The organism is Cellulosimicrobium cellulans (assembly GCF_001722485.1).
GTDB lineage: Bacteria > Actinomycetota > Actinomycetes > Actinomycetales > Cellulomonadaceae > Cellulosimicrobium > Cellulosimicrobium cellulans_A.
Genome location: NZ_LWGL01000012.1, coordinates 1 through 43,090, shown reverse-complemented (window position 1 = coordinate 43,090; position 43,090 = coordinate 1). Strand labels below are relative to the sequence as shown.

Genomic DNA, 43,090 nt, shown 5'->3' with positions numbered 1-43,090 from the left:
GCGCTCGTCACGGACGCCATGGCGGCGGCCGGGATGCTCGACGGCGCGTACGAGCTCGGGCCGGTGCGCGTCACCGTCGCGGACGGCGTGGCGCGCCTGGCGGAGGGCGGGGCCATCGCCGGGGGCACGGCGCACCTGCTCGACGTCGTGCGCGAGACCGTCGCCTCCGGCGTCGCCCTCGTCGACGCCGTGCGGGCGGCGTCGTGGACGCCGGCCGAGGTGCTCGGGCTCGCCGACGTCGGCGGCCTCGTCGCGGGGCGGCGGGCGGACGTCGTCGTGACCGACGACGCCCTGCGCGTGCGCACCGTGTGGCGCGGCGGGCGAGCCGTCGCCGACGACGTCCCCAACTGACCCGCCGGCCGGGTCGCGCCGGCGCGATCCCCATGCCGCGAGGGTCTTGACGAACTCCATTTGTTCAATGAATACTCCATTCAGCGAAGCGCTTCGACGATGCGTTTCGACGAAGCGCTTCGACATCCCGTCGGAGCGGGGCTTCGACCACAGGGGAGTGGCGAGATGGCGACGATGCAGGACGTGGCGCGGCGCGCCCAGGTCTCGCTGAGCACCGTCTCGTACGCCCTCTCGGGGACGCGCCCCGTCTCCGACGCCACGCGCCGCCGCATCGAGGACGCGATGGCTGAGCTCGGCTACCAGCCCAACGCCATGGCCCGGGGGCTCGCGTCGCGACGCAGCAACGTCCTCGCGCTGATCTACCCGGCGATGGAGAAGGGGCTCGGCGGCACGGTCGCCGAGTTCGTCGCCAGCGCGGCGGACACGGCGCGCGAGAACGGGTACCACCTCGTCCTGTGGCCCTTCCGCACGACCCAGGCCCAGGAGGTCCGCGACCTCGTGCGCCAGGGCATGGCGGACGGTGTCCTGCTCATGGAGGTGGCGCTCGACGACGACCGCGTCGACGTCCTGCACGAGGCCGGCGTGCCGTACACGATGATCGGCCGCACCCGTGACGTCACGGACCGGCCGTCGGTCGACATCGACTTCGACCGGACCACCGAGGAGGCCGTGCAGCACCTCGCCGACCTCGGGCACCGGCACATCGCGTTCGTCAACCACTCGCAGGCGACGGTCGAGGACGGGTACGCCCCGACGTTCCGCGCCGAGGAGGGCTTCGAGGCGGCGATGCGCTCGCGCGGCCTGGAGCCCATCAGCCTGCGCGTCGACGAGTCGCCGGAGGCGGGCCGTACCGCCGTCGGCCGGCTGCTCGACACCGAGCCGCGCCTCACGGCGCTGGTGACCATGAACGAGATCGCGACCTTCGGCGTCGTCGCCGAGCTCCAGCAGCGCGGCATCGCGATCCCCGCCGACGTGTCGATCCTGTCGATCGTCACGTCGCCCGGCGTCGGGGCGATGAGCAACCCGCCGCTGACCACGATGCACGCGCCGGGGGCCGAGCTCGGCCGCCTGGGCGTGCAGAAGCTGCTGTCCCTCGTGGACGGCTCCCGTCCGAGCACGCCGAACGTGCTCATCCCGTGCGCCCTCGAGCCCGGCAGCAGCGTCGCCACGGCGCCGCGGCCCGGGGAGCGCTCCGACGGCGGGCCTCCGGCTCGCTGACCCACGACAGACCGGGTGAGGCCCGGTCGCTCGTCCGGCCGCGTGCGCCGGAGACTCGATGAGGAGGACACGCACATGCTGCGATCCCGCAAGACCCCGTTCCTCGCCGCGGTGGTAGCGCTCCCGCTCGCCCTGGGGGCGTGCGGCAGCGCCGGCGGAGGGGGCGGGTCCGACGACCAGACCCTGACCATCTGGCACTACGAGAACGACGACTCCGCCATGGGTCAGGCCTGGGCGAGGGCGATCGAGATCTTCGAGGAGGAGAACCCCGACGTCGAGGTCGTCGTCGAGAAGCAGACCTTCGAGCAGATCCAGAAGAACGCCAAGATCGTCCTGACCGGCGACGACGTCCCCGACGTCATGGAGTACAACAAGGGCAACGCGACCGCGGGCCAGCTCGCGGCGCAGGGCCTCATCGCGCCGCTCACGGACGCGGCCGAGGAGCGCGGCTGGACCGACCTCCTCAGCGGGTCGCTGCAGACGACGGCCACGTACGACGAGCAGGGCCTCATGGGCTCGGGCGACTGGTACGGGGTGCCGAACTACGGCGAGTTCGTGGGCGTCTACTACAACAAGGAGATGTTCGCCGAGCACGGGCTCGAGGTCCCGACGACGCTCGAGGAGTTCGAGGCGGTCATGCAGACCTTCGTCGACGCGGGCATCACGCCGCTCGCGGAGGCCGGCGCGGAGTACCCGATGGGCCAGCTGTGGTACGAGCTCGTCCTCGCGAACGCCGACCGCGAGTTCGTCGACCAGTACCAGCTGTTCGACGGCGAGGTCGACTTCCACGGGCCCGAGATGACGGCCGCCACGGAGAAGCTCGACCAGTGGATCAAGGCGGGCTACGTCGCCGACGACTCCGCGGCGCTCACGGCCGAGGACATGGGCGTCTCGTTCATCAACGGCACCTACCCGATGATGGTCTCCGGCTCGTGGTGGTTCGGCCGCGTCGTCGAGGAGATGGACGCCGACTGGGGCCAGTTCAACTTCCCCGGGAACACGCTGCAGGTCGGCTCGTCCGGCAACCTCTGGGTGGTGCCGTCCAACGCGGACTCCCCGGACCTCGCCGAGGAGTTCATCGACATCACGCTGCGTCCCGACGTGCAGAACATCCTCGCGGAGACGGGCGGCCTGCCCGTCGCCGGTGACGCGTCCGTCATCAGCGACGAGCGCACGAAGGAGCTCACGGAGAACTTCCAGGCGATCCTCGACGAGGACGGCCTCGCGTTCTACCCCGACTGGCCCGTGCCCGGCTACTACGACGTCGTCGTGAGCCAGCTCCAGTCGCTCATCAACCAGTCGAAGACGCCGTCCGAGGTCCTCGACGGCCTCCAGGCGCCGTACGAGGAGGGCAAGGCGGACCTGCTCGACAGCTGACGGACCGGCCGGCCGCCGCCACGGCGGCGGCCGGCCCCGTCGCTCCGCGGACCCCGCACCCCCCGCGCGCCGTTCCCGCGCGCCCCCTCCCGACACCCTGACGCCACCGGCGAAGGAGACCGTCATGCCCACCCGAACCGACGCGGCCCCCGGCACGACCGGCCGCGCGACGGCGAGCCCGCGCCGTCGGCGCCGCCCCGCCTGGGTGCCGTACCTGCCCTACCTGATCCCCGGCGCGGTGGCCTTCGTCGTCGTGATCGGCTACCCGTTCGCGATGAACGTGTACTACAGCTTCTTCAAGTGGCGCGGCGGCATGGCGCCGCTGCGCTGGAACGGGTTCGGCAACTACGCCGACCTCATGGGCGACGCGGCGTTCTGGACGTCGTTCCAGAACTCGATCGCGATGATCGTCGCGATGGTCGTGGTCCCGACGCTCGTCGGGCTCGTGCTCGCGGCCGTGCTGTTCGACTACCTCGGGCGCCGCTTCGGCCCGCGCGTCGCGGCGTTCCTGCGCGCGACGTACTACCTGCCGCAGATCCTGCCGGTCGCCGTCGCCGGCGTGCTGTGGAACTGGATCCTCAACGCCCAGACCGGCGCGCTGAACGTGATCCTGCGCGGCGTGGGGGTCGACGACCCGCCGAACTGGCTGGGCGACACGTCCACGGCCCTGCCGAGCGTCATGCTCGTGCTCATCTGGGTGCAGATCGGCTACCCCGTCGTGATCTTCATGTCGGCGCTCCAGCGCGTCGACCCCGAGCTCTACGAGGCGGCCGAGCTCGACGGCGCCGGGTGGTGGCGGCGGTTCCGCGCCATCACCATCCCGCAGATCCGCCCCGAGACGTTCGTCGTGACGCTCACGTGCACCGTCGCCGCGCTCAAGGTGTTCGGACCCATCTACGTGCTCACGCGCGGCGGCCCGGAGAGCTCGACGCTCGTGCCGAGCTACTACTCGTACCTCAACTTCTTCGACAAGTCGAAGGTCGGCTACGGCGCCGCGGTCGCCACCGTCCTCACCGTCGTCATCATCGTCGTCGCGGTCGTGATCCTGGCTCTGCAGAACCGGGCCGAGCGCCGAGAGCTGGAGGGTCGCTGATGACCGCCACCACCGTCGTCCCCGCCCCGACCGCCGGGGCGCCGACCCCGCCCGTCCGGGAGCGCAAGCAGGACGCCCGCCACAAGCGCGGCGCCGGCCGTTGGGTCGTGCTGGCGCTCGCCGCCGTCGTGGCGCTGCTCATGCTCGCGCCGTTCGTCATCATGGTGCTCAACGCCTTCAAGTCGCCCGCGCAGTACTCGCAGGACGGCCCGCTGAGCATCCCGACCGAGCTCTACCTCGACGGCGTGCAGAACTTCTGGACCCGGACGAACTTCCCGCAGAAGCTGTGGAACTCCGTCTTCATCTCGGCGCTCGTCGCGGTCTTCGGGACGCTGCTGTCGCTCCTCAACGCGTACGCGATCGGCGTCGGGCGGATCAAGGGGCGGATGTGGATCGTCACGCTGTTCCTCGTCGCGAACATGCTGCCGCAGGAGGCCCTGATCTACCCGCTGTTCGACATGGCGCAGCAGGTGGGCCTGTCGAACTCGCAGTGGTCCGTGATCATCATCTTCACCGTCATCCAGTCGGCGTTCGGCACGTACCTGCTGTCGTCCGTGCTCGGGACGTTCCCGCCGGCGCTGCTCGAGGCGGCGGCCCTGGACGGTGCGGGCCGCTGGCGCATCCTCTGGCAGATCGTCTACCCGATCGTGAAGCCCACGCTCGGCGTCCTCATGATCTTCTTCTTCATCTGGACGTGGAACGAGTTCTTCATCCCGCTGGTCATGCTGACGACCAACGACACCCAGACGATCCCCATCGCGCTCGCGTCGCTCCAGGGCGACCGGATGATGGACGCCCCGACGACGAACGCGGGCGCCCTCGTCTCGCTCGTCCCCGCGGTGATCTTCTTCCTCGTCTTCCAGCGCACGCTCACGCGCGGCGTCACGGCGGGCGCGGTCAAGTGACCGCCCGCCCCCTGCGCGCCCGCTCGGCGCACCCCTGACGCGCCCCCTGACCCGCACCACACGAAGGAAGCACCACCCATGAAGTTCACCGACGGGTACTGGCAGGTCCGGCCCGGCATGCACCCGCTCTACGCGGTCGAGGTCGACGACGTGCGCGCCGACGAGGCGGCCGGCACGCTCACGGTCTACGCGCCGACGTCGAGGATCCGCGGCCGCGGCGACACGCTCAACCGCCCGATGCTCACGGCGACGTACTCCTCGCCTGCCCCGGGTGTGATCCGGGTGCGGATCGAGCACCACGCCGGTGCGGTGCGCCGCGGGCCGTCGTTCGCCGTGACGGGCGAGGAGGGCTTCCGCCCGGAGATCGAGATGGACGACGACGTCGCGGTCCTGCGCTCGAAGGACCTCGCCGTGCGCGTGCACCGGGGCGGGACCTGGCGCGTCGACTTCGAGTCCGGCGGCGAGGTGCTGACGTCGTCGCTGCCGAAGTCGGTCGCGGCCGTGACGTCCGACGACGGCGGCGCCTGGGTCCACGAGCAGCTCAGCCTCGACCCGGGCGAGCTCGTCTACGGGCTGGGGGAGCGGTTCGGGCCGCTCGTCAAGAACGGCCAGTCCGTCGACATCTGGAACGAGGACGGCGGCACGTCGAGCGAGCAGGCGTACAAGAACGTCCCGCTCTACGTGACGACCAAGGGCTACGGCGTGTTCGTCGACCACCCGGAGCGGGTGTCGTTCGAGGTCGCGTCCGAGGTCAACACGCGGGTCCAGATGTCGGTCGAGGGCCAGTCGCTCGAGTACCTCGTCATCCAGGGCCCGACGCCCAAGGACGTCCTCACGCGCTACACCGCGCTGACGGGCCGGCCCGCGCGCGTGCCGGCGTGGTCGTTCGGGCTGTGGCTGTCGACGTCGTTCACGACGAGCTACGACGAGGAGACCGTCACCGGCTTCATCGAGGGCATGGCCGAGCGCGACCTGCCGTTGTCGGTGTTCCACTTCGACTGCTTCTGGATGCGCGAGTACCAGTGGGTCGACTTCGAGTGGGACCCGCGCACGTTCCCGGACCCCGAAGGGATGCTCCGCCGCCTGCACGACCGCGGCCTCAAGGTGTGCGTGTGGATCAACCCCTACGTGGGGCAGCGCTCGCCGCTCTTCGCGGAGGCCGCCGAGCGCGGCTACCTCGTGCGCCGCACCGACGGCAGCGTGTGGCAGTGGGACATGTGGCAGGCGGGCATGGGCCTCGTCGACTTCACGAACCCCGACGCGACCGCGTGGTACGTCGGCAAGCTCGAGGCCCTGCTCGACCAGGGCGTGGACTGCTTCAAGACCGACTTCGGCGAGCGCATCCCCGTCGACGACGTCGTGTGGCACGACGGCTCCGACCCGCGCCGGATGCACAACTACTACGCCCAGCTGTACAACGAGGCCGTCTTCCGGCTCCTCGAGCGGCGGCGCGGCGAGGGCGAGGCGGTGCTCTTCGCCCGTTCCGCGACGGCCGGCGGGCAGCAGCTGCCCGTGCACTGGGGCGGCGACTGCGACTCGACGTACGCGTCGATGGCCGAGTCGCTGCGCGGCGGGCTGTCGCTCGCGATGTCGGGCTTCGGGTACTGGAGCCACGACATCGGCGGCTTCGAGGGCACGCCGGACGCGGGCGTGTTCAAGCGGTGGCTCGCGTTCGGCCTCCTGTCGTCGCACTCGCGCCTGCACGGGTCCGGCTCGTACCGCGTGCCGTGGGCGTTCGACGAGGAGGCGGTCGACGTCACCCGGCGCTTCACGCACCTCAAGCTCTCCCTCATGCCCTACCTGGCGCGGGTGGCGGAGGACGCGCACGCGCTGGGCCACCCGATGATGCGCCCGATGGTGCTCGAGTTCCCGGAGGACCGGAGCGCGCACACCGCCGACACGCAGTACCTGCTCGGCGACGCGCTCCTCGTCGCGCCAGTCTTCCGCGCCGACGGCCGGGTCGAGTACTACGTGCCGGAGGGCACGTGGACCCGGCTCGTCGACGGCGCCGCGGACGGCCCGGCGGGCTCGCTCCCGACCACGGTGACGGGGCCGCGCTGGGTCACGGAGACGCACGGGTTCGACTCGCTGCCGGTCCTCGTGCGGCCCGGCACGGTGCTGCCCGTCGGTGCGCGCACCGACCGCCCCGACTACGACTGGGCGGACGGCGTGACCCTCCACGCGTTCGAGCTCCCGGACGGCTACGACGGCACCGTCGAGGTGCCCGGCCACGACGGCGGCCCCGGCGCGACGTTCCGCGTCGTGCGGTCGGGCGCGGTCGTCACCGCGACGTCGGACGACGCCCCTGGCCGTTGGGCGCTGCGCTGCGGCGCGGCGTCGGCCGAGGCGGACGGTGCGGGCAGCGTGTCGGTCGACGTCCCGGACCACGCCGCCTGACCCCGTATCCTGGTGGACGGCGGTGTGGAAGCGCTCCCACGCCGTCGTCCACCGCCTGCCGAGACCGACCGTCGCCCCGCCGCGACCGATCAGCGAGGATCCCGTGACCACCGACACCACCGCCGCAGCCACCCCGCCCACCGAGACCGCGACCGCGCCCTCGAGCAAACGCACGTTCCCCGCCGACTTCGTGTGGGGCTCCGCGACCGCGGCCTACCAGATCGAGGGCGCCGCCGCCGAGGGCGGCCGCACGCCGTCCATCTGGGACACCTACTCGCACACCCCCGGCCGGACCCTCAACGGCGACACGGGCGACGTCGCCGACGACCACTACCACCGGTGGGCCGAGGACGTGCAGCACATCGCCGACCTCGGCCTCGGCGCCTACCGCTTCTCCGTCTCCTGGTCACGCGTGCAGCCCGGCGGCTCGGGACCGTTCAACGCCGAGGGCGTCGCGTTCTACTCCCGCCTCGTCGACGCGCTGCTCGAGAAGGGCGTCAAGCCCGTCGTCACGCTCTACCACTGGGACCTGCCCCAGGAGCTCGAGGACGCCGGCGGCTGGGCCGACCGCCGGACCGCCTTCGCGTTCGCCGAGTACGCCCGGCACATGGCGCGCGAGCTCGGCGACCGCGTCGACACGTGGACCACCCTCAACGAGCCCTGGTGCTCCGCCTACCTCGGCTACGGCTCCGGCGTGCACGCGCCCGGCCGCACCGAGCCGGCCGCGGCGCTCGCGGCCGTGCACCACCTCAACCTCGCCCACGGGCTCGCGGTCGCCGCGATCCGCGACGAGCTGGGGGAGGACGTGAAGACGTCCATCACGCTCAACCTCCACGTCATCCGCCCCGACGACCCGGCTTCGGACGCCGACCTCGACGCGGTCCGCAAGATCGACGCCCTCGCCAACCGCGCCTTCCTCGGCCCGGTCCTCGACGGTGCGTACCCGCAGGACCTCCTCGACGACACCGCGCACGTCAGCGACTGGTCGTTCGTGCGCGACGGCGACCTCGAGCTCGTCCGCCAGCCGCTGTCCGTGCTCGGCGTGAACTACTACTCGACCGTGCGCGTGCGCCACTTCTCCGGCGAGGGGGAGCGGGCCGAGAACGACGGGCACGGCGCCTCCACCCACAGCCCGTGGATCGGCGTGACCGACGTCGAGTTCGTCCAGCAGCCCGGCCCGTACACCGCGATGGGCTGGAACATCGAGCCCGCCGGCATGACCGAGCTCCTCGTGTCCCTCGCGCGGACCTACCCCGACCAGCCGCTCATGGTCACCGAGAACGGGGCCGCGTTCCACGACGAGGTCACGGTCGACGCCGACGGCACGCCGCGCGTGCACGACGACCGCCGCGTCGCCTACCTGCACGACCACGTCGACGCCGTCGGCGCCGCGATCGACGCCGGCGCGGACGTGCGCGGGTACTTCGCGTGGTCGCTGCTCGACAACTTCGAGTGGGGATACGGCTACGACCGGCGGTTCGGCATCATCCGCGTCGACTACGAGACGCTCGAGCGCACGTGGAAGGACTCCGCGCACTGGTACCGCCGGCTCGCGACGTCGGGCGTGCTGCCGGGGGTTGACGAGACGGCCTGACGCGTCCTCGACGAGGCCCGCCCGTGTTTCCCGCGGGCGGGCCTTCGTGCGTCCTGGGCGTGCGTCCGCGGGCGGCCCTCCGCGGGCGGGGTCGCGGGTCTACCATCCGGCCGCTCGTGCCTCGCGGCCTCCCGCCAGACCCGCCACGACCCGCGACCCCGCCCGCCCCGGCCCGCCCGCTCTGCGCGGTCCTGCACTGTCGGTCAAGGTGAGGCCGCCGTGAGCGTGACCTTTCTCGCACCGTTCTTGTGATGGCGCGACACGCCGACAGGTCACGACCCGATGACGACTTCCAGGCGATGGCGTGTCCGGTTCGACCACAATTTGTCGGCCGTGGTGAGCGGCTCCGCGGGCGGTCCACCGGTCTGCACAGGGTGTGGATCGTCGTCGTCCCCATGCTGTGGACCATCCTGCGGAAGCCGCGGGAGCAGGCCGATCCGGGGTCGTCGGAGCGGTGGACGACGGGGTGCGGAGCAGGCTGTCAGGGGTGCCTGGGAGCATAGGAGCCGGTGGCTACCACACGCCGGAGGGTGAAGTTGCGACACGACCCCGACACGACATCTAGTGGGCTCGCGCGAGTTCGACCCCTAGGTATAGTGGTTGCACACCTGGGGGGCGTAGCGCCTCGACAGGCTTACACATACGTAGTTCCACCGGTGTACTTCGAGGTCAGAGACGCATCTCCCTCCCCGAGCACCGGGTCCTGAGCGAGAGACGAGGAGTCCCCCACCATGAGCGTCACGGTCTACAGCAAGCCGGCTTGCGTTCAGTGCGACGCGACGTACCGCGCTCTCGACAAGAAGGGCATCGAGTACACGGTCGTCGACATCAGCCAGGACGCCGAGGCGCTCGAGCTGGTGCGCGGGCTCGGCTACCTGCAGGCCCCCGTCGTGGTGGCCGGCGAGGAGCACTGGTCGGGCTTCCGCCCCGACCAGATCAACGCCCTCGCGCAGAAGGTCGCCCCGGTCGTCGCCTGACCCGACGGGCCGGCCGGTGACGGCCGGCCCACACCGGGGCGTGCGACGTCCCGGCAGCAGCGCACAGCAGGCGGTACGCAGAGCAGGACGGAGGTGCGTCCCCGTGGGGTCGCTCGTCTACTTCTCCAGCGTCAGCGAGAACACGCACCGCTTCGTCCAGCGGCTCGGCCTGCCCGCCCTGGGCATCGACGTACGGCGCATCCCGTTGCGACCCACCGACGGGTTCCTGCGGGTGGACGAGCCCTACGTGCTCATGGTCCCGACCTACGGGGGCGGCAACGAGGGCGGAGCCGTCCCGCGCCAGGTCGTGAAGTTCCTCAACGACGTGCACAACCGGTCGCTGATCCGCGGTGTCATCGCCGCGGGCAACACCAACTTCGGCGAGGCCTACTGCATCGCCGGCGACATCATCTCCGCGAAGTGCCAGGTGCCCTACCTGTACGCCTTCGAACTCCTGGGAACAGCCGAGGACGCCGTGCGCGTCCGCGACGGATTGGGACGATTTTGGCAACGACAGTCACAGATTCCGGCGTGACCGCGGACGGCGCGCTCGCCGCCGGCTCCGAGCCCTCGGCGCAGGAGGTGTCGCTGTCGAGCACGCAGCTCGACTTCCACGCGCTCAACGCGATGCTCAACCTCTACGGGCCGAACGGCGAGATCCAGTTCGACAAGGACCGTGAGGCCGCGCGGCAGTACTTCCTGCAGCACGTCAACCAGAACACGGTCTTCTTCCACGACCTCGCCGAGAAGCTCGACTACCTCGTCGAGAACAAGTACTACGACCCGGCCGTGCTCGCGAAGTACGACCGCGCGTTCGTGAAGTCGCTGTTCGAGTTCGCGTACTCGAAGAAGTTCCGCTTCGAGACGTTCCTCGGCGCGTTCAAGTACTACACCTCGTACACGCTCAAGACGTTCGACGGCAAGCGCTACCTCGAGCGCTTCGAGGACCGCGTGTGCATGGTCGCTCTCGGCCTCGCGGACGGGAACGAGCAGCAGGCCCTCGACATCGTCGAGGAGATCATCAGCGGCCGCTTCCAGCCCGCGACGCCCACGTTCCTCAACGTCGGCAAGGCGCAGCGCGGCGAGCCCGTGTCCTGCTTCCTGCTGCGCATCGAGGACAACATGGAGTCCATCGCGCGCGGCATCAACTCCGCCCTGCAGCTGTCGAAGCGCGGCGGGGGCGTCGCCCTGCTGCTCAGCAACATCCGCGAGCACGGCGCGCCGATCAAGCACATCGAGAACCAGTCGTCCGGCGTCATCCCCGTGATGAAGCTGCTCGAGGACTCGTTCTCCTACGCGAACCAGCTCGGCGCGCGCCAGGGCGCCGGCGCCGTGTACCTGCACGCGCACCACCCGGACATCCTGCGGTTCCTCGACACCAAGCGCGAGAACGCGGACGAGAAGATCCGCATCAAGACCCTCTCGCTCGGCGTCGTCATCCCGGACATCACGTTCGAGCTCGCCAAGAAGAACGAGGACATGTACCTGTTCTCGCCGTACGACGTCGAGCGCGTCTACGGCAAGCCCTTCGCGGACATCTCCGTCACGGAGAAGTACGACGAGATGGTCGACGACTCGCGCATCCGCAAGACGAAGATCAAGGCGCGCGACTTCTTCCAGACGATCGCCGAGCTGCAGTTCGAGTCCGGCTACCCGTACATCATGTTCGAGGACACGGTGAACAAGGCGAACCCGATCAAGGGCCGCATCACCCACTCGAACCTCTGCTCGGAGATCCTCCAGGTCTCGACGCCGTCGACGTTCAACGAGGACCTCTCGTACGACCACGTCGGCCGCGACATCTCCTGCAACCTCGGCTCGCTCAACATCGCCAAGACGATGGACTCGCCCGACTTCGCGAAGACCATCGACACCGCGATCCGCGCGCTCACCGCCGTCTCCGACCAGACGAGCATCGAGTCGGTCCCGTCGATCAAGCGCGCCAACGAGATGGGCCACGCGATCGGCCTCGGCCAGATGAACCTCCACGGCTACCTCGCGCGCGAGCGGATCCACTACGGCTCCACCGAGGGCGTCGACTTCACCAACATCTACTTCTACACGGTCGCCTACCACGCGATCGCGGCCTCCAACCGGCTGGCGATCGAGCGCGGGCGCGCGTTCGGCGGCTTCGAGGACTCGAAGTACGCGACGGGGGAGTACTTCGACAAGTACACCGACCAGGTGTGGGAGCCGGAGACCGACCGCGTCCGTCAGCTGTTCGCCGACGCCGGCGTGCACATCCCGACGCAGGACGACTGGAAGGCCCTCAAGGCCTCCGTCATGGAGCACGGGATCTACAACCAGAACCTCCAGGCCGTCCCGCCGACGGGGTCGATCTCGTACATCAACAACTCGACGTCGTCCATCCACCCGGTGCCGTCGAAGATCGAGATCCGCAAGGAAGGCAAGATCGGCCGCGTCTACTACCCGGCGCCGTACCTGACGAACGACAACCTCGAGTACTACGAGGACGCGTACGAGATCGGGTACGAGAAGATCATCGACACGTACGCCGCCGCGACGCAGCACGTCGACCAGGGCCTGAGCCTCACGCTGTTCTTCAAGGACACGGTCACGACGCGCGACGTCAACCGCGCGCAGATCTACGCGTGGCGCAAGGGCATCAAGACGCTGTACTACATCCGCCTCCGCCAGCTCGCGCTGGAGGGGACGGAGGTGGAGGGTTGCGTCAGCTGCATGCTGTAGTCGCCTGAGGCAACCGTTTCGGTTGCCGTCGCGGCCTCTGGGGAGGCGCGCGCGGGTCTACCATCCGCACCGCTCGTTCCTCGCGGTGCTCCCGCCAGGCCCGCCACGACCCGCGCGCGCCTCCCCGCCGGCCGCTCGTCGTCGGCTCGCCCCGGCCGTCGTGCAGCAGTGCCCGACGGCGTAGGGTCCGTCCCATGTCATCGTCCCGGTCGGTCCGGGGTCAGCAGGAGAGAAGAAGGCAGATGTCGCCCACCGGGAAGCTCAAGCTCATCGATCGCGTGAGCGCGATCAACTGGAACCGTCTCGAGGACGACAAGGACCTCGAGGTCTGGGACCGGCTCGTCGGCAACTTCTGGCTGCCCGAGAAGGTGCCGGTGTCGAACGACATCCAGTCGTGGCACACGCTCACCGAGTCCGAGCAGCAGCTCACGATGCGCGTGTTCACGGGCCTCACGCTGCTCGACACCATCCAGGGCACGGTGGGCGCCGTCTCGCTCATCCCGGACGCGCTGACGCCGCACGAGGAGGCGGTGTACACCAACATCGCGTTCATGGAGTCGGTGCACGCCAAGAGCTACTCGTCGATCTTCTCGACGCTGTGCTCCACGCGCGAGATCGACGACGCGTTCCGCTGGTCGGAGGAGAACCCGAACCTGCAGCGCAAGGCCGAGATCGTGATGGACTACTACAAGGGCGACGAGCCGCTCAAGCGCAAGGTCGCGAGCACGCTCCTCGAGTCGTTCCTGTTCTACTCCGGCTTCTACCTGCCGATGTACTGGTCGTCGCGCGCCAAGCTGACGAACACGGCCGACCTCATCCGCCTCATCATCCGCGACGAGGCCGTGCACGGGTACTACATCGGCTACAAGTTCCAGAAGGGCCTCGAGAAGCTCGCGCCCGCGCAGCGCGACGAGCTCAAGGCGTACACGTTCGAGCTGCTCTTCGAGCTGTACGACAACGAGGTGCAGTACACGGAGGACCTCTACGACGGCGTCGGGCTCACCGAGGACGTCAAGAAGTTCCTGCGGTACAACGCCAACAAGGCGCTCATGAACCTCGGGTACGAGGCGCTGTTCCCCAAGGACGAGACCGACGTCAACCCGGCGATCCTGTCCGCGCTGTCCCCGAACGCCGACGAGAACCACGACTTCTTCTCCGGCTCCGGCTCCTCGTACGTCATCGGCAAGGCCGTGAACACCGAGGACGAGGACTGGGACTTCTGAGCCACCCTCACCCGCACGACGACGGCCGCCGCCCCGCGAGGGACGGCGGCCGTCGTCGTCGCGCGACCAGGGTCAGTCGTTCGGTCGCGCCGTCGCGCCCTCGATCGGCGGGTCGGCCGACCATGGGAACGTGATCCAGAGGTCGGTGTCCTTCCACGAGTAGTCCGGCTGGATGATCGTGCGCGGCTTCGTGTACAGCACGGCGGAGCGCGCCTCGGCGCCGTGCTCGCCCAGCATCTCCATGACGAGCGCGAGCGTGCGGCCGGAGTCGGCGACGTCGTCGACCACGAGGACGTGCGCGCCCGGCAGGTCGGACGTGTCCATGAGCGGCGGGAGGACGCGCGGGTCGGCGAGCGTCTGGCCGATGTCGGTGTAGAACTCGACGTTGAGCGTGCCCACGCCCTTCGTGCCGAGCGCGTAGGCGACCGCGCCGCCCGGCAGCAGGCCGCCGCGCGCGACCGCGACGACGACGTCGGGCCGGAACCCGCTCGCCACGACCTGCTCGGCGAGCTCGCGCGCCGCCACCCCGAACGTCTCCCACGTGAGCACCTCGCGCTCCGGCGGGACCGCCGACGGCGGCGTGTCCTCGCGTGCGGTGGGCGCGGTCGGAGCGGGCGTGGTCGTGGGGTCCGTCATCCCCCGAGACTACGTGGCGCTCGATGTGCCCAGGGCACCGGGGCGTGGCCACGGACGGCTCCACGCGACGAGGGCCGCTCCCGGGACGGGAGCGGCCCTCGTGGGCGACGCGGCGCGGCAACGCCGGCGGTCAGCGGGTCGTCACTGCGCGTCGAGGATGTCCACGACGAAGACGAGCGGCGAGTCCGGCGGGATGGAGCCGTCGGGCGTGCCCTGCGCGCCGTACCCGAGCTCGGACGGGATGACGAGCAGCACCTGGCTGCCGACCGTCTGGCCCGCGAGACCCTGGGTCCAGCCGGGGATGACCTGCTGGAGCGAGAAGCTCGTGGGTGCGCCGCGGTCCCACGACGAGTCGAAGACGGTGCCGTCGAAGAGCATGCCCGTGTAGTGCGCGGTGACCGTCTGGTCCTCGGTCACGACCGGGCCGTCACCCTTGATGAGGGTCTGGGCCACGAGCTCGGCGGGAGCCTCGTAGCCCTCGGGAACCTCGATCGTCGGCTTGCCCGTGTCGTCGAGCGTCACGGTGGGCAGGCCCTCGGCCGGCGTGACCGGCTCGCCCTCGGCGCGCGACGGGATCGTCTTCGCGTCCGTGATCTCCGCGACCGTCAGGTAGGTGACCGGTTCACCGGTCGCCTGGTCGGCGCCCGGGTTGGCGAAGAGGAAGCGCGTGCCGACGTTCTTGCCCTCGAGCGCCTCGGCGAGCTGGGGGATGAGGCTCTCGTCGCCCATCGTGAGGGTGTCGGGGGTGCCGGCCTCCCACGTCGAGTTGCCCTTCGTCGCGTCGGCCCCCGAGTAGGTGGCCGAGTGCATCGTGAGCTGCTGACCGTCCTCGAGCGGCGCGCCGTCGCCGTCCGCGACGGAGAGCGCCGTGACCGCGGAGACCTCGAACGGCGTCTCGAACTCGAGCGTCGGCTCCGAGCCTGCGTCTCCCGAGACCGTGACCGCCTCCAGGGCGGCGACGTCCTCGGGGGACGAGGTCGCCGCGTCGCTCGCGGACGGGCTGGGCGACGACGTCTCGCCGTCCGACCCGCCATCGCCCGACGCGCAGCCGGCGAGCAGGAGGGAGGCGCCGAGGGTGAGCGCGGCGACGCCGCGCAGGGTGCGGTGCTTCACGAGGGGTCCTTCGGTCGAGGGGACGACGCGCGCGCCGTCGGGGTCTGTGTCGCGCCGGCCGAGCCCGTCGCGTCGACGTCCTCGGCCACGGTGCGGCACCGGCCGGGTCACTCTAGCCGCACGGTCTGGACGCCCGCTGGGAGCGGCCGGGGTTCGGGTGACCGCCGGTCGTCGGGTCATGATGGAGGGGTGCCGTCCCGCAGACCCTCCCGCAAGCGACCCTGGGGCGCCGAGCACGCCCCGCTCGACCTCGACCGCGCCCTCGGGGGTGCGCGCCGCGAGTCCGGGTCCGACGGCGAGTGGACCGTGCGCACGGTGCGCGGCAGCTCCAAGACGTACCTGTGCCCGGGCTGCCGTCAGGAGATCCCGCCGGGGACCGGGCACGTCGTCGCGTGGCAGGAGGACTCGTTCTTCGGCACCGAGACCGCGCTCGAGAACCGCCGGCACTGGCACACGTCGTGCTGGCAGGCGCGCGAGCGCCGTCGTCCCCGCTGAGCGGCGGCACCGGAGGAGCGGGCGGCGCCGAAGCAACTAGGCTCGACGACGATGAGCACCGCACCCGACGCCGCGCCGTCCGACACCGCCTCGTCCGAGCCCGTGCCCGCCCCGGCCGAGGGCAGCACCCCGATCCGGTCCCTGACCGTCCTGCCGGCGCGCCGTGAGGACGTCGAGCTGCACACGGCCGACGGTCTCACGCTCGTCGGGGAGCTCGCGCTCCCCGAGGACCGCGACCCCGTGGCGACGCTCCTCACGCTCCACCCGCTGCCGACGCACGGCGGCTACATGGACTCGCACGTGTACCGCAAGGCGGCGTGGCGGCTGCCGGCGCTCGCGGACCTCGCGGTGCTGCGCTTCAACACGCGCGGCACCTCGTCGCCGCGTGGCACGAGCGAGGGCGCGTTCGACGGCGGCGAGGCCGAGCGCTTCGACGTCGCGGCCGCGATCGAGTTCGCGGAGTTCCACGACCTGCCGCGCCCGTGGCTCGTCGGCTGGTCGTTCGGCACGGAGCTCGCGCTCAAGCACGGCACGGACCCCGCCGTGGAGGGCGCGATCCTGCTCTCGCCGCCGCTGCACCGGGCCACCGACGCCGACCTCGACCGCTGGGACGAGTTCGGCAAGCCGCTCGTCGTGCTCGTCCCCGAGCTCGACGACTACCTGCGCCCCGACGAGGCGCGCCGCCGGTTCGCGCGCGTGCGCCAGGCGGAGGTCATCGGCGTCGACGGTGCCAAGCACCTGTGGGTGGGGGAGGCGTCGGTGCGCCGCGTGCTCGACGAGATCGTGGGGCACGTGCGCCCCGGGCACCCGCTGCCGCTGCCCACGACATGGGTCGGGGACGGGGAGCCGGCGCGCGACGCCGACCAGGACACCGAGGCGAGCGACCAGGCGAGCTACGACGCGAGCCGCACCGACGGCGTCGCGGACTGACCGACCCGAGCACACCCCCGGAGGAGACGACGTGACGACGCCCGAGCTCGAGACGTACACGCTGCGCGAGGGGTCCGGCACCCCGCTCGTCCTGCTGCACGCCTTCCCGGTCGACCACCGCATGTGGACGGACCTCGTCGAGGCGCTGCCCGAGGACCAGACCGTGGTGGCCGTCGACCTCCCCGGGATGGGGCAGAGCCCCGACGGGCCGCAGCCGCCGACGATCGAGGCCGCCGCGGACGCGACCGCCGCCGCCCTGGCCCGGGCGGGGATCACGCGCGCCGTCGTGGCCGGGCTGTCGATGGGCGGGTACGTCGCGCTCGCCCTGGCCGAGCGCGAGCCGGGCCTCGTCTCCGCCCTCGGCCTCGTCGACACGAAGTCGACCGCCGACTCCGAGGAGGCGCGGGCGAACCGCCTCCGCGTCGCGGACGCCGCGGAGTCCTCGCAGACGGTGGACCCGGTGCTCGGGATGCCGGCGGTCGTCCTGGGGGAGACGAGCCGCGCGGTGCGACCGGAGCTCACGGACCGCCTCGAGCAGTGGATCCGCGAGCAGCGGCCCGCGGGGATCGCGTGGTCGCAGCGGGCGATGGCGGCACGCCCCGACCGCACGCACGTCCTGGAGTCCTTCGCCGGGCCGGTGACCGTGGTCGTCGGCGAGGAGGACGGCGTCACGCCCGCCGCGGAGGCCGAGCACATGGCGCAGGCCGCGTCGCGGTCCCGGCTCGTGCGGGTGCAGGCCGCGGGGCACCTCAGCGCGGTCGAGGACGCGGCCGCGGTGGCCGACGCGCTCGCCGACCTCGTCGCGCGCGCCTCCTGAGCAGCGACCGCGGCGTGATCACGCGGCGGCAGGTCCGCCCCGGTCGGAGCCGGTGAACCGGGCCGGTCGTCAGGACCCGTCGAGCAGGCGGGCGAGCGCGTCGGCGAGGTCCACGGACTCGCCGTCGCGCCCGCCCTTGCCGAGCACGAGCGGCGGGTCGGACGGCTCGAGCGTCGCGCCCCGGACGCGGGCTGCGAGGCTGGCGGGCACGCCCAGCACGTAGAAGGCGCCGTCCGTCCCGACCGCGACGCTGCGGTTGCGGCGCAGGTACCAGCCCTCCACGCCCGTGCGGTACGTCGCGCCGCCCGTGAACGCGCGGGCGCGCAACGGCTCGGGAGGGACGCCGCGCTCGCGCGCGGCGACGACGAAGTCGGCGAGGAGCGCACGCGCCGCGGCGCTCTCCTGCGCGCGCCGGCGGTCCAGCTCGCGCTGCTGGTGCTCGGCCGCCTCCGTCCGCTGCCGGCGCCAGGCGTCGGCGTCGGCAGCCGGACGGGGCGGCGTGCCGGTCATGTCAGGCCGACGCCTGCGCGTCGCCGTCGCGACGGGCGGGCTTCTTCGCCGCCGGGTCGGCGTCCTGCTCCGGCTGCTCCGGCGCCTTCACGGTCGCGACCTTCGTCACCGCGTCCTCCGGGACGACGGGGAACTCCGCCGTGAGGAGCTGCGCCGCGCGCGCCTGCTGTGCGGGCGTGGACGCCGGCATCGGCACGGGGGCCGGGCGTGCGGGCGCCTTGGTGCCCTCCTGGTCGCCGAGGAGGCCGCGGAGCTCGTCGAGGTAGGTGTTGATCGAGTCGTGCTGACGCGTGAGGTCCTCGAGCTGGCGCTGGGCCACGGCGCGCTGCTGCTCCGCCTCCGCCTTGGCGTCGCCCACGGTCTGCTCCGCGAACTCGCGCGCCTCGGCGACGATGCGGTCGGCGTTGCGGCGCGCGGTCGACATGAGGTCCTTGACGTAGGCGTCGGACTCCGCGCGGACCTTCTCCGCCTGCTCGAGCGCGAGCGCGACGCGCTTCTCGGCCTCCGCCGCGTGCTCCTCGGCGGTCGCGACGAGCTTCTCCGTCTCGGCCTTCGCGGTCGCGTGGCGCTCGGCGTTCTCGCGCTCGGCCTCCTCGCGACGGCGGACGATGTCGAGCTCGGCGTCGGCGAGCGCGGTGCGCGCCTGGTCGCGCAGCTGCTCCATCTCCGACGTGACGGCGTTCGCCGCCTCGGACGCCTTGCGCTGGGCCTCGTCGACCTGGCGCTGCGCCTCGCGGCGCGCGTTCTCCAGGAGCTCCGCCGCCTCGCGCTCCGCCGTCTCGCGCTGGGCCGCGGTCTCGGCGGCGACGCGGGCGCGCAGCTCGGCGGCCTCGCGCTCGGTCGTGACGCGCAGCTCCGTGGTCTCGCGCTCGACCGAGGCGCGCAGCGTGCCGAGCTCGCGCTCGAGCGACGCCCGGCGCTCGCTCTCCTCCGTGGCGATGGCGCTCTGGATGCGGGCGGCCTCGCGCTCCGCGGAGCCCACGAGCTCCTCGGCGCGACGCTGCGCGCTCACCAGGGTGCTCTCGGCCTCCGAGGCGCTCGTGGTGCGGATCTCCTCCGCCTCGAGGCGCGCGCTGTTGAGCAGCTCGGCCACCTCGTTCTCGGCGCGCGAGCGCACCTGCCCCGCGGAGAGCTTCGCGCGGGCCATGATGTCCGCGGCCTGGCTGTTCGCCTGCGACAGGATGTCGGCCGACTGCTCCTCGGCCGAGCGCATGAGCTGCTCGATCCGGGAGCCGAGGCCCGCGTACGAGGGGCGGTCCGCCTCGCGCAGCTGCCGCTGGGCGTCCCCCAGCTCGGTGGTGAGCTGCATGACGCGCGAGTCCGACGCCTCGAGGCGGGTGCGCGCGTCCTCGAGCGCCTTCTCCAGCTTCGCGAGCTGAGCCTCGACCTGGACACGGTCGTAGCCGCGCATGGTGATGGGGAAGAGCGTGCGCTCGTCGGACACGTCGATGACCTCCGGTGTGGTTCGTCCTGAGCAACCACCGCCGGGCGACCTCGCGCCCCCAGCGTTGGTCGGAGGGCGACGGTCGCGCCGCGGCCCTGTTCGATCCACCCAGGATACGTGCCGTCGGGTGCCCTGAATACCCGGATTGGATCACCCGGCGCGTCGCGGTGGGACGGGTGCGAGGCCGTGGCGTGAACACTTGGTGAGGATCTGCGCACGCGGCCCCGCACTCGATCCGTCGGCGCTTTGGCACCTATCCTGGAACGTCGATCGACGAAGGGAAGCTCGGTGCTGCAACGAATCATCGCCGCGGTCCTGCTCGTGGCGGGGCTCGTGGCCGTCGGCCTCGGCGTCGCGTCAGCCACGGTGTGGCGGGACAGCGACACGGTCACGGCGACCACCGCGTTCACGGGCGACGGGACGATGCTCGTCACCGAGCCGGGCGTGCTCGACCTCGTGGACGCGGACGTCACGATCCGCGCGACCGCGCCCGGCGAGCAGGAGGTGACCCTGGCGATCGGCCGGGAGGTCGACGTCACCGGCTGGGTCGGGCAGGACCCGCACGGCGCCGTGACCGGCCTCGCCGACTGGGACCGGCTCGCCACGACCCAGGTGACGCCCGAGGAGGCCGCCGAGGACGAGGCACCCGCCGAGGGCACCGAGACGCCCGCCGAGGAGACCGAGGCGCCGGCGGACACCGAGGAGACCGCGGCCGTCGGGATCGACCCCGCGGGCTCCGACATGTGGGTCGCCGAGGCGTCCGGCGCGGGCTCCGTGTCGCTGCGCTGGTCCGACCAGCCCGGCCGCTGGCAGCTCCTCGCCGCCGGCGTGGGGGAGGGCGCGGCCGCGCCGACGCTCGAGCTGTCGTGGCCGCGCGAGGTCGAGACGCCGTACCTGTGGCCCGGCGTGATCGGCGGGATCGTGCTGATCCTGCTCGGGCTGGGCATCGGCGCCGCGAGCCTGCGGCCGGGGCGGCGCAAGACGTCCGGGCGGCGCGGGGAGACCGGCGCGACGCCCGTCGTGGCTCCGGCCGGGGGCGGCGACGCCGAGCGGGCCCGTACGGCGTCCGGCACCCCGGACCGGGCCGAGGAGCCGCCGGCGGACACCGCCGAGGTGCGCACGCTCACGCGCCGCCAGCTGCGCGAGCGCGAGGAGGCGGAGCGCCTGGCGGCCCAGCCGGGGCGTCCGCAGAAGCCCCGCCGTGCGTGGCTGACGGGCCAGATCCCCGTCGTGCCGCGAGACAAGCGGCCGAAGACGGCCGCGCAGCCGGTCGTGGACCCGACGACCGCGCACCCGACCGAGCAGGACAGCGCCACGACTCGCGCGGACGCCTGGCGACGCGCCTGGGGCTTCAGCGCCGGGACGTCGGAGTCCGGGACGCCGCGCGACGAGACGGACGAGACGAAGGACAGCACCCGATGAGCCCGACCCACCGCTCCGCCCTCCGCCCGCGCCGGGCTCGCCTCGGCGCGGTCGCAGCCGCCGCGGGCGTCGTCCTCCTCGCGGGGTGCGCGGCGCCCCTGCCCACGCCCGAGCCCGACGAGAGCCCCGCGACCCCGCCGCCCGTGCTGGACGAGAGCCAGGAGGCCGAGGTGCTCGCCGCCGTCGGTGGCGCGCTCGAGGAGGCCGGGGCCGCCAACGACCCCGCGCTGCTCGAGGGGCGGCTCACGGGCCCGGCGCTCGCGATCCGCACGAGCCAGCTGTCCGTCGCCAAGACGCGGGGCAACGCCGACCTCGTGACCGAGCTGCCGACCGACGTGCAGCAGGTCGTCATCCCGACGACGCAGGACTGGCCGCGCACGTCGTACGCCGTGAGCGTCCAGCCGGAGAGCCTGCAGTCCCCGCGGCTGACGGTGTACGAGCAGGCCGGGCCCCGCGAGCAGTACGAGCTGTGGGGCTGGGTGCGGTTGTTCCCGAGCACGACCCTGCCCAGCTTCGCGGCGCCCACCCTCGGCAGCGAGGCCGTCGCCCCGGACGACGACTCGCTCATCGTCTCGCCGGCGGACGCGATCGCGCAGTACGCGGATGTCCTCAACGTGGGCGCGTCGTCGAGCTTCGCCGGCACGTTCCCGGACGACTCGTTCCGCTCGCTGCTCGCGGAGCGGGCGAAGCTGTGGAACGACGCCCTCGCGCCCGCGGCGGGCTCCTACTCCCTGACCTTCACGCCGAACCCGGACGAGCCCGTCCGGGCGGTGCGGACCGCCGACGGCGGCGCGCTCGTCGTCGGCGCGATGACGTCGGCCGAGACCATGTCGGCGGAGGAGGGCGCGGTCGTCCCGCCGTCGACCGAGACCGAGAAGGCGCTGTTCGGCTCGACCCAGGCGTCGAACGTGCTCAAGGTCGGCTACGTCGACGTCGTCGCGATGTACGTGCCGCCGGCGGGGTCGGAGGAGCAGGTCCGGGTGCTCGGGACGGAGCACGTCGCGACGTCGATCGCGAACTCCTGACGCTCCGTAGGATGCACCCATGAGCGAACCCACCCAGCCGACGTTCGACGTGCGCGGAGCGGTCGACCTCTCCGCGCTGACCCGTCCGCAGGCGCCCCCGCCGGGGCAGGAGGGCGGCGCTCCCGCGGCCGGCGGGTACGTCGTCGACGTCACCGACGAGACGTTCCCGCAGCTGGTCCAGGACTCGACGCAGTACCCGATCGTGGTGCTGCTCTGGATCCCGACCGACCAGGCGAACGCCCAGCTCGGCACGGAGCTCGGGGCCCTCGCCGACGAGTACGCGGGCCGGTTCCTCCTCGCGCGCGTCGACGCGCAGACGTACCCCCAGATCGCCGCGGCGTTCCAGGTGCAGGGCGTCCCCACGGTCGTCGCCGTGCTGCAGGGCCAGCCGGTGCCGCTGTTCCAGGGCGCCGCCCCGGCGGAGCAGGTGCGCGCGGTCCTCGACCAGGTGCTGCAGGCGGCCGAGGCGAACGGCGTCACCGGGCGCGCCCCGGCCCAGGGCGCCGACGGCACGTCCCCGGACGCCGCGGCACCGGCTGCGGAGCCCGAGCCCGAGCTCCCGCCGCTGCACCAGGAGGCGTACGACGCGATCGAGCGCGACGACCTCGACGCCGCGGTCGCGGCGTACACGACGGCGATCAAGCAGGACCCGAAGGACGCGCTCGCCGTCGCGGGGCTCGCGCAGGTCCGGCTCCTGCAGCGCACGCGCGGCGCGGACCTCGCGACGGTCCGTGCCGCGGCCGCGGACGCCCCGACCGACGTCGACGCCCAGCTCGCGGTGGCCGACCTCGACCTTCTCGGCGGCAAGGTCGACGACGCCCTCGGGCGCCTGCTCGACCTCCTGCCGGGCGCGGACGCGGACGGCAAGGAGAAGCTGCGCGTGCGCCTCCTCGACTACTTCGAGGTCGTCGGCCCGACCGACCCCCGCGTCGGCAAGGCCCGCCAGCGCCTCGCGATCAGCCTGTACTGACCCCCGCACCCCGCGCGGCACAGCACGACGGCGGCCCGGTCACCTCCCGAGGTGACCGGGCCGCCGTCGTCCCACGAGACCGCTGGAACCGCAGAAGCCGGACGCCGTCGTCCTGGGAGGCGGAGCGGAAGGCGACGTGACACCGGTGGGAGGGGTGGGGGCGCCGGGTCGTGGCGGGCCTGGCGGGAGCCGCGAGGCACGAGCGGCGGATGGTAGACCCGGCGCCCCCACCCCACCCACCACCCAGGGTGAGCGAGCAGCCGACCCACCACCCAGGGCGAGCAAGAAAGGCGGACTACGCCGGCACGAGGTACAGCGCCCCGAGCGGCGGCACGCGCAGCTCGACGGAGTGCGCGCGTCCCTTCCACGGCACCGCCTCCGCCTGCACCTCGCCGAGGTTCCCGACGCCGGACCCGCCGTAGGTCTCGGCGTCGGTGTTGAGCACCTCGCGCCACGCGCCGTCCGACGGCAGGGCGAGCCGGTAGCCCTCGTGCGGCGTCCCGGCGAAGTTCACGACGACGGCGACCTGGCTGCCGTCGCGGCCGCGCCGCAGGAAGGCGAGGACGTTGTGGTCGGCGTCGTCGGCGTCGAGCCACTCGAACCCGGCGGGGTCGTGGTCGAGCTCCCAGAGGGCGGGGGTCGCGCGGTAGAGGGCGTTGAGGTCGCGGACGGTGCGCTGGACGCCGGCGCGGCCGGGGTCGGTCGCGAGACCGTCCCAGTCGAGCGAGCGGCCCTCGTTCCACTCGGTGTGCTGCCCGATCTCGCTGCCCATGAAGAGCAGCTGCTTGCCGGGGTGGGCCCACTGGTAGGCGAGGAAGGAGCGCACGCCGGCGCGCTTCTGCCAGTCGTCGCCGGGCATCTTGCCGTAGAGCGAGCCCTTGCCGTGCACGACCTCGTCGTGGCTGATGGGCAGGACGAACTGCTCGGAGTAGGCGTACACCATGGAGAAGGTAATCTCGTGGTGGTGGTAGCGCCGGTTGATGGGCTCCTCGGCGACGTAGCGCAGGGAGTCGTTCATCCAGCCCATGTTCCACTTGAGCCCGAACCCGAGCCCGCCCGAGGACGTGGGGCGCGTGACGCCGGGCCAGGCGGTGGACTCCTCGGCGATCATCATGACGCCGGGGGTGCGCCGGTAGGCGGTGGCGTTGGCCTCCTGGAGGAACGAGATGGCCTCGAGGTTCTCGCGCCCGCCGTGCACGTTGGGGTGCCACTGGCCGGGCCCGCGGGAGTAGTCGAGGTAGAGCATCGAGGCGACGGCGTCGACGCGCAGCGCGTCGACGTGGAACTCCTCGAACCAGTAGGTGGCGTTGGCGACGAGGAAGTTGCGGACCTCGTTGCGGCCGAAGTCGAAGACGTAGGTGCCCCAGTCGGGCTGCTCGCCGCGCAGCGGGTCCGCGTGCTCGTAGAGCGGGGTGCCGTCGAAGCGGGCGAGCGCCCACTCGTCGCGGGGGAAGTGGGCGGGCACCCAGTCGACGATGACGCCGACCCCGGCGGCGTGGAGGGCGTCGACGAGGTGGCGCAGCTCGTCGGGGTGGCCGAACCGTGAGGTGGGCGCGTAGTAGCCGGTGACCTGGTAGCCCCACGAACCGCCGAACGGGTGCTCGGCGACGGGCAGGAGCTCGACGTGCGTGAAGCCCTGTTCGACGACGTACTCCGTGAGCTGCTCGGCGAGGTCACGGTACGACAGGCCCTGCCGCCACGAGCCGAGGTGCACCTCGTAGATGCTCACCGGGCCGCCGTGCGGGTCGCTCGCCGCGCGCTCGGCGAGCCACGCGTCGTCCTCCCACGCGTACGTGGACTCGACGACGACGCTGGCCGTCGCGGGCGGCACCTCGGCGCTCTTGGCGAGCGGGTCGGCCTTCTGCCGCCACGACCCGTCGGGGCCGAGGATCTCGTACTTGTACCGCTCGCCGCCGCGCACGCCGGGGACGAACAGCTCCCACACGCCGCTGGACCCGAGGGAGCGCATGGGGTGGGTGCCGCCCCAGCCGTTGAAGTCGCCGATGACGCGCACGGCGCGCGCGTTCGGCGCCCACACGGCGAACGCGGTGCCGGTGGTGTCGCCGAGCACGCTCGGGTACGTGCGCACGTTGGCGCCGAGGACGCGCCACAGCTCCTCGTGACGTCCTTCGCGGAGGAGGTGCTGGTCGACCTCGCCGAGCGTGGGCAGGAAGCGGTACGGGTCGTCGGTCGTGGCGACGTTCTCGCCGTAGCGGGCGCGCACGCGGTAGTCGGGCGCGTGGCGCGCGCCGTCGTCGTCCACGGGCACGGGCACGACGGCCGCCCACACGCCGTCCTGCTCGTGGGTCGCGGGGTGCTCGCCGTCGGTGGTGACGACGACGACCTCGTCCGCGAGGGGCCGCAGGACCCGCACGACGGCGCGCGCGTCGTCGGGGTCGGGGGCCAGGTGCGGGCCGAGGACGGCGTGCGGGTCGAAGGTGCGTCCGGCGGCGGCCGCGGCCAGCGCCTCGGCCTGCACGGCGACGGGGAGGGGGGTGGGGGAGGTGTCCGGCCCGGTCATGGGGCAACCATTCCACGACTGCGCGCCGCCCACATGACGAGCCCGTGGACGCCGGGGCGTCGGCCCGTGCGGAGTCGCCGTCAGCCGGTCAGCCGGTCAGCCGGTCAGCCGGCGCCGGCGAGCAGCCGGTCGACGGCCGCGAGCGGGATGGGCTCCCAGTCGGGCCGGTTGCGCGACTCGTACACGACCTCGTAGAGCGCCTTGTCGAGCGTGAGGGCGCGCACGAGCGTCTCCGACGTCGCGCGGTCGACGCCGGCGGTGTCGGCGCGCTCGTAGGCGTCGAGGAACGCGGTGCGCGCCTGGACGGCCCAGCCGGCGCTCGGGGCGTTCCCGACGGCGGCGGCGTAGTCGAACGACCGGACGACGCCCGCGACGTCGCGCAGGGCGAGGTCGGGCCGGGTGCGCTCGGCGACGGGGCGCAGCGGCTCGCCCTCGAAGTCGAGCACCTTCCACCCGAACCGGCGCGCGTGCAGCACCTGCCCGAGGTGGAGGTCGCCGTGCACGGTCTGCAGGCGCGGCAGCGCGTCGGGGACGTGCGCGACGGCGGCCAGGCGCTCGGCCGTCCGGTCCCAGAACGCCGCGATGCAGCCGGCCCGCCGGGCGAGCGCGCGCGAGGACGCGACGGCCTCGTCGGACCGGCGGCGCAGGTCGTCGACGAGCCACTGCGCGTCGACGGGGCGCCAGACGCCGAACGCGTCGCGCAGCGCGGCGTGCAGGTCGGCGAGGACGCGCCCGAGGTCGGCCGCGAGCTCAGCGAAGGAGGCGTCCTGGCCCGCGTAGGAGCACGCGAGGTCGAACCCGTCGCGCGCGCCCTCGACGAACTCGCCGAGGATCGCGAGGTGCGCGGACCGGTCGGACGGGGCGGGGCCCGGGTCGTCCGCCGCGTCCCACGTGACCTCGAGCCACGCGAGCGGGCGCGGGACGCCGGTCCAGCCCTGGTGCGCGAGCGCGCGCGGGATCGTGACGTCCGGGTTCGGGCCGATCGCGATGGCGCGCAGCACCTTGAGCATCGTCCCGCCCGCCGTCGCGGGCAGCAGGACCGAGCTGTTCGACTGCTCGACGGACAGCGCGCGCCCGTCGGTGAGGTCCACGCGCGCGTCGGCACCGGGGGAGTCCCACGCGGACGCCGCGAGGAGCGCGGCCCAGCACAGCGGGTGCGCCGCGCCGTCGTGCACGACCCACGGGGCGCCGTCCTGCACGACCTCGCCGATCCGCGAGGGACCGGGGCCGGGGGCGTCGTCGGGCGCGGGAGCGGACGCGGCACCCCCCTCGGGCCTGTCGACGGGGACCAGCACGAGGGGGACCTGGACGACGAGGTCCACGCCCTCGCCGACGAGGCGCACGAGGTGCAGGTCGACGCGCGCGCCCGCCGGGACGTCGCCGGTGCCGGGCGGCAGCGGCGACGGGACGTCGAGCGCGAACGACAGCCACGGCTCGTGGCGCACCGCGACGCCCTTGACGGGGTACCAGCGCCGCGCGGGCAACCAGGCGTCGAGGAGCGCGAGCAGGTCGGGGGTGGGAGTGCTCGTGCGCCGTGCCGTCACCTGGTCGCTCCCGTCTCGTCCGGCCGTCCGCCCCGGTGCGTCAGTCGTCCTCGGACGGTGGCGCGACCACCAGCCAGTAGAAGTCGCGCGAGCCCCATGTCATCACGACCTCGCCGTCCTCGCCCACGCGCGGGAACTGCGCACCGCCGAACACGTCGAGCAGCGCCGACCCCGCGTGGTCGGGGAGCCGGATCGTCGCGGACCGCGCCGTCGCCGACAGGTTCGCCGCGCACAGCAGCGTCTCGGTGGGCGTGCGGCGCAGGAACGCGATGATCGACTCGTTGTCGCACTCGAGGGCCACGAAGTCGCCCGTGCCGAAGCCGGGGTGGCGACGGCGCACCTTGAGCATGCCGTGCACCCAGTGCAGGAGCGACGTCGACTGCTCGAGCTGCGCCTCGACGTTGACGTACCCGTAGTGGTGCACGAGGGACTGGACGAGCGGCAGGTAGAGCTTGCCCGGGTCCGCGGTGGAGAAGCCCGCGTTGCGGTCCGGCGTCCACTGCATGGGGGTGCGCACGGCGTCGCGGTCGGGCAGCCAGATGTTGTCGCCCATGCCGATCTCGTCGCCGTAGTACAGGCACGGGCTGCCCGGCAGCGACAGCAGGAGGGCGTGCGCGAGCTCGACCTCCTTGCGCGAGTTGTCGAGCAGCGTCGCGAGCCGGCGCCGGATGCCGACGTTCGCGCGCATGCGCGGGTCCTGCGCGTACCACCCGTACATGGACGCGCGCTCCTCGGTGGAGACCATCTCGAGCGTCAGCTCGTCGTGGTTGCGCAGGAACGTGCTCCACTGCCCGCCGCGCGGGATCTCCGGGGTGTCCGCGAGGATCTCGAGGAGCTGGTTCGCCCGCTGGTCCCGGATCGCGTAGAAGATGCGCGGCATGACGGGGAAGTGGAAGCACATGTGGCACTCCGGCTCCTCCTCGGTGCCGAAGTAGTCCACGACCTCGCGCGGCCACTGGTTCGCCTCGGCCAGCAGGATGCGGCCGGGGAACTCCGTGTCGACCATCTTGCGGACGCGGCGCAGGAACTCGTGCGTGCGCGGGAGGTTCTCGCAGTTCGTGCCCTCCTCCTCGTACAGGTAGGGCACCGCGTCGAGCCGGAACCCGTCCACGCCCATCTGCAGCCAGAACCGCGCGACGTCGAGCATGGCGTCAGCGACCCGCGGGTTCTCGAAGTTGAGGTCCGGCTGGTGGGAGAAGAACCGGTGCCAGAAGAACTGGCGCCGCACGGGGTCGAACGTCCAGTTCGACGTCTCCGTGTCGACGAAGATGATGCGCGCGTCGGGGTAGCGCGAGTCGTCGTCGCTCCACACGTAGAAGTCGCCGTACGGGCCCTCCGGGTCGGCGCGCGACGCCTGGAACCACGGGTGCTGGTCGCTCGTGTGGTTCATCACGAGGTCGATGACGACGCGGATGCCGCGCGCGTGCGCCTCGCTCACGAGCTCGGCGAAGTCCGACGTCGACCCGAACTGCGGGGCGATCGCCGTGTAGTCGGCGACGTCGTACCCGCCGTCGCGCATCGGCGAGGGGTAGAACGGCGGCAGCCAGAGGGCGTCGATGCCGAGCCACTGGAGGTAGTCGAGCCGGTCGATGAGCCCGCGCAGGTCGCCCGTCCCGGTGCCGTCGGAGTCGGAGAACGCCCGGATGATGACCTCGTAGAACACCGCGGTGCGGTACCACTCGGGGTCGTCGGACAGCCCGGGGCGCGAGTCGGCGGCCGGCGCCGGCTGCCGGCGCGGCGGCAGCGCGGCGATCGGCACGGGGGCCGTGATCGGCGGCACGGGCGCGGGGCCGGCGGCGACGCCGCGCGGCGCGGCGGACGGCGTCGTCATGCGGGCCCCACGTGCAGGACGTGCGCCACCTGGTGCCACGGCTCGAGGCGCACGTACGCCTCCTGGCCCCAGCCGTAGCTCTCGCCGGACAGCTCGTCGTGCACGACGAACGACGGGGTCCACGGGTCGTGGCCCGCGGGCGGCTGCGGCAGGCCGAGCGCGGCGAGGTCGAGGTGCACGGTCGACTCCTGCGGGGAGTGCGGGTCGAGGTTGACGACGACGAGCACCGTGTCCGCCACGCCCGTGGGGGAGTGCTCGGCCGGCAGGTGGCGCGAGAACGCGAGCACCTGGTCGTTGGTCGTGGGGTGGACGGTGAGGTTGCGCAGCTGGCGCAGCGCGGGGTGGTCGCGGCGCACCTCGTTGAGGCGCGTGAGCAGCGTCGCGATGCCGATGTCGTCCGCGAGCGCCCAGTCGCGCGGCCGGTACTCGTACTTCTCGTTGTCGATCTGCTCCTCGACGCCGGGGCGCGGCACGTTCTCCACGAGCTCGTAGCCGGAGTAGATCCCCCAGGTGGGCGACCCGAGGGCCGCGAGCACCGCGCGGACCGCGAACCCGGCCACGCCGCCGTGCTGCAGGTACGGGGGGAGGATGTCGTGCGTCGTCGGCCAGAACGACGGGCGCATGTAGCTCCCGGCGGGCCCGGAGACCTCTTCGAGGTACTCCGCGAGCTCTTCGCGCGTGTTGCGCCACGTGAAGTACGTGTACGACTGGTGGAACCCGATGCGCGCGAGCGTGTGCATCATCGCGGGCTTGGTGAACGCCTCCGACAGGAAGATCACCTCGGGGTTCGTGCGCCGCACCTCCGCGAGCAGCCACTCCCAGAAGTCGAGCGGCTTGGTGTGCGGGTTGTCGACGCGGAACGCGGTCACGCCGCGCGCGATCCACACGCGCACGACGCGCAGGACCTCGGCGTAGATGCCCTCGGGGTCGTTGTCGAAGTTGAGCGGGTAGATGTCCTGGTACTTCTTCGGCGGGTTCTCGGCGTAGGCGATCGAGCCGTCGACGCGCGTCGTGAACCACTCGGGGTGCTCGGTGACCCACGGGTGGTCGGGGGAGCACTGCAGCGCGAGGTCGATCGCTACCTCGAGCCCGTTGCGCCGGGCCTCCTTGACGAACGCCTTGAACGTGCGCTCGCTGCCCAGCTCGGGGTGGATGGCGTCGTGGCCGCCGTCCGCGGAGCCGATCGCGTACGGGCTGCCCGGGTCGCCCGGCAGGGCCGTGAGGGAGTTGTTGCGACCCTTGCGGTGGGTCGTGCCGATGGGGTGGACGGGCGTCAGGTAGACGACGTCGAAGCCCATCGCCGCGATCGCGGGCAGGCGTCGCGCCGCCGACGTGAACGTGCCCGAGCGCCAGCGGCCGTCCTTGAGGCGGCGCGCGCCCTCCGACCGCGGGAACATCTCGTACCACGCGCCTGCGAGCGCGAGCGGGCGGTCGACGCGCAGCGGGTACGTGGCCGACGCCGTCACGTGGTCGCGCAGGGGCGCGCGCCCGAGGGCGGCGCGGACCTCGTCCGACGTGGCGGCGGCCAGCCGGACCGGCGCGGGGCGGGCGGCGTCGGCGAGCGCCGCCTCGGCGTCGGCGAGGACGCGGGCGTCGGCGGGGCCGCGCGCGACGTCGTCGGCGAGGATGCGCTCGAAGAGCCGCACGCCCTCGGCGAGCATGAGGTCGACGTCGACGCCCGCCTCGATCTTCACCGTCGCGTCGTGCGCCCACGTCCCGTACGGGTCGCTCCAGGCCTCGACGCGCAGCGACCAGTCGCCCGTCGTGTCGGGGTGGAGGGTCGCGCGGAACCGGTCGAGCCCGGGCGCGACGTCGACCATGCGGGCCGTGCGCTCGGACCCGTCGGGCGCGACGAGGACGGCCGTCGCGGCGACGGCGTCGTGGCCCTCGCGGAAGACGGTCGCCTCGACGGGGACCATCTCGCCGACGACGGCCTTCGCCGGCCAGCGTCCGCCCTCGACGACGGGCGAGACCTCGATGACGGGGATGCGGCCGATGGGCGCGGCCGGGGTGGGCGACGGAGGGCGGTGGGGGGCGCTGGCCGGTGGGGTCGACGTCACGAGCACAACGTATCGATGCCTCCGGGGGCCAGGCACCTGGGGAGGGGTCGTGGCGTGCGATCGGGAGACCGGCCGGGGTGAATGTTCACGCAGGCGTTACACCGGTGTGGTGCTGCACGCGTGTGGTGCGGCGCGCGGCTGCGTACGCTCGTCCCCGTGAGAGCGATCCGACGTTTCACCGTCCGCACCCTCCTGCCGGCCGCGCTGCGCGACCTCGACGAGCTGGCCCACAACCTGCGCTGGTCGTGGCACGCGCCGACTCGCGACCTGTTCGCGGGGATCGACCCGGAGCTGTGGTCGGCGGTGCACCGGGACCCGGTCGCGCTGCTCGGCGCGCTGGGCCCGGACCGCCTCGCCGCGCTCGCCGCCGACGCCGCGTTCGTCGAGCGCGTGCGCGCCGCCGCGGACGACCTGCGCCACTACCTCCAGGACGACCTGTGGTACCAGCAGCGGGCGGCGCAGGGCGCCGACGGCGACGCCGCGCTCCCCGCGGCGATCGCGTACTTCTCCCCGGAGTTCGGCATCACGTCCGTGCTGCCGCAGTACTCCGGCGGTCTCGGCATCCTCGCGGGCGACCACCTCAAGAGCGCGAGCGACCTCGGCGTGCCGATCGTCGGCGTCGGGCTGCTGTACGGCGCCGGGTACTTCCGCCAGTCGCTCACGCGCGACGCCTGGCAGGTCGAGACCTACCCGCTGCTCGACCCGGACGGCCTGCCGCTGACGCTGCTGCGCGAGGACGACGGCACCCCGGCGCGCGTGTCGCTGGCCCTGCCGGGCGGCCGGGCGCTGCACGCGCACGTGTGGGTCGCCGCGGTCGGCCGCGTGCCGCTGCTCCTGCTCGACTCGAACGTGCCCGGCAACGACGAGGCCGCGCGCAAGGTCACCGACCGGCTCTACGGCGGGGGCGGCGAGCACCGCCTGCAGCAGGAGCTGCTGCTCGGCGTCGGCGGCGTGCGCGCGCTGCGCCTGTGGTCACGCCTCACCGGCGCCCCGGCGCCCGAGGTCTACCACACCAACGAGGGGCACGCCGGGTTCCTGGGCGTCGAGCGCATCCGCGAGCTCGTCGAGGGCGGCCTGACGTTCGACGAGGCGCTCGAGGCCGTGCGCGCCGCGACGGTGTTCACCACGCACACGCCCGTGCCCGCCGGCATCGACCGGTTCGGCCGGGACCTCGTCGCGCAGTACTTCGGCGGCGACATGGCCGTGGAGGGCCTGCCCGAGGAGCGCGTGCTCGCGCTCGGCGCCGAGGACTACGACGGCGGCGACCCCACGGTGTTCAACATGGCCGTCATGGGCCTGCGGCTCGGCGGCCGGGCGAACGGCGTCTCGCTGCTGCACGGCGAGGTGTCGCGCGGCATGTTCGAGGGGCTGTGGCCGGGCTTCGACGCTCGCGAGGTGCCGATCACGTCCGTGACGAACGGCGTCCACTCGCCCACGTGGGTCGACCCGGCGTTCGCCGTCCTGCAGTCCGAGCGGCTCGGGCTCGACGAGCTCACGGCCGACGGCGCGTCGTCGGGCTGGTTGCGCACCGAGGGCTCCGGCGACGGCCCGGCGGTGAGCGACGCCGAGCTCTGGGCGCTGCGCCGCGAGATGCGCGGACGTCTCGTCGACGAGGCGCGCCGCCGCCTGCGCCGGTCGTGGCGCGAGCGCGGGGCGAGCCCCGCCGAGCTCGGCTGGATCGACGAGGTGCTCTCGCCCGACGTGCTCACCATCGGGTTCGCGCGCCGCGTGCCCACGTACAAGCGCCTCACGCTCATGCTGCGCGATCCCCAGCGGCTCAAGGCGCTGCTGCTGCACCCGGAGCGCCCCGTCCAGCTCGTCGTCGCGGGCAAGTCGCACCCAGCCGACGACCAGGGCAAGCGGCTCATCCAGCAGCTCGTGCGCTTCACCGACGACCCCGAGGTGCGCCACCGCATCGTCTTCCTGCCGAACTACGACATCGGCATGGCGCAGTCCCTCTACCCGGGCTGCGACGTCTGGCTCAACAACCCGCTGCGCCCGCTCGAGGCGTCTGGCACGTCGGGCATGAAGTCCGCGCTCAACGGCGGCCTCAACCTGTCGATCCTCGACGGGTGGTGGGACGAGTGGTTCGACGGCGAGAACGGCTGGGCCATCCCCACCGCCGACGGTGTCGACGACCCCGACCGGCGCGACGACCTCGAGGCCGCCGCGCTCTACGAGCTCGTCGAGCACCAGGTCGCGCCCCGGTTCTACGACCGCACCGACGACGGCGTGCCCGGCCGCTGGCTTGCGATGGTCCGGCACACGCTCGCGACCCTCGGGCCCAAGGTGCAGGCGACGCGCATGGTCGCCGAGTACGTGACGCGGCTCTACGCGCCGGCGGCCGCGGCCGGGCGCGCGCTCGCCGCCGACGGTCTCGAGCCCGCCCGCGAGCTCGCGCGCTGGAAGCGGACGGTGCGCGACGGCTGGTCGCGCGTGCGCGTCGACCACGTCGACTCCAGCGGCATCGGCGAGGTCCCGCAGGTCGGCGACCGGCTCACCGTGCGCGCGTACGTGTCGCTCGGGGAGCTCAGCCCCGACGACGTCGAGGTGCAGGTCGTGCACGGGCGCGTCACCGAGGCCGACGTCATCGAGGAGTTCACGACGCAGCCGCTCGCCCTCGCCGAGACGTACGAGGCCGGCCGCCACGCGTTCGCGGGCGACGTCGTGCTCGAGGCCTCCGGCCCGTTCGGCTACACGGTGCGGATCGTGCCCAAGCACGCCGGCCTGCCCAGCGCGGCCGAGCTCGGCCTCGTCGCCAACGCCTGAGGTTCCACCGCGGGGCGCCCGTCCGCCGCGAGATAGAACCCGCGGTCGCGAGATAGAAGCCCTGGAGCTCTATCTGGCGACCGCGAGTTCTACGTCGCGACGCAGCGCGCTGACTCCGGGTCGGCGTCGGGCCCTCCGGCGCCGTCGCGGGTTGTCCACAGGATCGCGCCCGGTCCTGGCCGAGGCACCGGTGCTCCGGGACGCTGAGCCGCATGAGCACAGACGAGCGCACGGTCCGGACGGGGGGTCAGCAGTCCCGTCGGTCCGTCGAGCGCACCGGCGACGTGCCGGCCTCCACATGGCTGCCGTCGGTCACCCGGTTCTCACCGGAGCGACGCGCGGAGATCGCGGCCGCCCTGCGCAGCGGCGACCTGGTCCGTGCCCGGCAAGGGGTCTACGTGCGCCCCCCGGACCGGGCCTCGTCCCCGGCCGGACGGCGCCGGGAAGCCGTCGTCGCGAGCGCCGTCGCGCTCGCGGAACGGCTGACCACGGCTTTCTGGTTCAGTCACTCGACCGCTGCCGTCCTGCACGGTCTCTGGACGTGGCGGCTCGCCGACGAGGTGCACGTCACCCAGCTCGGCAACCCGTCGGTGCGCCGCCGGGCCGATCCGGGCGTCAGGCGGCACTGGACGGCGTTGGCGGACGAGGACCGCGACAAGGTCGGCGGTCTGCCGGTCACGTCGCTCGAACGGACGATCGTCGACTGCGCACGCTCTCTGCCGCCGGTGGGCGGGATCGTCGTCGCGGACTCCGGTCTGCGGGCCGGGGCGGACGTCGAGCGGCTCGGGATTGTCCTCGAGGCGGCCGCCGGTGGTCGTGGGGTACGGCGAGCGCGCCAGGTGCTGGCGGAGGCCGACGGTCGCTCCGAGTCGCCGGGCGAGAGCGTGGTGCGGTGGATCGCCGTCGAGGCCGGCCTTCCTCGTCCGGAGCCGAACGTCACCGTGCCGACCTGGCGTGGCGCGTTCCGGCTCGACCTCGCATGGACGGCTCACCGTGTCGCGGCGGAGTTCGACGGCGCGGTCAAGTACTCGGGCGGGGAGTACGGCGACCCGCAGCGTCGCCTCCTCGCGGAGAAGGCCCGTCACGACGCGCTCGTGGAGGCCGGGTGGCTGGTCCTGCGCGTGACGTGGGACGACCTCGCCGATCCGGACGTCGTCGTACGCAGGATCCGGTCCGCGTTGGCCACCGCCTCGCGGCGGAGGGCTTCCGAGATAGAACCAGCGGTCGCGAGGTAGAACGCCGCGTGCTCTACCTCGCGACGGGAGGTTCTATCTCGCGGGGGCGGGAGTGGCGGCGGGGGTGGTCGGGGCCGCGTCGAGGAGGTCGAGGTAGCGCGCGCGGGTGCGCAGGACGTCGCGCAGCTGGGTGCCGATGCCCTCGACGAACTCCTCGCGGTAGACCGCGTCGACCTGGACCGAGATGGCGTAGTAGAGCCCGGTGAACGTCGCGATCGCGACGGACACGCGCAGGAGCGTCTGCGTGACGACGAGCTCGGCCCCCTCGACGCCGGGGCCGCCGGCGAGGGCGAACGTGCGCTCCCAGGTGCCGCCCTCGACGTCCCACAGCGCCATGACCTCGGGCGTGACCGTCAGTGTGCCGAGCGCCATGAAGAACACGCCCATCCCGGCGCTCACCACGAGCACCTGGAGCAGCTGGCTCGTGGCGATCATCGCAGCGAGGTTGCCCGCCTGCGGGCGTGTGAGCCGGGCTGCGCGGTCGCTGCCCGGCACGTCGGCGGCGGCGTCCGCGAGCGCCTCGCGCGCCTCGCCGGGCACGCGCAGCGCGACGAACAGGACGATCAGCAGGAGGAAGAACGCGCCGAGCGCGAGGTCGGCAACGCCGTGGGTGCGGTCGAAGACCTGCCAGACCTCGGCGTTGTAGAACAGCACGAGCGAGAACACGAGCAGCAGCGGCAGCAGGCGCACGAGCCGCAGGAGCGAGGCGCCGAGCTCGTCGGCGACGCGCGCGAGGCCCCACCACAGCGACGACAGCACGCCGTACCCGACGACGACGCGCACGACCCCGAGCAGCACGAGGTTGCCGACGACGGTGAGCAGCGCCTCGTCCCACCGCCCGCCGAACACGAGGGGCGGCAGCGCGGGCGCGAGGACGAAGAACGCGAGCTCGGGCAGGCCGACGGACTGCGGGAGCGTGGACCAGCGCCGGCCCCGCAGCACGTTGAGCCCCGCGTACGCGGCGCCGACGAGGACCGCGCCGCCGAGCAGGGCGAGCACGTTGGCCCACGCGGGCCAGGTCGTGCGGACGGCGCCGGACAGCTCGGCGAGCAGCACGACGAGAAGGAACGGCGCGGACCGGCCGAACACGTCGCGGTCCAGCGAGTGCCCCTCGACGAGGAGCGGCAGGCCGTTGCGGCGGAAGAACCGCTCGCACGCCGCGGCGTCGAGCGGGGCGGCCTCGGGCGCGCGGGCCGGGGACGCGTCGTCGGGCACGGTCATGGCCGGGACCCTACCGGCGAACGCGAGGTAGAGGGTTCTCGTCGAGGTAGAGGGAGATCTCCCTCTACCTCGCGGGAAACCCTCTATCTCGCGATCGCCCCGGCCGGTACGGTCAGGCGAGCTCGGCCGCGAGCGCGCGCCCGGCAACGCGGCCGGAGAACAGGCACCCGCCGAGGAACGTGCCCTCGAGCGCGCGGTGGCCGTGCACGCCGCCGCCGCCGAAGCCCGCCGCCTCGCCGGCGGCCCAGAGGCCGGGCAGGACGGCGCCGTCGGCGCGCAGCACGCGCCCGGACGTGTCGGTCCACAGGCCGCCGAGCGTCTTGCGGGTGAGGACCGAGAGCCGGACGGCGAGCAGCGGCCCGTCCTTCGGCGTCGTGAGGGGCCGGGGCGGGGAGACGCGGATGAGCCGGTCGACGCGGTAGCGGCGCGCCATCGCGGTGGCGACGACCTGCGGGTCCTTGCCGAGCCCGGTGCGCACCTGCTCGTCGCGCAGCCGGATCACGCGCGCGAGCGCGTCCGGGTCGACGTGGCCGCGCGACCCGGGGGTCGCCTCGGTGAGGGCGTTCATCCCGGCGGCGAGCTCGGCGGGCGTGTCGGCCCACACGAACTCGGGCGACTGCTCGGCGAAGCGCGCGACCGGTCCGACGGCGCGCGGCAGCACGCGCTGGGCGAGGAGCCGCACGTCCTTGCCGGTGAGGTCGGGGTTCTGCTCGGAGCCGGACAGCGCGAACTCCGTCTCCATGATCGCCTTGTTGAGCACGAACCAGGAGTGGTCGTCGCCGCGCTCGGTGACGTGCCGCATCGCGCCGAGCGCGTCGAAACCGGGGAACAGCGGCGCGGGCAGCCGGTTGCCGTCGGCGTCGAGCCACAGCGAGCTCGGCCCGGGCAGGATGCGGATGCCGTGGTTCGTCCACACAGGGGAGTGGTTGGCGATGCCCTCGGGGTAGTGCCACATGCGGTCCTCGTGGACGAGGGCGGCGCCGGCGTCGGCCGCGGCGGTGAGCAGGAGGCCGTCGGTCGAGTCGGGCACGCCGGACAGCATGCGCGCCGGGAGCCGCCCGGCGGAGCCGGGCCAGCGGGACGCGACGAGCTCGTGGTTGGCCCCGATCCCGCCCGACGTCACGACGACCGCGCCCGCGGCGATCTCGACCTCGCCGACGACGTCCCGCGAGGAGGGCGCGCCGCGCTCGGCGTCCGACGGCGCGAGCACCTCGGCGCGCACGCCCGTCACCGCGCCGTCGGTCACGACGAGCGACGTGACGCGGTGCCGGAACCGCACGTCGAGCATCCCCTCGGCGCGCGCGTCCAGCGCCGCGCGCACGAACGGCTCGAGCACCGCGGGGCCGGTGCCCCACGTGACGTGGAACCGCGGGACCGAGTTGCCGTGCGCGCCCACCTGACCGTCGGTCCCGGGCTGCACCGGGTAGCCGCCGCGCTCGGCCCACTGCACGAGCGGGAACCAGCGCACGCCCTTGGCGTGCAGCCACGGGCGCATCTCGCCGGCGGCGAAGTCGACGAAGGCGCGCGCCCACGCGTACCCGTGGCGGTCGGGGCCCTCGCCGCGGTCCGCGCCGGGGGCGAACTGCGCCGAGCCGAGCCAGTCGTCGAGCGCGAGCTCGGCGGAGTCGCGCACGCCCATGCGGCGCTGCTCGGGCGAGTCGACGAGGAACAGGCCGCCGAAGGACCACCACGCCTGGCCGCCGAGGCTCGCCGCCGGCTCCTGGTCGAGCAGGACGACGCGGCGCCCCGCCGCGGTGAGCTCGGTCGCGGCGACGAGCCCGGCCAGGCCCGCCCCGACGACGACGACCTCCGCAGGACCGGTCACCTCGCTGTGATCGGAGTCACTCATGCGCGAAGACTAGGGCACACCCGCCCGGGAGCGGGAGGGCGCGGCGGGCGAGCGGCCGCTACGTCGCCGCGACGGGGGAGACGTCGGGGGAGATGACGGGGGAGACGGGCGAGACGTAGACCCGCAGGTTCAGCGGCTCGAGCACGACGACGTCGCCCGGCCGGGCGTGGCCGTCGACGTCGAGGCCCGCGCGGTCGCCCGGGTGCTCCCACGCCGAGTCCCACGCGAGCGACCACCGCTCGGGCGCGCCGCCCGCGGCGGTGCGCACGCCCGGCAGCGTGACCTCGACGGGGTCGAGCCCGCCGGCGAGCACCACGAGCACGTCGCTCTCGCCCGGACCGGGCGTCGTGCGCAGCATCTGCAGCGTGCGCACCCGGGCGTCGTGCCACGTCGCGTGGTCGACGGGCGCACCGGCGGCGTCGAACCACGCGAGGTCCGGCACGCCGTCCGGCGCACCCGGCCGGGGCCGCCCGGTGAAGAAGGTGTCCGGGCGCAGGGCGGCGTGCTCTCGGCGCAGGGCGAGCAGGTGCTGGGCGGTCGCGAGCAGGTCCTTGCGCCACGGCGACAGGTCCCACGAGACCCACGACGTCTCGTCGTCGGCCACGTACGCGTTGTTGTTGCCGCGCTGCGTGCGTCCCATCTCGTCGCCCGCGGTGATCATGGGCGTCCCGGCGGCCAGCAGCAGGGTCGCGAGGACGTTGCGGATCGAGCGGCGGCGCAGCGGGGCGATCTCCACGCCGGGCTCCACGCCGGGCTCCACGCCGGGCTGCGCGAGGCCGTCCGGGGCCACGGCACCCGCGGCACCGACCGGCCCCTCGAGCCCGTGGTTCCACGACCGGTTGTTGTCCGTACCGTCCCGGTTCCCCTCGCCGTTGGCGAGGTTGTGCTTGTGGTCGTAGGCGACGAGGTCGGCGAGCGTGAAGCCGTCGTGGGCAGTCACGTAGCTCACCGACGCGACCGGTCCGCGCAGGAGCGGCGGGTCGCTGTGCCCGAAGACGTCCGCGGACCCGGCGAGGCGGGTCGCGAGGTCCCGCACGCCGTGGCCGGTCCGCCCGTGCGAGGCCTCGCGCGCGTCGGCGAGCCAGAACTGGCGCACCGCGTCGCGGAAGCGGTCGTTCCACTCGGCGAGCGGCGGGGGGAACTGTCCCGTGCGCCACCCGCCGGGCCCCACGTCCCACGGCTCGGCGACGAGCTTGAGCCCGCACAGCACCGGGTCGGTCTGCAGCGCGACGAGGAACGGGTGGTGCGCGTCGAACCCGCCGGCGCCGCGCGCGAGCGTCACGGCGAGGTCGAACCGGAACCCGTCGACGCCCACCACCTGCGCCCAGTACCGCAGCGAGTCCAGCGCCGCGCGGATGACGGCCGGGCGGCGGAAGTCCAGCGTGTTGCCCGTCCCGGTGACGTCCGCGAGCCGGGCGGGCGTCCCGCCGTCGTGCAGGTAGTACAGCGGGTTGTCGAGGCCCCGCCACGACAGGTGGAAGCCGTCCGCGCCGCCCTCGCAGGTGTGGTTGTACACCACGTCGAGCAGCACCTCGATCCCCGCCTCGTGCAGCAGGTGCACCATCCCGCGCACCTCGTCGAGCACGGCCTCTGGGCCCGCCTCCTGCGCGGCGCGGGTCGCGTACGCGGCGTGCGGCGCGAAGAACCCCAGCGTGGAGTAGCCCCAGTAGTTGGTGCGCCCGCTCGCGAGCAGGTGCGGCTCGGGCACGTTGGCGTGGATCGGCAGGAGCTCGAGCGTCGTGACGCCGAGCGCTCGCAGGTGCGCGATCGTCACGGGGTGTGCGAGGCCCGCGTACGTGCCCCGCAGGTGCTCGGGCAGCGCCTCGAGGCGCTGCGTGAGGCCGCGCACGTGCGCCTCGTAGACGACCGTCCTCGACCACGGGACGCGCGGGCGCGGCGCGAGCGGGCCGCCCGGCTCCGGCACCACGACGGAGTGCGGCACGAACGGCAGCGAGTCGCGCCCGTCGGCGGGCCCGTACGGGTCCGCCCCGGCGTGGCCGCGGATCGCCGGGTCGTCGACGAGCTCGCCCACGAGTCCGCGCGCGTACGGGTCGACGAGCAGCTTGGCCGGGTTGTGCCGCAGCCCGGCGGCCGGGTCCCACGGACCGTGGACGCGGAACCCGTACCGCTGTCCGGCGCGCACGCCCGGCACGTGCGCGGTCCACACGCCGTACGCGGGGCCCGTCAGCGCGACGCGGCGCTCGCGGAAGCGCTCCGGCCCGTCGCCCTCGACGCCGTCGACGGTGTCCACGAGGCACAGCTCGACGGCGCTCGCGTGCGTCGCGAGCACCGCGACGTCGACACCGTCGCCGGCGAGGTGGACCCCGAGCCGCGGCAGGGGCGCGTGCCGGTCGACGCGGAGGCCGTCGGGGTCCGCGGAGCGGTCCGGTTCCGAGGGGACGGGCGAGACGTGCACCGTCCCATTGTGGCCGGACTCACCGACCCGGTCGCGCGGGCCCGCCGGTACGCTGCCCTGAGCAGGCCGGGAGCATGGCACCCGGTCCACCGCACGTCCGAGTACCCCGTCCACCGACCGCCAGCACAGGGAGCGAGCCCGATGCGGATCGTCGTCGCCGTCAAGTACGTCCCGGACATCCACGCCGACCGGGGCTTCGAGGGCGGGCGCGTCGTGCGCCGGCCCGACGAGGGGACGCTCAACGAGCTCGACGAGAACGCGGTCGAGGCGGCCCTGCGGCTCGTGGAGACGCTGCCGGACGACGAGCGCGCGGCGAGCGAGGTCGTCGTCGTGACGGTCGCCGGGCCCGACGCGGACGCTGCGGTGAAGAAGGCGTTCCAGCTCGGCGTCGACCGCGGCGTGCGCGTGAGCGACGACGCGATCGCCGGCTCCGACTACTTCGGCACCGCGCGCGTGCTCGCCGCCGCGGTGCGGCGCCTCGCCGAGGAGAGCCCCGTCGACCTCGTCGTCACGGGGATGGCGGCGCTCGACGGCCTCGGTTCCGTGGTGCCCGCGCTGCTGTCCGCCGAGCTCGGCCTGCCACAGCTCACGCTCGCGGGCCGGCTCGAGCTCACGGGAGAGCCCGGCGCCCGCGCCGCGCGCGTCACCCGCGAGCTCGACGGCGTCGAGGAGGTGCTCGAGGCGCCGCTGCCCGCGGTCGTCAGCGTGACCGACCACGCGAACGAGCCCCGCTTCCCGAACTTCAAGCTCATCATGGCCGCGCGCACCAAGCCGGTGGAGGCCTGGAGCCTCGCCGACGTGGGCGTCGACCCGGCGCAGGTGGGCGACGCGGGCGCGCGCACCCGCGTGCTCGACGCGTCGCCGCGGCCGCCGCGCCCCGAGGTCGAGATCGTCGTCGACAAGGGCGAGGGCGGGCGCGCGCTCGCCGAGTACCTCATCCGCAACGACCTGGTCTGAGAGGACGCGACCGTGACCGTGACCCCCGAGACGACCCCCGGAACGACCCCCGGGAGCGTCGGAAACCGCACCGTCCTCGTCCTGCTCGACACCCCCGCCACCGAGCTGCGCTCGCCCGCGCTCGAGCTCCTCACGCTCGCGCGCCGGGTCGGGCGCGTCGAGGCCGTGGCCCTCGAGGCGCCCAGCCTCGAGGTGCTCGCCCAGCTCGGCGCGTACGGCGTCGAGACGGTCCGCCAGGCCGAGCCGTCGGCCGACGGCCACGTCGTGACCGGTGACGCCCTGCACCTCACGCCCGTCGTCGCCGAGGCGCTCGCCGCCGCCGCGCGCACGACCGGCGCCGACGCCGTCCTGCTCACGTCGTCGTTCCCCACCAAGGAGGCCGCGGCGCGGCTCGCGTTCCTCACGGGCGCGGGTCTCGTGATCGACGCGTCCGACCTGCACGACGACGGCACGCACCTCGTCGCGGACAAGCGCGTCTTCGCGGGCTCGTGGGAGGTGCGCAGCGCCGTGACGACGGACCTCGCCGTCCTGACCGTGCGCGCGAACGCGGTCGCGCCGGAGCCGGCGCCCGAGGCGGTCGCGACGGAGGTCGTCGGGTTCGGCGTCGAGGTCACCGCCGCCGCGAGGGCGGCCCGGGTCGTGTCGCGCACCGCGCACGAGACGTCCGGCACCGGGCGCCCCGCGCTCGGCGAGGCGTCGATCGTCGTGACGGGCGGGCGCGGCACGAACGGCGACTTCGGTCCCGTCGTCGAGCTCGCCGACGCCCTCGGTGCCGCGGTCGGCGCGACGCGCGACGCGGTCTACGAGGGATGGCACGACCAGTTCGTCGGCCAGACGGGCGTGACCGTCGCGCCGCGCCTGTACATCGGCGCGGGCGTGTCCGGCGCCCCGCATCACCGGGGCGGCATGCAGGCGGCGCAGGTCGTCGTCGCGGTGAACAACGACCCGGAGTGCCCGCTGTTCGAGATCTCCGACTTCGCGGTCGTCGGCGACCTCGCCGAGGTGCTGCCCCAGGCCGCGCAGGCGATCCGCGAGCACAAGGCGTCCCAGGCGTAGCCCGCGGGCCCACCGCGAGCCCACCGCGAGAGCTCACCCGGAGCTCACCTGGAGCTCACCGCCAGATTTCACCCGGTGGTCGCCTGGCGGTGGGGTAGCCGTCATCGAGCGTTCCTAGCGTGCGGGGAGCTCCTCGGGCAGCGAGGAGTCCCCCCAGCTCCGTGGAGACGACCGATGACGACCACTCCCGCCCCCGAGCAGCGCACGCTGCTCTCCCTCACCCCGCACGCGCGCGGCAAGCGCAGCCCCGTGACGTGCCGCCTCAAGTGCGCCGACGCGTGCTCGCACGCCGTGCCGAACACGAGCGAGAACGAGTACTTCCGCGACGTCGCGGGCCGCGCGCTGTCGCGCCGCGCGATGCTCGGCGGGCTCGCCGTGGGTGCGGCCGCCGTCGTCGTCGGCGCGCAGACCGTCGCGGCGCCGCC

The 43,090-nt window shown here is 73.4% G+C and carries 33 protein-coding genes; 22 read left to right on the top strand and 11 right to left on the bottom strand.

Features of this window, described 5'->3' with window-relative positions; translation table 11 throughout:
* The 11 genes from JZ5iCDA_RS02935 to nrdF all read left to right on the top strand — a co-directional run.
* Positions 1 to 351: amidohydrolase family protein (locus tag JZ5iCDA_RS02935; protein ID WP_139122930.1), on the top strand; the 351-nt coding region annotated here is incomplete at its 5' end.
* A gap of 165 nt (positions 352 to 516) precedes the next feature.
* Entirely contained in the window at positions 517 to 1,569 is a 1,053-nt protein-coding gene (locus JZ5iCDA_RS02930) for a LacI family DNA-binding transcriptional regulator (protein WP_083259600.1), read from the top strand.
* A gap of 75 nt (positions 1,570 to 1,644) precedes the next feature.
* A complete protein-coding gene (locus JZ5iCDA_RS02925; protein WP_069385760.1) occupies positions 1,645 to 2,946 on the top strand; it encodes an ABC transporter substrate-binding protein in 1,302 nt (433 codons plus the stop codon).
* Positions 2,947 to 3,070: 124 nt separating this feature from the next.
* Complete coding sequence (locus JZ5iCDA_RS02920) at positions 3,071 to 4,039, top strand: carbohydrate ABC transporter permease (protein WP_083259599.1); 969 nt, start codon at positions 3,071 to 3,073, stop codon at positions 4,037 to 4,039.
* Positions 4,039 to 4,944: a carbohydrate ABC transporter permease gene (locus JZ5iCDA_RS02915; protein ID WP_069385759.1), complete on the top strand. Its 906-nt coding sequence runs from the start codon at positions 4,039 to 4,041 to the stop codon at positions 4,942 to 4,944. The genes JZ5iCDA_RS02920 and JZ5iCDA_RS02915 overlap by 1 nt, the downstream gene beginning before the upstream one ends.
* 78 nt (positions 4,945 to 5,022) lie before the next feature.
* Positions 5,023 to 7,341, top strand: coding sequence for an alpha-xylosidase (yicI, locus tag JZ5iCDA_RS02910; protein ID WP_069385758.1), 2,319 nt, complete (start codon positions 5,023 to 5,025; stop codon positions 7,339 to 7,341).
* A 103-nt stretch (positions 7,342 to 7,444) separates the two neighbouring features.
* The gene (locus JZ5iCDA_RS02905; protein ID WP_069385769.1) at positions 7,445 to 8,935 is read left to right on the top strand and encodes a GH1 family beta-glucosidase; all 1,491 of its coding nucleotides are present in this window, start codon (positions 7,445 to 7,447) and stop codon (positions 8,933 to 8,935) included.
* Between the two features lie 731 nt (positions 8,936 to 9,666).
* Positions 9,667 to 9,912 (top strand): glutaredoxin-like protein NrdH, encoded by a 246-nt coding sequence (nrdH, locus tag JZ5iCDA_RS02900; RefSeq protein WP_069385757.1) that lies wholly within the window; start codon positions 9,667 to 9,669, stop codon positions 9,910 to 9,912.
* A gap of 103 nt (positions 9,913 to 10,015) precedes the next feature.
* On the top strand, positions 10,016 to 10,447 hold the full coding sequence (gene nrdI / locus JZ5iCDA_RS02895) for a class Ib ribonucleoside-diphosphate reductase assembly flavoprotein NrdI (protein WP_069385756.1): 432 nt from the start codon (positions 10,016 to 10,018) through the stop codon (positions 10,445 to 10,447).
* A 47-nt stretch (positions 10,448 to 10,494) separates the two neighbouring features.
* Positions 10,495 to 12,621 carry a class 1b ribonucleoside-diphosphate reductase subunit alpha gene (nrdE, locus tag JZ5iCDA_RS02890; protein WP_069385768.1) on the top strand — a complete coding sequence of 709 codons (2,127 nt, stop codon included), beginning with the start codon at positions 10,495 to 10,497 and terminating at the stop codon, positions 12,619 to 12,621.
* 242 nt (positions 12,622 to 12,863) lie between these two features.
* Positions 12,864 to 13,844 (top strand): class 1b ribonucleoside-diphosphate reductase subunit beta, encoded by a 981-nt coding sequence (nrdF, locus tag JZ5iCDA_RS02885; protein ID WP_069385755.1) that lies wholly within the window; start codon positions 12,864 to 12,866, stop codon positions 13,842 to 13,844.
* A 72-nt stretch (positions 13,845 to 13,916) separates the two neighbouring features.
* Here nrdF and JZ5iCDA_RS02880 read toward each other — a convergent pair whose 3' ends face one another.
* On the bottom strand, positions 13,917 to 14,480 hold the full coding sequence (locus JZ5iCDA_RS02880) for a phosphoribosyltransferase (protein WP_083259597.1): 564 nt from the start codon (positions 14,478 to 14,480) through the stop codon (positions 13,917 to 13,919).
* A gap of 141 nt (positions 14,481 to 14,621) precedes the next feature.
* Positions 14,622 to 15,593, bottom strand: a complete 972-nt coding sequence (locus tag JZ5iCDA_RS02875) for an FKBP-type peptidyl-prolyl cis-trans isomerase (RefSeq protein ID WP_069385754.1) — start codon at positions 15,591 to 15,593, stop codon at positions 14,622 to 14,624.
* A gap of 189 nt (positions 15,594 to 15,782) precedes the next feature.
* On the opposite strand from JZ5iCDA_RS02875, the gene JZ5iCDA_RS02870 reads away from it, so the two are divergent.
* Genes JZ5iCDA_RS02870 through JZ5iCDA_RS02860 form a run of 3 tightly spaced genes read left to right on the top strand, consistent with a single transcriptional unit; the run spans position 15,783 to position 17,835 of the window.
* Positions 15,783 to 16,088, top strand: coding sequence for a hypothetical protein (locus tag JZ5iCDA_RS02870; protein WP_069385753.1), 306 nt, complete (start codon positions 15,783 to 15,785; stop codon positions 16,086 to 16,088).
* A 51-nt stretch (positions 16,089 to 16,139) separates the two neighbouring features.
* Complete coding sequence (locus JZ5iCDA_RS02865; protein WP_253181919.1) at positions 16,140 to 17,018, top strand: alpha/beta hydrolase; 879 nt, start codon at positions 16,140 to 16,142, stop codon at positions 17,016 to 17,018.
* A gap of 31 nt (positions 17,019 to 17,049) precedes the next feature.
* On the top strand, positions 17,050 to 17,835 hold the full coding sequence (locus JZ5iCDA_RS02860; RefSeq protein ID WP_069385752.1) for an alpha/beta fold hydrolase: 786 nt from the start codon (positions 17,050 to 17,052) through the stop codon (positions 17,833 to 17,835).
* A 69-nt stretch (positions 17,836 to 17,904) separates the two neighbouring features.
* Here JZ5iCDA_RS02860 and JZ5iCDA_RS02855 read toward each other — a convergent pair whose 3' ends face one another.
* Both JZ5iCDA_RS02855 and JZ5iCDA_RS02850 read right to left on the bottom strand, forming a co-directional pair.
* Positions 17,905 to 18,345: a hypothetical protein gene (locus tag JZ5iCDA_RS02855; protein WP_069385751.1), complete on the bottom strand. Its 441-nt coding sequence runs from the start codon at positions 18,343 to 18,345 to the stop codon at positions 17,905 to 17,907.
* A 1-nt stretch (position 18,346) separates the two neighbouring features.
* Positions 18,347 to 19,789 carry a hypothetical protein gene (locus tag JZ5iCDA_RS02850; protein ID WP_083259596.1) on the bottom strand — a complete coding sequence of 481 codons (1,443 nt, stop codon included), beginning with the start codon at positions 19,787 to 19,789 and terminating at the stop codon, positions 18,347 to 18,349.
* Between the two features lie 288 nt (positions 19,790 to 20,077).
* Here JZ5iCDA_RS02850 and JZ5iCDA_RS02845 point away from each other — a divergent pair, with 288 nt between their 5' ends.
* Genes JZ5iCDA_RS02845 through JZ5iCDA_RS02835 form a run of 3 tightly spaced genes read left to right on the top strand, consistent with a single transcriptional unit; the run spans position 20,078 to position 23,206 of the window.
* Positions 20,078 to 21,211, top strand: coding sequence for a hypothetical protein (locus tag JZ5iCDA_RS02845; RefSeq protein WP_069385750.1), 1,134 nt, complete (start codon positions 20,078 to 20,080; stop codon positions 21,209 to 21,211).
* Complete coding sequence (locus tag JZ5iCDA_RS02840) at positions 21,208 to 22,236, top strand: hypothetical protein (protein WP_069385749.1); 1,029 nt, start codon at positions 21,208 to 21,210, stop codon at positions 22,234 to 22,236. The genes JZ5iCDA_RS02845 and JZ5iCDA_RS02840 overlap by 4 nt, the downstream gene beginning before the upstream one ends.
* 19 nt (positions 22,237 to 22,255) lie before the next feature.
* Positions 22,256 to 23,206 carry a tetratricopeptide repeat protein gene (locus JZ5iCDA_RS02835; protein WP_069385748.1) on the top strand — a complete coding sequence of 317 codons (951 nt, stop codon included), beginning with the start codon at positions 22,256 to 22,258 and terminating at the stop codon, positions 23,204 to 23,206.
* 295 nt (positions 23,207 to 23,501) lie between these two features.
* On the opposite strand, the gene glgB is transcribed toward JZ5iCDA_RS02835, so the two are convergent.
* From glgB to JZ5iCDA_RS02815, 4 genes are all read right to left on the bottom strand, one after another.
* Positions 23,502 to 25,727 carry a 1,4-alpha-glucan branching protein GlgB gene (gene glgB, locus JZ5iCDA_RS02830; protein WP_069385747.1) on the bottom strand — a complete coding sequence of 742 codons (2,226 nt, stop codon included), beginning with the start codon at positions 25,725 to 25,727 and terminating at the stop codon, positions 23,502 to 23,504.
* A 104-nt stretch (positions 25,728 to 25,831) separates the two neighbouring features.
* Positions 25,832 to 27,271, bottom strand: a complete 1,440-nt coding sequence (locus JZ5iCDA_RS02825) for a hypothetical protein (protein ID WP_069385746.1) — start codon at positions 27,269 to 27,271, stop codon at positions 25,832 to 25,834.
* A 40-nt stretch (positions 27,272 to 27,311) separates the two neighbouring features.
* Entirely contained in the window at positions 27,312 to 29,102 is a 1,791-nt protein-coding gene (gene treS / locus JZ5iCDA_RS02820) for a maltose alpha-D-glucosyltransferase (RefSeq protein ID WP_069385745.1), read from the bottom strand.
* Positions 29,099 to 31,162: an alpha-1,4-glucan--maltose-1-phosphate maltosyltransferase gene (locus JZ5iCDA_RS02815; protein WP_069385765.1), complete on the bottom strand. Its 2,064-nt coding sequence runs from the start codon at positions 31,160 to 31,162 to the stop codon at positions 29,099 to 29,101. The genes treS and JZ5iCDA_RS02815 overlap by 4 nt, the downstream gene beginning before the upstream one ends.
* A gap of 156 nt (positions 31,163 to 31,318) precedes the next feature.
* Here JZ5iCDA_RS02815 and glgP point away from each other — a divergent pair, with 156 nt between their 5' ends.
* Positions 31,319 to 33,931: an alpha-glucan family phosphorylase gene (gene glgP, locus JZ5iCDA_RS02810; protein ID WP_069385764.1), complete on the top strand. Its 2,613-nt coding sequence runs from the start codon at positions 31,319 to 31,321 to the stop codon at positions 33,929 to 33,931.
* Positions 33,932 to 34,143: 212 nt separating this feature from the next.
* Positions 34,144 to 35,166 (top strand): hypothetical protein, encoded by a 1,023-nt coding sequence (locus tag JZ5iCDA_RS18715; protein ID WP_069385744.1) that lies wholly within the window; start codon positions 34,144 to 34,146, stop codon positions 35,164 to 35,166.
* A 33-nt stretch (positions 35,167 to 35,199) separates the two neighbouring features.
* On the opposite strand, the gene JZ5iCDA_RS02800 is transcribed toward JZ5iCDA_RS18715, so the two are convergent.
* The 3 genes from JZ5iCDA_RS02800 to glgX all read right to left on the bottom strand — a co-directional run bounded on the left by JZ5iCDA_RS02800 (position 35,200) and on the right by glgX (position 40,574).
* Positions 35,200 to 36,387 carry a hypothetical protein gene (locus JZ5iCDA_RS02800; RefSeq protein WP_083259594.1) on the bottom strand — a complete coding sequence of 396 codons (1,188 nt, stop codon included), beginning with the start codon at positions 36,385 to 36,387 and terminating at the stop codon, positions 35,200 to 35,202.
* 112 nt (positions 36,388 to 36,499) lie between these two features.
* Positions 36,500 to 38,236, bottom strand: a complete 1,737-nt coding sequence (locus JZ5iCDA_RS02795; RefSeq protein ID WP_069385743.1) for an FAD-binding dehydrogenase — start codon at positions 38,234 to 38,236, stop codon at positions 36,500 to 36,502.
* Between the two features lie 58 nt (positions 38,237 to 38,294).
* Positions 38,295 to 40,574, bottom strand: coding sequence for a glycogen debranching protein GlgX (gene glgX, locus JZ5iCDA_RS02790; protein ID WP_069385762.1), 2,280 nt, complete (start codon positions 40,572 to 40,574; stop codon positions 38,295 to 38,297).
* Positions 40,575 to 40,793: 219 nt separating this feature from the next.
* On the opposite strand from glgX, the gene JZ5iCDA_RS02785 reads away from it, so the two are divergent.
* The 3 genes from JZ5iCDA_RS02785 to JZ5iCDA_RS02775 all read left to right on the top strand — a co-directional run.
* Positions 40,794 to 41,609, top strand: coding sequence for an electron transfer flavoprotein subunit beta/FixA family protein (locus tag JZ5iCDA_RS02785; RefSeq protein WP_069385742.1), 816 nt, complete (start codon positions 40,794 to 40,796; stop codon positions 41,607 to 41,609).
* 18 nt (positions 41,610 to 41,627) lie between these two features.
* On the top strand, positions 41,628 to 42,665 hold the full coding sequence (locus tag JZ5iCDA_RS02780) for an electron transfer flavoprotein subunit alpha/FixB family protein (protein WP_069385761.1): 1,038 nt from the start codon (positions 41,628 to 41,630) through the stop codon (positions 42,663 to 42,665).
* Between the two features lie 174 nt (positions 42,666 to 42,839).
* Positions 42,840 to 43,090, top strand: a 251-nt coding sequence (locus tag JZ5iCDA_RS02775; RefSeq protein WP_139122929.1) for a twin-arginine translocation signal domain-containing protein, incomplete at its 3' end; no start/stop codon positions are given.

What these genes read in the sequence shown, in the direction of transcription:
- JZ5iCDA_RS02930 (WP_083259600.1), top strand. Translation starts at nt 517, where the DNA reads ATGGCGACGATGCAGGACGTGGCGCGGCGCGCCCAGGTCTCGCTGAGC.
- JZ5iCDA_RS02925 (WP_069385760.1), top strand. Translation starts at nt 1,645, where the DNA reads ATGCTGCGATCCCGCAAGACCCCGTTCCTCGCCGCGGTGGTAGCGCTC.
- JZ5iCDA_RS02920 (WP_083259599.1), top strand. Translation starts at nt 3,071, where the DNA reads ATGCCCACCCGAACCGACGCGGCCCCCGGCACGACCGGCCGCGCGACG.
- JZ5iCDA_RS02915 (WP_069385759.1), top strand. Translation starts at nt 4,039, where the DNA reads ATGACCGCCACCACCGTCGTCCCCGCCCCGACCGCCGGGGCGCCGACC.
- yicI (WP_069385758.1), top strand. Translation starts at nt 5,023, where the DNA reads ATGAAGTTCACCGACGGGTACTGGCAGGTCCGGCCCGGCATGCACCCG.
- nrdH (WP_069385757.1), top strand. Translation starts at nt 9,667, where the DNA reads ATGAGCGTCACGGTCTACAGCAAGCCGGCTTGCGTTCAGTGCGACGCG.
- nrdF (WP_069385755.1), top strand. Translation starts at nt 12,864, where the DNA reads ATGTCGCCCACCGGGAAGCTCAAGCTCATCGATCGCGTGAGCGCGATC.
- JZ5iCDA_RS02880 (WP_083259597.1), bottom strand. Translation starts at nt 14,480, where the DNA reads ATGACGGACCCCACGACCACGCCCGCTCCGACCGCGCCCACCGCACGC.
- JZ5iCDA_RS02865 (WP_253181919.1), top strand. Translation starts at nt 16,140, where the DNA reads ATGAGCACCGCACCCGACGCCGCGCCGTCCGACACCGCCTCGTCCGAG.
- JZ5iCDA_RS02855 (WP_069385751.1), bottom strand. Translation starts at nt 18,345, where the DNA reads ATGACCGGCACGCCGCCCCGTCCGGCTGCCGACGCCGACGCCTGGCGC.
- JZ5iCDA_RS02840 (WP_069385749.1), top strand. Translation starts at nt 21,208, where the DNA reads ATGAGCCCGACCCACCGCTCCGCCCTCCGCCCGCGCCGGGCTCGCCTC.
- JZ5iCDA_RS02835 (WP_069385748.1), top strand. Translation starts at nt 22,256, where the DNA reads ATGAGCGAACCCACCCAGCCGACGTTCGACGTGCGCGGAGCGGTCGAC.
- glgB (WP_069385747.1), bottom strand. Translation starts at nt 25,727, where the DNA reads ATGACCGGGCCGGACACCTCCCCCACCCCCCTCCCCGTCGCCGTGCAG.
- treS (WP_069385745.1), bottom strand. Translation starts at nt 29,102, where the DNA reads ATGACGACGCCGTCCGCCGCGCCGCGCGGCGTCGCCGCCGGCCCCGCG.
- JZ5iCDA_RS18715 (WP_069385744.1), top strand. Translation starts at nt 34,144, where the DNA reads ATGAGCACAGACGAGCGCACGGTCCGGACGGGGGGTCAGCAGTCCCGT.
- JZ5iCDA_RS02800 (WP_083259594.1), bottom strand. Translation starts at nt 36,387, where the DNA reads ATGACCGTGCCCGACGACGCGTCCCCGGCCCGCGCGCCCGAGGCCGCC.
- JZ5iCDA_RS02795 (WP_069385743.1), bottom strand. Translation starts at nt 38,236, where the DNA reads ATGAGTGACTCCGATCACAGCGAGGTGACCGGTCCTGCGGAGGTCGTC.
- JZ5iCDA_RS02785 (WP_069385742.1), top strand. Translation starts at nt 40,794, where the DNA reads ATGCGGATCGTCGTCGCCGTCAAGTACGTCCCGGACATCCACGCCGAC.